This window comes from Mesonia phycicola (assembly GCF_900141885.1).
Taxonomy (GTDB): domain Bacteria; phylum Bacteroidota; class Bacteroidia; order Flavobacteriales; family Flavobacteriaceae; genus Mesonia; species Mesonia phycicola.
Genome location: NZ_FQYY01000002.1, coordinates 346,029 through 403,699, shown reverse-complemented (window position 1 = coordinate 403,699; position 57,671 = coordinate 346,029). Strand labels below are relative to the sequence as shown.

Sequence of the window (57,671 nt, the reverse complement as noted above, 5' to 3'; positions counted from 1 at the left end):
TTAGAGATAAATAAACCCAATCAAAAGTAAAACTAGGATCAGTAAGAGAACCTTCACTAACAGAACTAAGTGTTTTAACTAAAGTATAAATTATGGTAGGTATTTGAAAAACCATATTAATAATGTATACTACAATAGTCATTACTACTAAAGTTAAAAAAGTAACCCACCAATTGTCTTTTACAAGTTTAAAACTGTGAGAAATAGTTTCAGAAAAGCTAAGCCTGTCAAAAGTTTTTATACTATAAACAAGAGATAGAGGCACAGCTAAATAAATTGCAGGAAAAAAGCAAAAAATAGCCCCTACAAAAATCATGAAACTAATAGCAAAACCTAAACCTAGAAATGAAAGCCAATCTTCACTCATACCTTGACCAACTTCGTCTATGTTAATTATTCCGTTATTTTTAATGTAAGATTTGATACTATGCTGTATAGTACCATACATAAATGCTTGGTAAAGTATAGAAGCAATAAACATAAACAGCATACTTAACACAAAGCTAAACCCAAAATTATTAGATGATGATAATTGCGTAAAAATATCTGAACCTAGACCTCCACTCACATACGTATAGTAACCCAGAGCAAAAAGTTGAAGAAGAAATGCTGGGCCAGCATATTTAACAAGAGCTTTAAACAGTACTTTGTAGTTATCTCTTACAAAATTGAATGTAACTGTTAAGATATCTCCTAAGTCTCGTTCTTTTTTAAATGGTATAAATTTTTGCATCTTTAATTTGTGATTTATGTAAATGTATAGGGTATATAACGTAATAGAATAATATTAGAGCCAAAGATAAACTTATAATTAAAATAGCTAGCCAATCTGGCATTTCGGTATGTCTAGTTACAAATCCTTCTAAAAATCCTGCTATAATAAAAAATGGGACGGTACTAATCACTATTTTTAAGCCAGATTTTACTCCGTTTATAAAAGAAGCTAATCTAGTATAAGTACCAGGAAATAAAATACCTTTAGCAAGAACCAATCCTGCACAAGCAGCAATTATAATTACAGATATTTCTATAGTACCATGTATCCATACAGTTCTTACAGACTCCCAAAGTAAACCTTTTTCATAAAAAAAGTACTGAAAGCTACCTATCATAATAGCATTATTCATGGTGATGTAAATAGTACCTATGCCAAAAAATATGCCCAATACGTAAGCAAATAAGCCTACTTTAATGTTATTAATAGTAATGCCCAAAAACATATTCATCTCTTCCATGTCTTTGTAAACTCCCATTGGGTCGTTATTTTCTATGTTTTCAAGTGTCATATTAACATAAGCATCACCTAGTATTGATCTCACAAAACTTTGATCTGTTGCAGCAGAATACCAACCCATTATAGCAAATAACATAAAAGATAAAAATGCAATGAATAGTTGTTTTTGATAGTTGTAAAATTCTAAAGGAAACTCTTTGGTGAAAAAAGTAATTAATCTATTTCTAGATTCTTTTTTACTCTTATATATTTTTTGATGTGCTTGAGATGATATACTATTTAAATATGCAAGAGTGTTGCTATTAGGGTAAAATGTTTGCGCATAACTTAAATGATCTGTCACTTCTAAGTAGAGTGCAGAGAGCTCTTCTGGAGTAATTTGAATATTATTTTGAATAACCCTTTCAAATTTATTCCATTTATCCTTATTTTGCTTTACAAATGCAGCTTCACGCATAATTTCTGAAGATTGAATTTCAAAGAAACGTATTAAATGGATAATTTTCAAATAGAAACAGCTCAAAATGTTTCCATCAATCAAAATATAGCCAATTTAGGGGATAGAATCTTGGCATATTTAGTAGATATTTTAGTAATCATTGCTTATATAATTTCAGTCACTATAGTTTTAGGCTTTATTTCTTTAGGATTGAGAGAGCAATGGGTTTTTATGTTGGTGATTGGTTTACCACCTTTTTTATATTCATTAATATGTGAAACATTTTGGAATGGCCAATCTATAGGTAAAGCATTATTAAAAATAAGAGTGGTTAAATTAGATGGCTCTAAAGCTTCTTTTTCTAACTATGCAATTCGTTGGTTATTAGGTATGATAGAATTATCTATGACTAGTGGTGCTATTGCAATGGTTACTTATTTATTAAACGGAAAAGGGCAACGCTTGGGGGATATAGCAGCAAAAACTACTGTAATATCAGAAAAGCAAAGAATATTTTTACACCATACGGTAAATACAGATGTACCAGAAGATCATCAGCCAGAGTATCCGCAGGTAACCATTTTTACAGATAATGAGATGCAAACCATTAAAAATCTATTTCAAAAAGCTAAAAAAGAAAATAATCATGCTATTATAGTTTCTTTAGCCAAAAAAACAAGCTCTATGATGGATATTACCCTTAAAGAAAAACCTTTACTTTTTTTAGAGAAAGTAATAGTAGACTATAACTATTACACACAGCAATAAATGGATTTTTTCTTAATTATAAATATACTTGGAGTTGTAGCATTTTCTATTTCTGGAGTTTTGTCTTCTATGAAAAAGAAGATGGATCCCCTTGGTATTTTAATTATTGCTTTTGTAGCCTCTGTAGGTGGTGGTACTTTAAGAGATTTATTAATAGATGCTCCGGTAGAGTGGATGCGAGATCTTATTTATGTTCACGTAGTTATTGTTACCACTATATTTGCTATAATTTTTAGAAAAAAATTAGTTCATCTTAGAAAATCTATATTTTTATTTGATACTATAGGGATAGGGCTTTACACCGTAATTGGGGTAGAAAAAGGCTTATCTGCAGAGTTTTCACCTATTATTTGCATAGCTATTGGTACTATAACAGCTTGCTTTGGTGGTGTTTTAAGAGATATTTTATGTAATGAAATACCATTGCTTTTTAAAACAAAAGAAATTTATGCTATCGCTTGTATTTTAGGAGGCGGTACTTATTTTTTATTACAATATTTTCAATTAAGTCAAGAGTTAATTTTTATAGTTTCAGGCTCTGTGGTTATTATAACTAGGTCTTTAGCAGTTTATTTTGATATACGTTTGCCTTCTGTTTATATAAATAGTGACGAGTAGAGTTATTGTACAGTAACGCTATCAATAATTACATTTTTAAGAGGCCATTCACTTTCGTCTGTTTTTATTTTTGCTATTTTATCTACCACACTCATTCCTTGTGTAACTATACCAAAAACAGTATGGTCATTATCTAAGTGGTGAGCGCCTCTTTCACCCTGCACGATAAAAAACTCAAAGGGAGAAGATGCTTTACTTATATTTTGCTCGCTATATTTTGCAGCAGAAAAAGCACCTCTGTTGTGCTGATGTTTAGGTGAAAATTCACTCGGAATTAAATAATCACCTATAGCTGCTCTTACTTTTTGAGTAGATACATTGTCACTATTACCACCTTGTATTACAAAATTATCTAAAACTCTGTGAAAAAATGTAGTTCCAAAATAACCTGTTTTAGCTAGTCTTACAAAATTAGCTCTATGTAAAGGTGTATCGTTAAAAAGAGTTACATATATATTACCAAAACTTGTATAAATAACTACTTTGTTTTCAGGGTTGTTTATACCATATTTAGTAAGAAACGGAATTAATTCTTCTTGACTTACCGTTTCAATAGCTTTTAAATCTATACTTGTTTTTAATGCATCATCATAAATTTTTACAGAGTTTAAAATACTATCTTCTTTTGCTTTTTGAGCAGCTCTTTCAAGTTCTTTTTTAGATTTATTAGAGTTTTTCTGGGTTTTAGTATCTTCACAACTAATAAAAAGAGTGGCAGACAAAATAATAGTCAAACAGAATAATTTTTGTAAATATGACATTTTCAGAATTTAAAAATTCAATTTCAAAAATAGAAAATTTTAAGGTGATAGGAGAAAAAGCACATTTAGAAATGTCTCCAGATTTTAGAAAAGAAGAATTAGCAAAATTATCTAAATCTCCCAAAAACCCTAAAAGAGCCGGAGTAATGGCATTATTTTACCCTAATAAAAACCACGAAACTTGCTTAGTGCTTATTTTAAGAAAAACGTATAAAGGGGTACATTCTGCACAAATTGGTTTTCCCGGCGGAAGAGCAGAGCCAGAAGATAAAAATATGGAAGAAACAGCTTTACGAGAAACTTTTGAAGAAGTAGGAGTAAAGCCCACAGAAATACAAGTAGTAAAAAAATTGACTAAAATTTATATCCCACCTTCTAATTTTTGGGTACATCCATTTTTAGGTATAGCAAACCAAACTCCCAAATTTGTAAAACAAGAAAGTGAAGTAGAAGAAATTTTAGAAGTTACTCTTCAAGATTTTTTAAATGATAAAAATTTAATAGAACAAACACTCTCTACTTCGTATGCTAAAAATGTAAGCGTACCAGCCTTTTATTTGAATAATCAAGTTGTTTGGGGTGCTACTGGTATGATGCTCAATGAAGTAAAGTCTCTTTTAAAAGAAATGTTTTAAATCAGCGAATTTCGTATATTTGAAGGTTCTAAATAAAATTAAATGGGGCTATTAAAAAAGAATCCTTTTGGGCATATATTATTTGTTAAAAAATGGTTGATTAGAATTCTAGGTGCAATGACCCATAGAAGGTATCACGGTTTTAACAATTTAAGCATTGAGGGGTCAGAAATTATAAAAAACTTACCAGATAATAATGTATTATTTGTTTCTAACCACCAAACCTATTTTGCAGATGTAGTGGCAATGTTTCACGTATTTAATGCAAGTTTAAGTGGTAGAACAGATTCTATTAAAAACGTAGGTTACCTATGGGATCCAAAATTAAATATGTACTATATAGCTGCTAAAGAAACTATGCGTGCAGGTATTCTGGCAAGAATATTGGCATATGTAGGTTCTATATCTGTAGAAAGAACTTGGCGTTCTAAAGGGCAAGATGTTAATAGGCAGGTAAAAATGAGTGACATTACTAATATAGGTAAAGCATTAGATGATGGTTGGGTAATTACATTTCCGCAAGGTACTACTAAACCTTGGAAACCTATTAGAAAAGGAACCTCTCATATTATAAGAAAATATAAACCTGTAGTAGTGCCAATTGTTATTGATGGGTTTAGAAGATCTTTTGATAAAAAAGGAATAAGAATAAAGAAAAGAGGTATTTTACAGTCTATGGTTATAAAAGAACCTTTAGAGTTTGATTATGAGAATGAGTCTGTAGAAAGTATCATAGAAAAAATAGAGTACGCTATAGAGCAACACCCATCTTTCTTAAAAGTTATTTCTGAAAAAGAATTAAAGATACAAGAAGAGCTTAATGAGATGAGAAGGTGGAGTTATAAAGAAGACTCTAAATCATAAAAAAAAGTTCAGGTTTTATAGCAATATAAAACCTGAACTTTTTTATAAAAGATAGTAAACAGAAAAACTAGATTTCTAAGCGTTTAATTTCTTTATAATTTCTCTTTAACTTTCTAAGTAGTAAGCCATAAATTAAGGCATATACTCCCCATAATACTAAAGAGAATATAATGGTAGTAATTAAACCTATAGCAATAGCTTTTACCCAATCTAAATCGCTTCTTATAGCAGAAAATTGTTCATTATACATTAATGAGAAAATAAAATAAACAAAGCATAAAATACCAGAAGATACTACTATATAAATAATATAATACTTCACCGTTCTTCTTGTTTTCAAAATATTTTTCATTAGAGCAGAAGCGCTATCTGTGGTGTTAATGGCTCTGTATCTTTTATAGAAGAGAATCACAAAAAATATGGTAATAATATAACCCAATGCATAGATGATAACTGTGGCAGTGGTTAGGTGTATATGGTCTATTTCTTTCCAAAAATCATTATCAGCTAATAAAAGATTTAAAATTATACCTAAAGCAAGTTCTGCAATACTTATAAAAAAGATCCATTTTACAATAGAAGAAGATCTTTTTAATAACAATGGGTATATTTCTTGAGCTTTTATATTTGGTAGATTAGCATCTTGCTTCTTCCAATCTTTTTTTAATAAATCTAATTCATCCATGTGCTTACGGATTTAATATGCTTCTCAGCTTTTTTTTAATTCTGTTCATCTTCACTCTAGCATTTACTTCAGATATCCCTAAGGTATCAGAAATTTCACTATAATTTTTATCTTCCAAGTATAGAAATACAAGGGCTTTATCGATATCATTCAACTCTTTTACAGCAGCATACATAACAGAAAGTTGTTTTTCTGTAGTATCATCATATTCTTCTGCTTTAATTTTAAATGCTACATTCTCAAACTCTTGAGTAGTTACTTTTCTTTTAGATTTTCTATATAAAGTAATAGCAGTGTTTAAAGAGACTCTGTACATCCAAGTGCTAAATTTAGAATCACCTCTAAATTTTGGGTATGCTTTCCATAACTGGATAGTTATTTCTTGAAATAAATCATTATGCGCATCTTGGTTGTTAGTATACAACCTGCATATTTTATGAACTATATTCTGGTGCTGTTCTAAAAGCTTTACAAAATTATGTTCTAAATTTTTATTCAAGAGGAATGGTTTTTTCTATTAGTATTTAGAATCGTTATAATGTTACATTTTTTTTAGAAATTATTATAACAATAACATATTATTTAATTCACAGGTTATAATTTTGTGAAAACTAATATCCTTATGAATATACCTACTTCCAACTTGCCTACCATTGCAATTATAGGTGGAGGTTTTGCCGGCATGAATGTGGCAAAAAAATTGATTAAACTTCAAAAATTTCAGGTGGTATTAATCGATAAAAAAAACTACCACACCTTTCAACCCTTATTATACCAAGTTTCTACCTCTAGTTTAGAGCCAGATTCTATTGCTTACCCTTTGAGGAAGGTGATTACAAAGAAAAAAAATGCATTTTTTAGACTAGCAGAAGTTACCTCTATAGATGCAGAGCATACCACTATATTTTCTGATATTGGGGAGTTAAAATATGATTACCTAGTAATCTCTACAGGGTCTAAAACTAATTTCTTTGGAAATGATAGGGTAGAAGATAATGCAATCTGGATGAAAACCATTCCGCAGGCATTAAATATAAGGAGCCTTATTCTAGAAAATTTAGAACAAGCTGCCATTACACAAGATCTAGAAGTAAGAAAAAGATTATTAAACTTTGTAATTGCGGGTGCAGGGCCTACAGGAGTAGAGCTGAGTGGTGCAATTGCAGAAGTAAGAAATAATGTAATACCAAGAGATTACCCAGATTTAAATGTATCTGAAATAAAAATTCATTTGTTAGAAGGGCTAGATAGAGTTTTACCACCTATGTCTGAAAAAGCTTCTAGAAAAGCAGAGAAATTTTTAAAAGATTTAGGTGTAGAAATACACTTAAATACAATGGTACAAGATTATGATGGTAAGGTGGTAAAAACAAACACCGATAAAGATTTTAATACAGAAACTTTTATATGGAGTGCAGGGGTTACTGGTTCTCCCGTTAAAGGATTAAATGCATCTGCAATTGCAGAAAGAGCAAATAGATATAATGTAAATGTGTTTAACCAAGTAGATGGTTATGAAAATGTATTTGCTATTGGAGATATTGCGCTAATGAAGAGCAAAGATTACCCTAGAGGTCACCCTATGGTTGCTCAACCAGCAATACAACAAGGAAAACATTTAGCTAAAAACCTAGAAAGATTATTAAATAACCAGCCTTTAAAACCTTTTAATTATAATGATAAAGGAACTATGGCTACCATTGGAAGAAACAAAGCGGTGGTAGATTTAAACAAATCTACTTTTGGTGGCTTTTTTGCTTGGTTTATCTGGATGTTTGTACACTTGTGGTTTTTAGTAGGTTTTAGAAATAGAATAATCACCTTTTTTAATTGGACGTATAGTTATATTAATTACGATAGAGCAGCAAGGCTAATTATAAGACCTTTTAAAATGCACAAGGTAGAAATGGAACACAAAGAGTAAATAGCTTTTTAGTTAATATGTAAAATACATTTGATTCAATATTTATATAGGTATTGAATCAAGTGTAATTTATACTTATTTTTTAGTAGCGTTTACTTTTTCTGGATTAAAGAAAGAAAATCCTAAGGTAGATACTCCCATAACTATTAAAATATAGGCTTTGATGTTTTTGTAAACACTTAAGTTATCAAAGTCTAAATAAAAAACTCCTATTATTAAAAACACTATGGCTATAATGGGCAACAATTTAATTTTTTTCATAGTGGTAAGTTTTAATGGTTGTTCAAATTATGGGCATCATAAAGATATTTAAAAAAATTAATAATTGTTAGAGTTGTAGAGTATTTTACATTTCAATTTTATTCACACTGTTGTCAAAATCAAATTTATAAAGAGCAGACGCTCCCGTAATACTTTTTTCTGCAGATAAATAACAAGCATTATTTTCTGTCATTGTTATCCCTTCAATTTGTATAGAAGCTCCTAGTTGAGGTTCTAAATCATGTTTAAGAAATTTTCCGTTAGAGAATTTTCCGTTGCTAAAATTTTTCAGTTCTATTAAAAACGGAGTAGGTATGCCACTACCAACCAATAAAACTCTATCATTTTTTTCATCATATTCTGCACCAGTAATTAAACCATTTGTTTCAATAGTATCTATTTTTTCGGCAGTATAATTTCCTGGTTCTTTAGATAGTTTGTAAATGTCTGTATTTTTATCGTCCCAATTTTTAGTGAAGATGTATAAATTGTCTTTATAACTAATTAATGCTTCTGCATCAAAATTACTACTATATCTAGCGGTATTGTAATTTGTTTGTGTAGCGTAATTAAATTCAATTTTTTCAGCAACTACAGTATCATTTTCAGTATTATGGTATTCTTTTTTAGAAATCTTGTAAACCATTAAATTTTCTCTGTTACCTAGATTATTACCAAAATCTCCAATGTATATGTAATCTTTATCTGCAGCAATATCTTCCCAATCGTTATTTTTTACATTTTTTACGTACACACTTCTTTCTACTGCACCTGTTTTTTTATTTATCTCAAATAATTCTGGCGTTTCATCAGAGTCATTGTGCGTAATTAATTTACCATCTATCATTAATAAGCCAGAAGATTCGTTTACAGAACTATCTAATGTGGTTTGCATAGGCAGTCCTTCTCCAAATCCTCTCGCAAGAAAAATAAATGACAAAATGATAAGGTGAGTAAGTTTCATAATCTTGTTTCTTAATAATTAATTGTATTATGTATTAAGAAATGATTATGCCAATAGCTCAAGGTGTTGCTTTATGCGCCGGGAAGTACTATAAAATAAGGAAAAATGGTATTTTCTAGAAACTGTGGAATTTGTTAAAAAAAGTGTGTTCTACAGTAAAATTGTAGAATATATCCACAGTTTTAACCTTCTTTAATTTCTAAAGCCACATATTCTGTCAATTCTGTGAAAAACTCTGTGAACTCTTCTTCAAATTCTGTATAGTGTTCATTTAATTCTACCACAGAGTGATCTAATCTAATTTTTCCGTTTATGCGTTTATTCATCTGTTTTAAAATTCTCTCTATTCCATCTATTTCCGCATAACTTACTAACCAATTATGGCTAACCATATATGGATAGAAATTTTGCACAGGTTTAGGTAAAATTTCAAAATTGTATTTTAGTAATAAGTAAAAATTTTCTACATAAATATTTAATTTAGTAGAGTGGTAATTTTGCCAGTTTTTAGCTAAAAAATGGTCGTATAATATATCTACAATAACAGAAGAGTAGTGGCTGTATTTATCAAACAAACGATGTTTACTTTTATATACAATGGGGTGACTATCTGTAAAAGTATCTATTTTTCTATGCAGAATAATACCATCTTTCACACGTTGAGGTAATTTCTTTTTTAAAATATTTCCTTTCACAGAGTCGGCAATAAAATTCCCGATGGTGAGTTCTTTATCGTTTCCAGATAAATAAATATGGGCAAGGTAATTCATAATTCTAAGTTACGTTTAATATTAAGTTCACACAAGCTTTTTGCATAAGGTGGGAATGCTTGTATATTTGTTTTTATAATTCAATAAAAGATAAATGACACTTATAAAATCAATATCAGGAATAAGAGGAACAATAGGTGGAAATGTAGGAGATAATTTAACTCCTATAGATGCTGTGAAATTTGCAGCAGCTTACGGTTCTTGGGTAAAAAATCAAGTAGATAAAGATAGATATAAAGTTGTGGTAGGTCGTGATGCTAGAATTTCTGGTGAAATGATGCAACAATTAGTAATGAATACCCTTATAGGTTTAGGCATAGATGTAGTAGATTTAGGTCTGTCTACCACACCAACGGTAGAAATGGCAGTACCTATGGAGCACGCAGATGGTGGTATTATTTTAACCGCTAGTCACAACCCTAAACAATGGAATGCTCTTAAACTTTTAAATGCTGAAGGAGAATTTTTAAATGGAGCAGAAGGAGCTAAAATTTTAGAATTAGCAGAAAGCGATTCACTTTTATTTGCAGAAGTAGATGATTTAGGTAAAATTTCTATCAATGATGCTTACATAGATTTGCATATAGAAGAAATTATAGACTCTAAATGGGTAGATGTAGAGGCAATTAAAAAAGCAGATTTTAGAGTGGTGGTAGATGCTGTAAACTCTACCGGAGGTATTGCTATACCAAGATTATTAGAAGCGTTAGGTGTAGAAGTTGTAAAATTATATTGTGAGCCTAATGGGCAATTTCCTCACAATCCAGAGCCTCTAAAAGAACATTTACAAGACATTTGTGAGTTAGTAGTAAAAGAAGATGCAGATTTTGGTTTGGTGGTAGATCCAGACGTAGACCGTCTAGCTTTTATAGATGAAAAAGGAGAGATGTTTGGGGAAGAGTACACTTTAGTTGCTGTAGCAGATTATATTTTAGGAAAAGAAAAAGGAAACACAGTAAGTAACCTTTCTTCTTCTAGAGCTTTGCGAGATATAACAGAAAAACACGGTGGTAAATATTTTGCAAGTGCTGTTGGAGAGGTTAACGTGGTTACACTAATGAAAGAGAGTAATGCTATTATTGGAGGAGAAGGTAATGGCGGAATTATTTTTCCTGAATTTCACTACGGAAGAGATAGTTTAGTAGGTGCAGCTTTGTTTTTAACCCATTTGGCAGAAAAGAAAATTAGTGTTTCTGAATTACGTGAAGAGTATCCTGCTTATTTTATGAGTAAAAATAAAATACAGCTAACTCCAGAATTAGATGTAGATGCTATTTTAGTAGAGATGGAAAAGAAGTATGCGCAAGAAGAAGTGTCTACTATAGATGGAGTAAAAATTGACTTTGCAGAAAACTGGGTACACTTAAGAAAATCTAATACAGAACCAATTATTAGAATTTATACCGAAGCAAAATCTCAAGCTGAAGCAGATAATTTAGCTAATCAAGTAATAGAAGAAATTAAAGAAATAGCAGGATTGTAATATTTCAATTCATTATAAAAAAATAGCCTTTATTTAAAGGCTATTTTCTTTTGTATATTTCCATCGTTTATGCGTCCATAAATAATAAGCTGGATCTTGATAAATTTGTTCTTCTAAAAGACTAAAAAACTTATCTGTTATCTCAAAATCTGAAAAATCTTTAGGGGATGCTGTAAGAGGTATTAATTTAGCAGAGTAATAACCTCTTTTTACTTTGGTTACTTGTAAATATAAAATACCAAAGTCTAATTTTTTAGCCATAGCTTCAGACCCTGTAAAAGCAGGAGTTTCTCTACCCATAAAGTTTACCCAGTGTGCACTATTACTTTTTTTAGGAGATTGATCTGCAATCATGTAATAACTAGAGCCAATACCACTTTTTTTGTTTCTAATCATTCTAGGAATAACTTCTTTACTGCTTATAAGTGTGGTCCCTAAATTTGCTCTTATATCTTTAATAAGCTTATCAAAATATTCATTTTTAATCTTTTTATAAATGGCGTAACCTTTATTTTTAGTATCATAAAAATTAATAGCCGTTGCCCATTCATAACTGGCATAATGCCCACACATCAATATAGTGCCACTACATTGCTTTTCAAAATTTATAAGTTCTTCAATATTTTCATACACAAATCTCTTTTTTAATTGTTGGTGAGAGATAGTGAGAGTTTTTATCATTTCTAAAAACATATCACACATATGTTGATAGAACTTCTTTTCTATTTTAATTAGTTCAGCTTTAGACTTGTTTGGGAAAGCATTTTTTAAATTGTCTTTCACTATTTTTTTTCTGTAGCCAATAACATAATAAACAATTATATAGCAAAAATCGGATACCAAATAAAATATAGGGAATGGCAATAGAGATATTAACCACAGAAATGGATAAATTATATAAAAAGCAAGTTTTTTCATCTTCTGTTATTGAGCTTACAAATATAGTTTTTTAGATGTTTTAGTTTATATTAACTACTACATCTTTCACATTTTCCTTGTAATAAGAATTGAGAACTGGTTACTTCTCTATTAGGTATGGTAGGCATAGTTATTTTAATGTCTAAACAATCTACTTTACCACAAGAAGTACATTGAAAGTGTGGGTGTAAATCTGAATGATGAGATGTAGAACAATTTTTGCATTTAGCATACCATCTTATCCCATTTAAACCTAAAAAAGAATGTAAAACTCCACTATATTCTAATTTGTCTAATATGCGATAGACGGTGGTTTTGTTAATTTCAGAATTTAACTTTTCTATTAAATCTACAGTAGAAATAGCACTATCTCGTTGTTCAAATTGGTTTAAAATTAATTTAACCGATTTTGTTTTTCTAATAATCTCCATATTTCAAATTTATTACAACTAAGTAGCATTAACAAATAAAAATTATATATTTGCAACTTAGTTGCATTAACGGAAAGTTGTATATGAAATTAACTCTTAAAAAACCAGACACCATAGGAGCTTTAACAAGTGCTTTGTGTGTGGCTCATTGTTTACTAACTCCATTTCTTTTTATTGCTCAAACGGGATCTTTGCATAGCATTAATTCTGTACCTGGTTGGTGGAGAAGTTTAGATTATTTTTTTTTAATAATTTCATTTTTTTCTATTTATCAATCTACTTCCACCACTAGTAAACAAATTATAAAATACTTATTGTGGTTTAATTGGTCACTACTTTCTTTTTTAATTATTAATGAAAAATTAGAAATGTTACCACTGCCAGAATTATTTACTTACGTGACCGCTATAGCACTTTCTGGGATACATATTTATAATTTAAAATACTGTCAGTGTAAAAATTCAAAATGTTGCTCACATGGATAAAAAACAAATAGAATCAATAGGAGATAACCATATATCTTTTAATACCAAAACGCCTCTACTTAAAACTGCTTTTGATAAATCTGATGATGAAAAAGTGAAAAATATTGAATTTCATTTTTCTAAAATTATGACAGAATTAGGTTTAGATCTGTCAGACGATAGTTTATCAGGTACCCCTTATAGATTTGCAAAAATGTATGTAAAAGAGCTTTTTTATGGGTTAAATCCTAAAAATAAGCCCAAATTATCTGTTTTTGAAAATAAGTATGGTTATAGAAAAATGTTGGTAGAGCAAAACATTACTATAGATTCTTCTTGTGAACATCATTTTTTACCAATAACAGGGTATGCTCATATTGCTTATATACCTAAAAATAAAGTTATAGGCCTTTCTAAAATTAATAGGTTGGTAGATTATTATGCACATAGACCCCAAGTACAAGAAAGACTTTCTATGCAAATTTTACTAGACTTACAAGATATTTTAGAAACAGAAGATGTAATAGTAATGATTTGTGCAAAACATTTATGTGTTTCTTCTAGAGGAATTAAAGATAAAAATAGCTCTACCACAACTATAGAATATGGCGGTGTTTTTGAAAAAGAAGATATAAGAAATAATTTTTTCAAAATAATAGATAACGCTAATTTGTAAGATGTTTTGTACTTAATTTATTGAAATTGTTATAATTATTATTACATAAATTAACTTTTTAGTCAGTTTATGTAACTTCTAATCTTTACTATATTCATTACTATTTCTTTAAAGATATGGTATCTTTGGTAATAGATAAAATTGACTATGGGAGATTTAGAAATAGTAACTTTAATTGTAATAGGGATTAACGGAATAATATCTGTAAAAGGTTTTAATGATACTTTTTTCTTTGATAAGTACAAGTTTAATGTAGGTGCTATCAAGTCAGGAGAGCAGTTAAGAATTATTACTTCTGGGTTTTTACACGTAGATATGACTCATCTATTTGTAAATATGTTAACTCTTTATTTCTTTTCTGGAGTAGTAATAGAATATACAGGTACTACCAATTTCTTTATTATTTATTTAGGTAGTTTAATTTTAGGTAATTTGTTTTCTCTTTATTTTCATAGAGATGAAGATCATTACACTGCCGTAGGTGCAAGTGGAGCGGTAATGGGAATATTGTATTCTGCTATATTGCTTCAACCAGATATGATGCTTGGTCTCTTTTTTGTGATACCTATACCAGCATATATGTTTGGTATTGGCTACTTATTGTATACAATCTACGGAATGAAAAATAGAGTAGGTAATATTGGTCACGATGCTCACTTTGGAGGTGCAATGGGTGGTTATTTTATCACTCTTATTTTTGAATCTTGGGTTTTTAAAGACCATTTATTAATGGTTGTCTTATTATTTATCCCAATAGTTGTTTTATTTATTCTACAAAAAAAAGGTAAAATTTAACTTTGGTATTCTTCTTGGTATTTTAATAATCAATCATAAAATAAAACACATGAAACAAATCATTTTAGCAACATTGTTATTTGTAGGTGTAACAACTTTTGCTCAAGAACAGCCAGTAGGCATTCAGGTAACTGGAGAAGGTATTGTTAAAGTAGTACCAGACCAAGTTTTAATACAAGTAAATGTAAATAAAGAAGGGAAATCTGCTAAAGAGGTAAAAGAAGCAACAGATAATACAGTAGATACAGTACTAAAGTATTTAAAAAAACAAAAAATAGATAAAAATAACGTTCAAACAGAATATGTAACTTTGGGTAAAAGTTACCAATATCAAACAAAGAGTTTCAATTTTGTATCTAGACAGAGTATTTCTATTTTATTAACAGATTTGTCTAAGTATGATGAAATAATGCAAGGAGTTTTAGAGCTAGGTATAAATGGTATTAATAGCGTTAATTTTATATCTTCAGAAATAGATAAGTATGAATCTGAAGCAAGATTAAAAGCAATTAAAAATGCAAAACAAAAAGCTCAACAATACGCTACTGCTTTAGAGGTTAAATTAGGAAGTCCTATTTCTATGCAAGATGTAAACTCTAGTAATTTTAATGGAGTACAAGTTTATAGAGCTATGGAAATGACTACAGTAAACTCTTCTCAAAAAGAAACCTTGGCTGTAGGAGAGATGGAAGTAAAGGCAAATGTAAACGTGAATTTTAGTATTTTAAATTTATAAAATTCACTAATTATTAATGATAAAAAAAGGAGATATTTTACTAAAATATCTCCTTTTTTCATTTTAAAAAGATGGTGGTTTTTAAGGTAGTAATTCTGCAATTTTAGCTTCAAGTGCAGCACCTCTTAAATCTTTAGCTATAATTACTCCATTCTCGTCTAGTATAAAAGTAGCAGGAATAGATTTTACATTATATAATTTTGCAATAGGTCCTTGCCAGTATTGTAAGTTAGAAACATGCTGCCAAGTTAACCCGTCATCTTCAATAGCTTTTAACCATTTATCTTTTTGTGTATTCTTATCTAAAGACACACCTAAAATATTTAAGCCCTTATCGTGGTATTTAGCATAAAGCTTTACTACGTTAGGGTTTTCTATTCTACAAGGTTTACACCAAGAAGCCCAAAAATCTAAAATAGTAACTTTACCAAGAGCATCTTTTAACGCTAATTGCTCTCCGCTTGGAGTAGGAGCAGAAAACTCAGGAGCTTTACTACCAATAGCAGTTGCACTAGCGCTTTTTAAAATTTTACTAATTGTACTACCAATATGTGTTTCTTGTACCTCTTTAGTTAAACCATTAAATAAAGTATTAGCCTTTGATGTAGAAATAGACTTGCTGTTAATCATATCAGATAATACTAAGATAGAAACCAAAGAATTTGGGTTGTTTTCTACTAGCTCTTCTCTTTTTTTAGCATCAGCATCTTGCATTTTTTGCTGCTCAGCTCTAATTTTAGCAATTAAATCTGGGTTTTGCATTAAGTCTGGGTTCTCTTTTTGGTAAGTTTGAACCATTTCGTTCATTTTTTTACTTGAAGATTGAATTTGACTTATATAATCTTGAAATAACTGATTTTCTTTACCTCCTTCAATTTTAGCGCTTCTTAAGCTATCTTTATAAAGTGTAGCAGAAAGTGCTTCATTTTCATTAATAAAAATCACATTACCTCCAACATTTTTAAGAGAGATAATATTTAAAGTTTGAAAATCTACCTTAGGTAATTTCATTTCAAAACTTCCGTCTTTAACAACAACAGTATCCATAGGTTCTGGTCTACCTTGCTCTCCTAATTTTGCTAAATAAACCTCTGTTCCGTCTTCTACATTTGCAATAGAAGCTTTAAAGGTTGCGTCTTTATTTTCTTCTACATTTTGACACGATACAGCAAATGCTGCTAATGCTATTAAAATTATTTTTTTCATTCTCTTTTTTTAGATTAAACACAAAAATAGGTAACGCGCTTCAAAGCCACAAATTTCTAAACTATTGTTAATGTTTATTATTGTTATCTTTGCAATGTGTAGAAAAAACTATCTTGTTTTTAGAATAATAATGTTGCAATGAAAGATCAAACTAAAGATTTTCCTTTTAATATAAAAGTAAGTTTTAACAAAGTGATTTCAACTTATCGTGAGCGTGCGAAGGTTGAGAAAAATCCTATTGCAAAAAGTTATTTAAAAAATGTATTAGAGTACATAGATAATTACCCTAAATTAAAATCTGGTTTAGAAAGTAAAGAAGAAATTAAAGAACATCTAGAACCAATTCACATTTTATTAGATGATTTATTTCCAAATATTTTAACTAATAATGAAATTAAAGCAGCTTCTTTACCTTATCAAAAGTTTTTGTTTAACAAGACAAAACGTTTTCAAGAAATAATAGATCAAGCAGGTGAAGATTTTGAATTAACTATTAGAAATTTTGATTCTGAAACAGATTATGTGTTTGGTTGTATTTTAATTTTAAATAGTTTTTACGGATATGATATAGACTTTACAAGACCTTTTTATTACGATATCCCAGATAAAAACGGTATTATGCGTCATTACCGTATAGCAGCAAATGCAGATTTTGTAGAGTTTGAAAAAACCAAAAATGCAATAGATATTACAGATGAAGATGTAGATATGCTATTGCAAAACACAGATAATATAGATTTGTGGAAACAAAAATTTCCTCCTTTAAGTTGGGTTTTTAAAGGCTTTATTATTTTTAACCTTACCGATGTAACGGTAGATGATGGGATATCAGACCTTAAAACACAGTTATTAAATAACAAATTACCTAAAGAAGAAAGTTTAAAAGGTATTACAGAAATTTTTAGATCTATTTATAGAAGTCCAGATTTAAATGTAGGGTTAACCATATTTGATAAAAAAAACTTAGACCTCTCTAGACTAGATAATAACGTTGATAGCTATATTCTTAAAGACTATAATGAGATTAATTGCCATGAAATTTTTTGTGAACAAGGCTATAATTTATTAATAGATAAACAACAATATTTTACAATCTCTAACGTAGAGGCTTACTCTAAAAATTTACCAGATAGCATACTTGCTAAAAATTTAGAAGCAGAAAATATCAAAAGTTGCATTTTTGCACCCATAGCAAAAGGCAATGATTTACTAGCAATATTAGAGTTAGTGTCTTATCACAAAAACGAACTTAATAGTATAAATGCGGTAAAATTAGAAGATATAGTACCATATTTAGTAACCGCTTTAGAAAGAAACAAGGCAGATTTAGAAAATAGAATAAAAGCAGTTATACAAAGTGAATGTACTTCTATACACCCGAGTGTACTTTGGGTTTTTGAAGAAGAAGCAAGAAGATATATTTTAGATTTAGAAAAAGATGGCGTCTCTTCATTTAGAGATATTGCTTTTAAAGACGTTTACCCGTTATACGGTCAAATAGATATTGTAGGTTCTTCAGAAGAGAGAAATAAAGCTATTCAAGCAGATTTGCTAGAGCATTTAAATATGATTAATAAAATTATAGAACATGCTTATCAAGAAGAAGCTTTACCAATATATGAGCAAGTAAAGTTTAGAATAGATGAATTTAGAGATGATTTAAATGAAAATTTAAACGCCTCTAGTGAACAAAAAATAATCAATTTTTTACATAAAGAAATAGATCCGCTAATCAATCATTTTAAAACTAAATCTGAAGTTTTAAAACAAATGATTGAAGAGTATAATTCTTGTATCGATAAAAACACAGGAGTAATTTATGACCAACGTAAAAATTACGACGACACTGTACAGCGTATTAATAGAACTCTAGCTAGATATATTGATAGAAAACAAACAGAAGCACAACAAATTTTTCCGCATTATTTTGAGCGTTATAAAACAGATGGAGTAGATCATAATATTTATATAGGTGAGTCTATGACTAAAAATAAAACTTTTAGTCGTGTGTACTTACACAATATTAGATTGTGGCAAATTCAAGTGGTTTGTGAGATGGAAAATAAATTCTATCAAATTCAAGAAAACATGCCACTTAAACTTGATGCAGCATCTTTAATTTTAGTTTTTAGCTCTACACTTTCTATTAAATATAGAATGGATGAAAAGAAATTTGATGTTGATGGCACTTATAACGCAAGGTATGAGATTATTAAAAAACGAATAGATAAAGCCTACATTAAAAATACAGAAGAACGCGTTACTCAAAAAGGAAAAATTGCCATCATATATTCTCAAAAAGCAGATGAAAGAGAGTATTTAAAATACATAGACTATCTACAAAAAAAGAACTACCTCGGTAGTGAGGTAGAACTGTTAGAGTTAGAAGATGTACAAGGTGTAGTTGGTTTAAAAGCTATTAGGGTTAAAATTTTATACCATACAAATAAAGATTCTGAAGAGAAAACTTTAACGTACGAGAATTTAATGGAAGAATTACATTAACCAAAAAGCAATAACAAAACTAACTACAGATATAATTATACCTGTCATAAATATGGTATAAGTCCATCGTAAGATTTTATATTTTCTATTAAGTACAATTCCTAAATAGTATAAATCTTTCGTGAGAGCCTCGTAAACATAATCTTTGTCTTTCAAAATCTCATTAATAGCCCAGTGGTATTGGTCAAATTTCATTTGGTGAAAATTACCGAAGAAAAGAACATTTATTTCTCTGTTTTTTACTTGCTCTTTCGTAAACTCTCCAGAGGTTACATTAGGTTTGGTAGACATAATAGACAATACAATAGAGGCTACACAAAAACATACCATAATTAAAGTAGGTATCATTAAGTGCCTGTTAGAGGGAGAGTCAAGTTTGGGTATAATATTAGCTAACGCTAATGATATTATAATGGCATTTACAGATAAAAGAATGTTGGCTTTAGTATCTGCTATATCACTTAACTTAATATGGTTTCTTAAAGTAGTTCTGTATAAAGTTTGAATACTTCTTTCTGGGTTATCATTTTTATACCTAGCTTTAAGTTTAGCCTTAGTTTCTTCTTTTTCGTATTTTTTCTTTAGTTTTTTCTGGCTTTCTAATAAACCTAAAAGATTTTCATCTTTTTTAGGTTTCCAATATTCTACCGCATAGTTGCTGTAAAATCTATGCACTTCTGTAAACATTCTAATATTTTCTTCTACCCATTCATTAGGCGTAAAATATTTAATGTTATGTAGTTTTAATTCTTGTCTTAAAAACTCGGTAGTATCTTCAAAATAATCTTTAGCTAGATGTGATGCATCAGCATCTTTTATTATTTCTTCTAAAAGAGTAGTGGGTTTTGTATTACTTTCTGTTGCAAGTATGCACTTTTCTACTTCTTTAATAGTAGCTTCATCTACATTATTATCTTTTAAAAAAGCTTTTGCAATACTTACACTTTCTTTTTCATGACCTTCTATAGTTTTGGTATAACCAGTGTCATGAAGCCAGGCAGAGAGCAAGAGTATCTCTTCTTCTTTAACATTAATTTGAGAATTTTCAATTAATTCTTTAGTACTTTTAACCACACGTTGAGTGTGATTATAATTATGATATATAAATGTATTTGGTAATTCATCTTTAAAAAGTTTCATTACAAAATCATCTGCCTTATCAATAATGCTCTCCATAAAATTTGGTTAAATTGTATTAAAATACGTAAGCCAAATTAGTAAAAAATCAATCACCATTTAAGTTATATGAAGAAAAATAACATACTTCTAACAATTTGTATTATTTTTTTAGCAAGTTCTTGCGCAACCTTTGGTCCCAAAATTAATGAAGATTACCCTCAAGATTCTATTAGCTACCCAAGTAGTAAAAAATTAGAGAAAAGATTTTTTTTAATAGGTGATGCTGGTTATTCTAATATGGGGAGTTCTTCTCTAGGAGTGCAAGCCTTTAAATATTTTATAGACTCTTCAGATACTAAAAACACTTATGCTGTTTTTTTAGGAGATAATATTTATCCAGCAGGAATGCCAGGTAAAGAAGACCCACTCAGAAAACAATCAGAATCTAGAATTGATGCGCAAATAAATGCTTTAGAAAATTACGATGGCAACATCTTATTTATTCCAGGTAATCACGATTGGTATAATGAAGGTCTTGATGGAGTAAAAGAACAAGCAGATTATATTAAAGACAAAACCAAACAAAAAGATGTTTGGGCACCAAAACCAGGCTGCGGACTAGAGATTAGAGATTTAACAGATAATCTTACATTAATAATTATCGACTCTCAATGGTATTTAGAAGATTGGGATGATAGCCCTACAATTAATGATAATTGTTCAGAAATTAAAACGAGAGATGCACTTTTTGCAGAAATTGAATCTGAATTAAAAAAGGGACAAAATAAAAATATAGTAATAGCATTACACCACCCAATGTATACCAATGGGGTTCACGGTGGTAATTACCATTTAAATAGGCATTTATACCCATCACAAAGCAAAATACCAATGCCTGTGCTAGGTTCTTTAGCAATGCTTATTAGAACTACTGGTGGTGTATCTATACAAGACGCCCAAAATGAACGCTACAAATCTTTTAGAGATAGGTTAGAAACTATTTCTAAAAATTATGAAAGAGTAACATATATATCTGGTCACGAGCATAATATGCAATATGTAATTCACGACGGGTTACATCAAATTATTTCTGGAGCGGGCTCTAAAAGATCTTACGCAAGTTTAAGAAATGATGGTGTATTTGCTTATCCAGATCAAGGTTTTGCTGTTTATGATGTTTTTAAAGATAAATCTACTTGGGTAAGATTTTATGGTTCTGAAAATGGACTTCCAAAATTATTATTTCAAACAGAGGTATTTCAAAAAGAAACAGCTCCTAATTTAGATAATTTACCAGATCCTAATTCATTTTCAAAAGAAATAGAAGTTTCTATTTATAATGAAGAAGATACTGATAAAAGTGAAGTATATGAAAGTTTATGGGGAGACCATTATAGAAAATTATACGGAAAAAAAATAAAAACAAAAGTAGCTTTATTAGACACCCTTTACGGAGGTTTAACAGTAGTAAGAGAGGGTGGTGGTCACCAAACTAGATCTATTAGAGTGAAAGATAGTTTAGGTAGAGATTACAACATAAGAGCATTAAAAAAGAGTGCTGTACAATTTTTACAAACCGTAGCTTTTAAAGACCAATCGGTAGAGCAAAAGTTTCAAAATACGTTGGCAGAAGACGCTATAGAAGATTTTTATACCGCATCGCATCCGTTTGCATTTATGGCTATTCCTAAACTTAGTGATGCAGCAGAAATTTTTCATACAAATCCTAAAGTAATCTATTTACCTCAACAAAAAGCACTAGGTAAATACAACGAAGCTTACGGTGATGATATTTATATGATTGTAGAGCGACCAGAAGGTGATTGGAAAGAAGCAGAATTTTTTGGAAGCCCTAACCACGATATAGAAAGTACCGAAGGTATGTTTGAGCGTCTAAGAAGAGATGAAAAATATAGCTTAGATGAAGTTGCTTATATACGAGCAAGAATTTTTGATATGCTTATTGGTGATTGGGATAGACATAAAGACCAATGGCGTTGGGCAGAGTTTGAAACAGAAGATGGTAAACATATTTTTAGACCTATACCAAGAGATAGAGATCAGGCATTTTCTAATTTTGATGGCGCTTTTTTTGGTACTTTAAAAGGTTTGGCAGGCTTTGCTAAGCAATTTGGTGAGTATGGTGACGATATAGATGATGTTGCTTGGTTTAATACCGCTGCGGCAGGTTTAGATCGTTCTTTAATACAAAATAAAGGTAGAGAAACTTGGATTGCAGAGGCTAAATACTTACAAGATCATATTACCGATGAGGTAATAGAAGAGGCTTTTAATGATTTGCCTGAAGAGGTAAGAAAAGATGAGTCTACTCAAGATATTAAAACTTTTTTGAAGGCTAGAAAAGAAAATATCGTAGATATTGCAGAGAGGTATTATAATTATTTAGCAAAATTAGCTATTGTAACTGCTACAGATAAAGATGATTTTATAGATGTAACCAGGCTAGAAAACGGTAAAACTAAAATTGAAATTTTTAGAAATAAGGGAGGGAAAAGAAAATCTTTATTCAGTAAAAAAACTTACGATAAAAAAGACACCAAAGAAATTTGGATTTATGGTTTAGATGATGATGATACGTTTACAGTAGTAGGTAATTCAAAAAGTAAAAACATACCTATAAAATTAATAGGAGGACAAAATAATGATATTTATAAAGTAGACAATTCTAAGAAATTAAAAATTTATGAGCATAAGTCTAAACCTAATACATTTACCGATGCACAAGATGCAAAAATTAGACTTTCAGATAACTACGAGCAAAACTTCTTTAATAAAGATAAAAAGATATTTAGTAGTAACGTTATTTTACCTGGTATAGGTTATAACCCAGATGATGGAGTAAAAATAGGACTACAAGATGTCTATACTCATTATGGTTTTAAAAGAGACCCATTTAGCTCTCAGCATAAATTTAGAGCAGGTTATTATTTTGCCACTAATGGTTTTGATTTTTACTACGATGCAAGATTTGCTAGAATTGTAGGTAATTATAGTTTGGGAGTAGGGGCTTGGTTTACTAGTCCTAATTTTGCCCAAAACTTTTTTGGTTACGGTAACAGCACAAGAAACCCAAATAGAGATAATGACGAAGATTTTGATTTTAACCGAACAAAAATAAGTAAAGTAGGTGCTAGTATTGGCTTAGTTAGAGAAAGCCCTTTTGGTAGTTATTTTGGTTATAAAGCTTCTTTTGAATCTGTAGAAGTAGACCAAACTTCTGGACGTTTTATAGATCAATATTTTGCTAATAATGCAAATGTTTTTGAAAGAAAATATTTTGCAGGCTTAGATGCAACTTACCGTTATGAGAGTTATGACGATGTGCTAAACCCTACTAACGGAATGAAATTTCAGCTAAGTGTAGGTGGAAAAATGAATACAAAAGACACCCAGAATATCTATGGCTATATTAAGCCTTCTATAGAATTTTTTAATTCGATAACTAGAAATAGAAAATGGGTATTGCGTACAGAAGTAAACTCTCAAATAAATATTGGAGACGATTTTGAATTTTACCAAGCAGCAAATCTTGGCGGAGCTACAGGGTTAAGAGGTTATAGAAACGAACGTTTTATGGGAGAGTCTTCTTTAGCAACTTCTGCAGATATACGTTATACTTTAGGTGAAGTTAAAACTACATTCTTGCCTTTTGAATTCGGAATTTTTGGTGGAGCAGATGTAGGTCGTGTATGGTTAGATGGAGAAGATAGTAAACAATGGCATAATGATTTTGGAGGGGGTCTTTGGGTTAATAGTGCAGAGGCAGTTAACGGAACATTTAATCTATTTGCAGGAGAAGATGGTATGAGATTTAGCTTTGGTTTTGGATTTAAATTTTAATAACATTAAATACGAAGAAAATAAAAAGGGAGCCAAATGGCTCCCTTTTTTGTGGTTAACTAAGTTTTACTGGTTAGTTGGTTTAGTTAATTACTAACTTTTGTACCTGACCATTAGTGTTTTTTACTAAATAAGTTCCGGTTGTTAAGTTAGCTACGTTTATGTAAGTTGCTTGGTTAGCAGCTTTTACTTTTCTTCCTTGCATATCAAAAAGAACGTAATCTGTTGGTTGGTTAAAGAAAACTCTTTCAGATTTTGCAGGGTTAGGATAAATTACAAAACTATTTTTTTCTGATTCATAGTTGCTTGTAGAAAGAACATCGTTGTTTAATGTATATACGCTAATGGTAGCACTAACTTCATTAGCAATTACAATTAAACCTTTAGCTTCAGAGTTATCTTCTGGAGCAACATATACAATACTTTCTGGCGCTAAATCTCCTAAGTTTGCAATATCATCTTCTCCTGGAGTTACACTTCTGTTGTTATAATAACCTTCAAATACTGGAGCAACTGGATTAGTAATATTGTACACCATAAAACCACCAACTCTTTCTAAAGCTATAAAAGCGTAGTAAACACCATCAATTTCTTGAACAATTACCGCTTCTGGCTCTGGACCTTTGTTGTCGCTACGGTTTTTCAATTCATTCTCATCGTCTGTGGCATTAAAAATTGCATTGTAAACAGGATCTTCTTCAATAATTCTTTCAAAATCAGAACCACTGTCATAAACTTGAGTTCCTGTAGAAGCATCGTAAATACTAAAAGATCTACCACCGTAAACGTATAGTTCTTCATACTCACCATCATTATCTATATCTCCGTGAGTATCTGTAAAAGTAAGTTTCCCTAAATTTCCGTCTAATTGTAAGTATTCTTGGTTAGGGAAAACACTAGCATCTAATAAAAGATCTTCTAAATCTACTTCTTCTTCAAAAGTATCGTATTCTCTAGCATCACCTTCGTTAGCGGTAACGTAATAAGTTGTACCATTTACAGTGTAACTTGCAATAGCATCTGGCATATACATACCTTTAATTGGCCAATTTGCCATAAAGATAAAATCTTGATCGTTAGAAGCATCTAAAGCATTTTCTGCTAAGCTATGGTCTTTGTAACCTAAAGACCAAATATCTGTAATTTGTAAGTTTACTAAATCTACCACTGCAATGGCATTGTTCTCTTGTAAAGTAACCCAAGCAGTTTGGCTATCGTCAGAAACAGCTATATATTCTGGTTCTAAATCTTGAGATACACTTGCGTTAGGTCCAAATATTCTAATACCATCTGCTTCTAATTGTGCTAACTGCGTATCAAAAGCATTAAAATTTAAAGTAGTTACATCAGCTTGAGTTAAGCTAGCAGCTCCACCAGTAAGATCTATAACAGATATAGTACCTTCAGGGTCTACAGAGTAATCATTGTTTGGCTGACCTTCGTTTGCTACTAATAACATAGTACCATCTGGAGAGAAGGTAATCATATCTGGTAAAGAGCCTACATCTACACTAGAAATAATAACTCCATCTGTATCCATAAATACAACCTTCCCGTCTTGCCCTACAAGATCTGGTACTGCAGTAGCAGCAACTAAACCATTATAATGAGCTACACTAGTACTAGAGTCACCGTAAGTAGATAAATCTATGGTAGAGATTGCAGAAATATTTAATGGGTTGCTAAAATCTAAAATTTCTACAGAAGCATTTCCGCTATTCATTACAAATAATCTTTGTGTATTAGGGTCGTGAGCTACAATCTCAGAACCAGGATTGCTTCCTCCAATAGCATAACTTGCACCAAAAGTAATACCTAAGTTTTGTGTAGCTGTAGGAGCATGCATTTCATCATCTAATATATATACTACACTTACTATATCACTATCTAAGGTAGCATTGGTTGCATTACTTAATTCTAATGCTAACATAGTATCTGGTTCTACATCACTATTATCTGGTATAGTAATGGTAATGGTTTGAGAAGTACTTCCTGTAGTAGTAAAAGTTAAAGTTTCTCCTGTGTAAGTATAATTTTGTCCCGAAACAGCAGTACTTTCTGCAGTTAAAATAGTAACATCTACAGTAGCATCTGTAGTTGGTAATTCAGATATTTCTACAGTAAGCGTAACGCTTCCTCCGTTTTCATTTACACTAACATACTCTTCGTCAAAATAAATTTCTGGTAGTGGTGCTGCAGCAACAAAACTACCTAAAGCAACTAATGTATTAAGTTGTGCAGCTGTATTACATAAACCTTGATTGTCTAATGCGTTAAGAGCACCAAAAGTCCAGTTAGTAGCATCAAAATTTCCACCGTTAGCGGTTTCTCCATTATTTCTTAGATAGTAAGTATCTAAATGTTCCCAAGCAGTACCTGTACCATCTACACCGTCTTCTCCAAAACGGTCTATAACAGTAGAGTTAGCATCTATTATTTGAAAAGCATCATCTCCGTTAGAAGAAATTGTACTATTTTCTATGATGTTACTTTGTGTTCCAAATTCAGCCTGAAAAATTGCTTGATCGTTAGTTATGTATACAAAACTATCTGTAATAGAACCAAAAGAGCTAAGATCTACATTTGTGGTATAACCCCCGCCATTTGCTTGTCTAACTAAATTCCAACCTGTAAAATCTATGGTACCGTTTACATAAATTTCTACAGCACGACCATTTGCACCACTACAAGGCGAGTCTACATAACCTGTAATTAATGCTTCTTGCGCAAAAGAAACACAAGAAATAAGAGCTAATAATGCACTTAAGTAAATTTTTTTCATAAGTAATGAGTTGTTTTTAATTTGGCGTAAAATTACTGGCTCATTATTGAAAGTGCTTAAAATTAAGGTTAACTAAAATTTACATTTCACAGGTTTTTTTACCGAATTAAAGTTTAGGTTACATTTATAAAACAATAAATTTTAATTAAAATCTAATAGCTTTCTATCTTATTAATATTAAAAAAGATGGATTCACTTTTAATTTTACATTTCATACCTCAAATTTTACAACTGAGTCATCTCTTTTTTTTTACAAAGGACTTTTAGTAGATATTTGCTTTACAATTAAAGAACAAATGAGCATAAAACGATTAAAAATATTATTGAGAATCTCTTTAGGAATTACTTTTCTAATCTTACTTATAGAGTTTCTTTTTAACGGATTTGATTTTAATACTTTTTTAGATTGGAAAAAGGTACTTATTCAATTTTCTTACAGCTTTGTAATTACTGTTTTTAATGTAGTATATTTTATAAGATTAGAGAAAAAATATAACTGGCATACAGAAAGTAAAAAACGATTTGTAGTAGGTGTAATAGGCTCTTCAATTGTTACTTTAATTGCTTTTGGAGTGTGTAGATTTTTACATTTAGTAGTTATAGAGCAAAATAGAACTATTACAGGTTTTTTAGAAAATGAAACGCCAGAAAAGTATTTATTTCCTTTTTTACTCTCTTTAATTGTAGGTTTGTTTTTACACGCATTCTACTTTTATAAAGCAATACAAGAAAGTAAGGTAACAGAGCAAAAGCTAATTGCTGGTACTGCTTCTGCTAAATTTGATGCTCTTAAAAATCAGTTAGATCCACATTTTCTATTTAACAGCTTAAATGTACTTACTTCTTTAATTGAAGAAAATCCAGACCAGGCACAAAATTTTACTACTTCCTTATCTAAAGTATATCGTTATGTGTTAGAGCAAAAAAATAAAGAACTAGTAGGTATTGAAGACGAGTTAGCATTTGCAAAACGCTACATAGGTTTGCTAGAGATGAGGTTTGAAAATAGTATTGTATATACTTTTCCTGAAAAACTAGAAAATACAGAAGGTAAAATTATACCGCTTTCCTTACAGTTATTGTTAGAAAACTCAGTAAAACACAATATAGTATCAGAAGAAAAACCTCTACACATTTCTATAGTAGAAGAAAACGGATTTTTAGTAGTGAAAAATAATTTACAAACTAAAAGTGTAATAGGCAAAAGCTCTGGTTATGGTTTACTAAACATACAACAACGTTATGATTTACTAACGGCTAGAAAAGTAATTATAGAAAAAGATAAAAATACATTTCAAGTAAAATTACCCATATTAACTAAACAATTAACCTCTATAAAACAATTAAAAATGAATACTACTATGAACACAACTATGAAAGATTTTGAAAAACTAGACCGTGCTAGAGAAATGGTAAAAAAGCAAAAAGAGTTTTATGCAAGCTTAACCTCTTATATGATTATTATTCCGTTTCTAGCTTTTGTAAACTGGTTTACTACAGGCTTTGGTTTGCCTTGGTTTTTGTTCGCTGCTGCAGGTTGGGGTATAGGGTTAATATTTCAGTATATGGATGCTTTCGATAAAAACCCTTTTTTCTCTAAAGATTGGGAGCAGAGAAAGATAAAGCAATTTATGGATGAAGATAATTACTAACCTGAAAAAATAATTAAAATGGAAATGTCTAATAAAGAAAAGCGCTACTTCGAGGCAAAAAAAAGAGTAAAAGACCTCAAAGATTTTTACATTCACTTATTCGTTTTTATTGTCATAAATGGTATTTTGGCATATATAAATTTTAGAAATGGGTTCGATGTTTACCCTTGGATGTTATGGTCTGTAGTTGGTTGGGGTATTGGTCTGTTATTTAATGCTGCACACGCATTTAGAATAAACCCGGGGTTTAGTAAAGAGTGGGAAGAAAAGAAACTAAAGCAATTTTTAGAAGAAGAAGAGAATAAGCAACAACGTTGGGAGTAACCTAAAAATTATGAGAACTATTATTATTGAAGATGAAAAGCCTTCTGCTCGTCGTCTTGAGCGAATGCTCGAAAAATTAGAAATTCCTGTAGAAAAACTTTTACATTCTGTAAACGATTCTATACAATGGTTGTTAGAAAATAAGCACCCAGATCTAATTTTTTTAGATATTCAATTAAGTGACGGACTTTCTTTTGAAATTTTTGAAGAAATAGACATAGAAAGCGCAATAATATTTACCACCGCTTATGATGAGTATGCTTTAAAAGCTTTTAAATTAAATAGCGTAGATTATTTATTAAAACCTATAGATGAAGAAGAGTTGGAAGCTGCAATTAATAAATTTCAATCTAAATTTAATAATAACAAAGAAGTTACAACAAACCTCTCAGAACTTAAAAAGCTTTTAAACACAGAGAGTGTTGCAAAAACCTATAAAAAGCGCTTTACAGTAAAAATAGGGCAACATTTAAAAATGTTTCCGGTAGATGATATAGAATGCTTTTATAGCGAAAATAAAGGCACTTATTTACATACAAAAGATAATAGAAATTACCTGTTAGAAAATACGCTAGAAAATTTAGAAGACAATCTAAATCCAGAAAAATTTTACAGAGTAAGTCGTAAATTTTTTGTAAATATTAATGCAATACAAGATATAATTAGTTACACCAACAGTCGTTTAAAAGTAAAATTAAATAACTTTAATGAGCAAGAAATTATTGTAGCTAGAGAGCGTGTAAAAGATTTTAAAGAGTGGCTATCTAATTAGTTTTTTTCTACCCTATTTTCGTTAAAAGCAGATGGGAGAAGCTGAGGTATAAATTTTATTAAAATAGGCAATAAAACACTTCCGCCAGGTAAAATAAAAATAGCTAAAGATGGTACAGTTTTGCATATATCTAGCAACTGTTCTTTTACTTTATGCTTTTCACTTTCAGATAAATCTTTGTGTGTAGATTTAGATAATAAAATCACCAATTCTTTGCTCTCAAAAATTTCTTTTAAAAGTCTTTTTTTATTCCTCATAATTAAAACACGCACCATTCTGTTAGTGTTTTTATAAAAATGCTGAATAGAATTACTGTAATTAAAATAAGAGATTTCGTTTTTATGAGCGTTTAAAAACTGAAGCATTCTGGTAATATTCTTATCTACCTCAGTAGTAGTAAAACCAAGCTGGTTACCTAATTTTTCTATAAAAGCATATTCTTGCTTTTCTATTTCTTCATCACTATAAATAGTGATAGAAGCCAAATCTAAAATATATTTAGTTTCAAAATGATTGGTGAAATTTTTAAAATTTAGTTGTTCAAATTTTTTAGGTTGAGGTTGAATTTTATGATAGCGTAAAGAACTCTCTAAAAGTTTGAGTACAAGGTTTTCATACTTATCTTTTATAGTTTTTTTCTGAAAAGCCAAAATCACCACGTTAGTAATTAAACTTTCTAATTCTATTAAATAATTTTTTGGATGTTTTTGTTTGGTTAAATACTCTTTAAAAGCCAAAACATCTACAAATAATAGAGCATTGGTTATTAAATGACTAAAGTTTTTTTGAATATAAGATTCATTTATTTGAATACGATGTTGTATTATTTTTTCTAATGTATCTTCTGGTTTAGCTTTAAAAAATGAAAGTTTAATTTTCCAGATAGACTCATTTTCTAATAATTGATAAAACTCTACTGTATCTTCAATAAATTGCTTTTTAGTAGCTTCTTTTTTTTCTGAAAAATATACAAATGCTAAAGCATCAAATAAATTAATTTTAGTAAGCTCTTCTAACGTAAAATTAATAGGTGATGTATCTGTGTAAGTTAGTGTTTTGGTACTATGTGCATATATAAAACCAGTTTCTTGTAGTTTTAAATAGTATTGTTTGTTATTAAATTTTTTATCTAAAACAGTATGTTGAAGATGTGAAAAGTGTTTGTTAATCCAACCACTAGCTGAAGGATTCATAAAAAATCAAGTTAAAATACGGAGTAAATTTATTTAAAAAACGATGCTAAAAAACTACTTAAATGTTAAAATTTAAAAAATATAAAACCAAGTAGATTAATCTCTCGTATATATAGTAGAGGTCAGGGTAAAAGCTGATTATTTTAGAGAGAGTTTTAAGGAGGAAAATTGCTATGAAAATATTATGTTATTTCTAGCCTTAACTCATAATGGTTTTTTCAAGTTTTTTGTTAGTTGTTAAAAAGCCTGTTCAATTTGTTTGAACAGGCTTTTTTGTATTATAAATATTTTATTTGTTTATGAAGCTGTGATAACACCTAAGGTATATAATTGCTCCATTGTAGGGCTTTCACTACCACCTTTAGGCTCTAAAGTTATACCAAATGCCTGAGAAGAATTTGGGTTTTCTAGAATAAAAATTTTATTCTCATCTTCAGAAAAATTAGATAACAATCCAATACTTGTAGGGGTAAGTGGCTCTAATGTTAACGACCAAACTTGGTACTCTTTACCTTCTGGTGGGGTTGGTAACTCTTTAGCATCTACGTAAACTTGATTAGTTTTTGAGTCCCAATGTATAGCAGCATATGCTTCAGGAGCTACTTGTTGTCCATCTAGCGGTACGGTAATTATATCTTTATCTCTAAAAACTTCTAATAGTTGCTTCGTTTTTTCAGCATCGTTTTTAGCAATATTTATTTGCTCTTCTAATTCAATATTAGTAGCACTTATGGTATTAATATTTTCTCGTAATTCGTTACGTTGATTAATTACAGAAATTAACCCAATTAACAATGCAATTGATGCTGCCCAACTTATGTAAAGTACAAGATTACTTTTTTTACTTTTTGCAGGATGCTCAATAACTTTTGAAGTATTACTATTAGTTATTCTTTGCTGAATATTTAGTAAAAGAGTTTCTGGATTGTAAGGAGCTGCAGCAATAGAAAGTTGCGTTAACGCATTTTCAATTTCTTCAACCTCTTTTAAAATTTCAGGGTGCTTTTTAAGTTCTGTACTAACTTTAATACTCTCTTCTTCTGTTAGCGCTCCATAGACATACAACTCTAATACTCCTGATGATATATATTGTTCTAAATCCATTATTTAGTTTGTTAAAATCTCTCTTAATTTATTCATACAGTTTCTATTTCTAGTTTTTAAAGTACCTAGTGGCATCTCTAACTCTTCTGATGCTTCTGCTTGTGTAAAGCCTTGAAAATAAAGTAAATTAATTATTTTTTTACAATATGGTTTTAACACATTAATATATTTTTGAATACCAATAGCATCAATTTTATTAGAAAAACTGTTTTTCTCTTCAATAATATCTACGAAATATTCTGCCTTTAAGTTTTTTTGTTTGTTTTTGTAAGCTTTAGATCTTGTTTTGTCTATAGCTGCATTTCGTGCAATATTTAAAACCCAAGTAAAAAACCTACCTTTAGAAGAATTGTATGACTCTGCATTGTTCCAAATTTTCACAAAAACATCTTGTAAAACTTCTTCAGCTAAATGTTTGTCTTTAAGTACACTGTTAATTACACCAAATGTACTTTCTGAATATCTATCGTATATACGCTCAAAAGCTTTTGGATTTTTAGCCTGAAGTTCCGCAATTAAACCATCTGGTTGAGTTTGCATAATTAGTTAATTGTATTAGTAGTTTAATAAATGTAAAACAAAATTTATACGTAGGCATAAAAAAAGCTGCTAATATTAGCAGCTTTTTATTTATAAGTAAGTTAAAAGATTACTCTTCTAAAGTAACTGTTCTTTCTACAGGGTTAAATGGACTGTCAATTAACTCTCCATTTGCATCTAATAATTCTAATTTAATAGTATTTTCTCCCATAGGTAAGCCGTTTATTAACTTAGGCTCCCAAGTAGTAATCATAAACTCTTTCCCGTTAATAGTAGCTCTTACTTTGTTACCATCTTCAGCTAAATCTGTATTTAATAAAAAGAAATCTAGCATAATGGTTTTAGCTCCCTCACCAGAGTAAATACCTTTTGGTCTGCTGTAAATTAAGTGAGGTTGTGTAAGGTCTACATTTCCTAACTCATCATCTTCAGTTTCACCTACTGCAATTTTTTTAACTACAAAAGATTCTGCATTTTTTACAGACTCGTGGTAAGAACGAGATAAAAATGCAACTAGTACGTGATTTCCATCTTCTAATTCTTTTTCAAACGTAGGCTCGTAATGAGCAGAGTAAGGGTCGTTATCTACAATAAAGTGAATGTGTTGCCCTTTAGCAGAATTAGCTAATTCCATGTTTTCTGAGCCTTCTGTAGGTACACCTAACTCATAATCATTTACTTCAAAAGAAAATTTTATTGGAGCGCCTGAAGCAACATTGTCTTCATTAGGGCTATTTAATTTTAATGTAGAAGTCTCATAAGCAGGAGAACCTTCTAGGCTAGATAATGTAATTTCACTTTCTGAAGCATTCATTTCTGTTTCTTCTTCCATAGAAGCTTCTTCAGTCATTGTTGTGTCTACTTCCTCTTCAGATTCTTTTTTATTGTCTTTACAAGATGTAGCAAAAACAATCATTGCTGAAGCTATAATTAAGCTTACTTTTTTCATGATATTGTTGGTTTAAATTTTAGGCTAATTTATAGAGCAATTTTAACAAAACAAATTATTTAAAATAAGCTTAACATCTTAGGCTAAGTTAAAGGTTGTTTACCGATAGCTATTTTTAATTTTTTTGGTAAAATATGAGCATTTACTTCTTTTAAAGATTTACAGTATTCACCATCTATTTGAAAGTCTACAGGGATTTTAGTTTTAATTGTTACTTTTTTTACAGGAATACATTCTACAAAATCTGAAGAGAGCTGTTTGTCTATATCTAAGGTTTTTAGTATTTCTAAAACATCTAATTTTTTAAAAATTAAAATTTCAAAAATACCATCGTCTATTTTACCGTTGGGGTTTATTACTGCTCCCGTACCAAATTTTTTACTATTTGCTAGGGCAAGCATAATTCCTTTTTTGTGTAAAGTTTCTGTAGGAGTTATAATTTCAAACTCATAAGGCCCTTTGCTTTGAAAAAGTGTAGTTATGCTGTTTATTGCATAACCAAGTTTACCTCTTAAAAAGCTGCTTTCAAACTCTTTAATTAATTCGGCATTTAATCCAAAATCGCTAATATGTAATCCTAATTGATCGTTAATTTGAATGGCGTCTATTTTTTTTGTTTCTCCAAACATTGCAATAGGTACAAAATCTTTTGCATTATCTGGTATGTCAAGATCACTAGCAAGACCATTTGCAGAGCCTGCAGGTATAATACCAATAGGTAATTGGTTTTCTCCCATAGCTTCGGCTATCATTTTAATGGTACCGTCACCACCTGCTACAAGTACACGATCAAATTTTTGGTTTAATAATTTGTCTTTAATTTTATGAAGATCATCTTTTCCTGTAGTTTTATAAATAGAAAGTTGATGCTCTCTATTTAATTTATTTTTTACCATTTTTAATAAATGGGTTTTATCTTCATTTCCGCTAATAGGATTTATGATAAATAAAAAATTCATAGTACAGCTTTAAAGTGCTTAAAAATATCTATTTTTCATTTTATAATACGTTATACTTTCCATAATTTATGAAGCTTGATTTAAAAATTTATAGAAGTTATGCTAATGAACGGGAGATAATTGTAATGGGACATTTGTTTAAAAAACATGCACCAGATATTTTTCAGTTAGATAAACGTTGGTATAAACATGCTTGGGCAGTAATTAGAATGTTCAGCATAAAAACCATAGCAAATGCAGAAGTTGTTTTTAAATTTAATAATGTACAAGTAGTTTCTAAAACTTTAGAAGATGGCCATTTTAGATTAACTATACCTTACCGAGAAGAACTTAAAAGTGGTTGGCATAAATTTACAGTAACCGCAAATGTAGATGGAAATATAAAAGAGAAAAAGGGAGAGTTTGTAAAACCATACCCTGGTGAATATGGGGTGATTAGTGATATAGATGATACTTTTTTAATTTCTCACTCTGGTAATATATTTAAAAAGCTTTATGTAATGCTTACCAAAAATATTAATAAAAGAGATGTTTTTGATGAAGCTGTAGATCATTATAAATTTTTAAATAGATTAGGAAGAGAAGACAACTCTACCAATAATGCTTTTTTTTACGTAAGTAGTAGTGAGTGGAATTTATATAATTTTATTAGTCAATTTGCTAAATTAAATGAGTTACCTAAAGCAGTTTTAAATTTAAAAGATATTAAAACAGGTATTGCAGACTTTTTATTTAGTGGAGGTGGAGACCACCGCCATAAGTTTTATAAGATTAAACATTTAGTTGAGTTTTACCCAGAATTACGGTTTATTTTATTAGGAGATGATTCTCAACAAGATGCTGCTATATATGAAGATATTGTGAAAATTTTTCCAGAAAATATAAGTACAGTTTATATAAGGCAAACTAAAAAGCAGAAAAAAAATAAAATAAACAAAATTTTAAAAAATATTGAAACCCTAGACGTAAAAGTGTGCTATTTTAAAAATAGTAAAGAGGCAATGCTACATACACAGGAAAATTTAGGATAAAAAAAAGCGCCTAAAATATTTAGGCGCTTTACTTAATTTAATGTTTAGGGTTCATAAATTAATCTTAGAAACGAGCTAAACCTTTCGTTATCTTTGCTAATAGGTATACCTGTTACAATTCCAATTAATATACGATCTGTAATCTCTACCCTCATTTGAGGTCTAATAGTCATATCAAAATTATTTTCGTGTATTTCTTTATTAAACTCAACACCAATAAAATTTCTAGATCCAGGAATCATATAGTGGAGGTTAGAATTAATCTGCCAATGGTTTGTGACCTTGTTATTAGAAAAATGATGATCAAAAACTGGCCCCGTATAAAGCAATGAATGAAAATTTGCTCCTAGTCTTTTGGCTGCAATGAAGAAAGGGTTATAAACATTACCTGTAAATAATTTTCCATCTCCGTAATTTCCAAAATTTGTAAGAGTGAATTCTTGTATATAACCAAATGCCATTGAAGCTCTATTTTTTTTAGAAACATAAAAGCTATATTGAGCGGCAAGTTTAATACTATTAAGATTATTTTTAGGGCTATAGTTTCCTTCGTTAGGGTAATAAAAAGAGAAGGGTAGCTCTACTTCTAAACCTAATCTATCTATAGGTGCCCACTCATATTCTACCAGGGTTATATATTCATCATAGTCAGCCTTATCTGTTAAACCAACACCAACATTCCATTCTTTCTCACCTTTTCGAGCTCCTAAATCTCTAATTAAATCTATATATAAAGGTTCGGCGTGGGTTACTTTATCTGGTAGGTTATTATTATCATTATCAAAATTTTCATTTTGAGCATAGGTATTATTGTATAGGTTTAGAAACACAGCTAAACCTATAATTTTTAAAAAATTATATTTCATTTTATTTATTTAATTATTGTTTACTTAAAATACGGCTAACAATAATTAAATTTAGGAGGGGGAGAAGTTACCTGTTGAAATATTGACTTTATAGTAAATAGATATTTTTTACTAACATTCTTTTTAGGTAATTTAAATACGATGTTTTTTTCTTGCAACAAGTAAGCTTGAAAATCTAATTTAAAATCTTTTTTATTAATAGAGTTTTCTTCTAAATCTTCAAATTCTTCAAATGCATTTTCATCACCAAATACTTTTTCAACAATAATCTCAACTATACTTTCTTGTTTATTATAAGATAAATCTTCTTTTAGAGTAGTTGGATTTAATAATGGAGCATTTACACTTATGTTTAGCAGTATTAATGCTAAGCAAAAGCAAAATTGGTTAAGATATTTATTTCTTTTAAATAACAATATAAATACAGTAAGTACAGTGTGCAATATTAAAAATAAAAAAGGACTTGATTGTATCAAGTCCTTTTTTATTTTTCTTTATAAATTTATGCTAGCTAGCTAAATTATGTAATTCTTCTTTAGCTTTATATCCTATTTCTTCTCCTTTAGAGTCTGCAATAATTGCGTTTTTCTTTGCTTTTAAAGCTTCCAATTTATGTTCGAGAGAATTTTTTACACCATCTAACTTTCCTTTGGCTCCTTTTACGTAATTAGAACTTTTTTCTGAAATATCTTTACGAGTTTCAGTCCCTTTTTTAGGGGCAAGTAATATTCCAGCTGCGGCTCCAGCTAAAATTCCTGAAGCAATTCCGATCAACATTTTTCCTGTGTTCATTCTGTATTGGTTTTAAAATTATTACTAGTATAAAGATATTAAGAATGTAGATTGATCTAGATTTTGTATAGTTAAGCTTGCTATAAATTTTCTTTTTTTTCCTTAAGATATTTAACAATTTCATCTAAAATACTTCAGAAGGAAAGCTTACCAAACTTTCATATCCATTTTTACCTACTGCTACAACACCAAAATAATAGTTATCTATTACAATTCCTTTTAAGGTAAATTCTGATACATTACCAACATATCTAGAATTATCCCAAGTAGGAGAGGTGGTATCTCGCCAGTAGATTTTATAACCTTTAATGTTTGGATTATTAGATTTTTTCCATTTTAATTTGGTTGAAGGTTCTACTACGCCACCAATTGCAACATCTTCTGGAGCTAATGGAGCCCAAGCTAAACTAGCTAAATTTATAGCGTTTACTTCAGTCAACTTTTCTGCATATTTAAAATTTACACCTTTAAGAACATCCCCGTATTCAATACCATTTTCTGTTCTTATATCTTGGTGTTGACGATTATAGTTTTCGTGAGCTTCCATAATTCTAACACCTGCGAAGCCTAAATCGTTAAAGGGTTTATGGTGACCACCTCTACCAAAACGATCTAATCTATAAATTAGCATTGGGTTCATTTCTGGTAGATAGTTTTTGGTTGTTTTATATATGTATCTGGCTAACTGTCTAGAAATCCCATCTACCTCACCACCATAATATCTTCTCATTTTTCTTTCTTGCTCTGTTTCTGTGGGAGGTACAGGTTCAGAAAAAATTCTAAAACTTCTATTGTCTATAACACCGTCTACTCCCTCAATGTTACCAATCATATCGTTATTGAGTACACCAATAATATTCCAATTGTGTTTTTTAGCATATTCTGCTAGACCTTTACCGCCAAAAAGTCCTTGTTCTTCCCCAGAAAGTCCAACATAAATAATGCTATTTTCAAATTGATAGTTAGAAAGCACTCTAGCGGCTTCTATAGTACCTGCCATACCACTAGCATTATCATTAGCGCCAGGAGCATCTGTTTTAAAATCTGTAGCATTACTAGCACGAGAGTCAATATCTCCACTCATTATTATGTAATGGTTTGGATTTTTTGTACCTCGTTGAATAGCTACTACATTTACAATAGAAGTAGTATGCGGTACACGTTTACCATCTTTTGGGGTAACAATTTTAGATTGATAAAAAACTTCTAAGCAATTATTACAATTGTTAGATATTTTATCAAATTCTGCTTTAATCCATCTTCTTGCAGCGCCAATACCTCTGGTAGTAGAGGTAGTGTCGCTAAAAGTGTTTCTGGTACCAAAACTGACTAGCTTTTCAATATCTTTTTCTATTCTATTAGAAGAGATATTATCTATAATTTCATAAAGCTGTGTGTTATTTTGACTAAAACTATTTACGGAAAATAGAATTGAAAATAATACAGCTAAGTAGTGGAGTATTTTCTTCATTTATTTAGCAAAATCTTGTAGTAATTTTTTTACTTGTACTGTATCTTCTACATAATAGCTTGCATCTGTTTTTTGTAAGCCTACTTTTATAGAGATGGTTTTACTAGGTAATTCTCTAAACATATACTCATCTGTCCAGTCATCACCAATGGCAAAAATAAAATCATACTTTTCTTTTAGTTGTTTGGTTGCTGCGCGACCTTTATTAACCCCGCTGTTTTTAATTTCTATCACTTTATTACCGTTTAGAACACTTAAATCGTGATTAGAAGTTAAATCTTTTACAACACTAGAAAGCTCGTTGGCTCTTTGTCCACCCAATTGCGGATCTGATTTTCTGTAATGCCAAGCTAGAGAGTAATCTTTTTCTTCAATAAAAGTTCCTGGAGTTCTATCTACAAAAGACTCTAATACTGGCCTAATACTACTCATCCAATTTTTATTTACGTTTTCTGTAATGCCCCATTCACCACCTTTTTCTTTTAGCCACAATCCGTGTTCTGCAATTAAGGTTACGTTTTTATCACCAAAATGAGTATTTAAAAAGTTTTTATCTCTACCACTAATAATTACGAGGTCACAATTTTTGTTATTTAATTGTTCTATAGTAGCAAATAAATCTTCATCTGGCGCAACAAGTTCAGGATCATCGTTAAAATCTACTAACGTACCATCAAAATCTAAGAAAAGTATTTTTTTAGAAGCTTTGTCAAACAGATCCATAATATATTCTTCTGTTTTACCTTCTACAAATGTTGCTTTTTTAGAGATATGATTAACCTTAGTACCTTCTAAAGCTTTCATAAACTCATCTGCCCATTTTTTTATACCGTAGCGTTTTAATCTTCTCTGTATAATTTTATTTCTAGCTTTTTGTTCTTTTAAAGGCATTTCGAAAGCTTGCTTTAAAGCATCTGCTATTTGATCGTAATTATTTGGGTTTATTATTAAAGCTTCATTCATCTCGTGTGCTGCACCTGCCATTTCACTTAAAATAAGTACACCAGAAAGATCTGTTCTAGTGGCTATATATTCTTTAGCAACTAGATTCATTCCATCTCTACGTGGAGTAAGTAAGGCTATGTCTGATGAGGTGTATAAATCTATTAAATTATCAAAAGGCATAGATCTATAAAAATACCAAATTGGTGTCCAGCTTACGGTAGAGAATTTACCGTTAATTCTACCAACTAATTCGTCTATTTCTCGTTTAAGTTTTTGGTATTGAGGTACATTAGATCTAGAAGGCACTGCCAACATAATTAATCTTACTTTTTCTTTAAACTGCGGATATTTTTCTAGAAAATGCTCAAAAGCACGAATTCTATTGGCAATACCTTTAGTGTAATCTAGCCTGTCTATAGAAAGTATCATTTTTGAGCCAGGAGAAGTTTCTAGATGTTGGTCTAGTCTTGCTTGTAATTCAGATTTTTGATCTTGGGTTTTTTCAAAATGCTCTAATGCTGCTTGTTCAAACTTTTCATAATCAATTCCCATAGGGAAAGAGTCTACTTTTACAATTCTATTTTTTAGTGTAATCTCATTAAATTGAGTTTCGTGACGTAAAATTCTACTTACAGAGCTTAAAAAGTGTCTTTCATAATCATAAGTATGAAAACCTAATAAATCTGCCCCAAGCATACCTTTTAATAGAGATTCTCTCCAGGGTAAGGTTCTAAAAACCTCGTACGATGGAAAAGGGATGTGTAAAAAGAAACCAATAGTTACATTTGGTTTGCTCTCTTTTACCATACCAGGAACTAGTAATAGCTGATAATCGTGTATCCACACGGTATCCCCATCTTCTAAGTTTTCAATAATTTTTTCAGCAAACTTTTCATTTACTTTTTTATAGCCTTTCCATTGCTCTTCGTCAAACTTTGTATATTCCATAAAATAGTGAAATAGCGGCCAAATGGTTCTGTTGCTAAAACCATAGTAATAATCGTCTAGTTCTTGCTCTGTAAGATTAATGGCAAGACATTTTTCTTGTTCTGCAGCAGTATTAATTTCTTTTTGAATTTCTGGGTTAACTTCTTCTTCTGTTAATCCAGACCACCCAATCCAAAGACTATCACCTTCTTGATGTACCGATTTCATCCCTGTAGCAAGACCTCCCACACTAGGAGAAATTTTTACATCGTTGTCATTTTCTATTGAAATTTGAAGTGGTAAACGGTTAGAAACAATAATAGTTTTGTTTTTCATTGGTCAAAATTTAGTGTTGGTAGTTTTATTTTTTTAATTTACAGTTTTATATTTAATTGACCTTAAATACCCTCAAACTTTAATGAAAAATTTAGATTACGGAATTATTGGAAATTGTAAAAGTTCTGCATTGGTTTCTAAATCAGGATCTATAGATTGGTGTTGTTTACCTAATTTTGATTCAGACGCTATTTTTGCTAAGTTACTTGATAATGAGAAAGGTGGAAGCTTTAGTTTACTAACTTCTGAAGACTATAAAATAGACCAAAAATATCTGCCCAAGTCCAATATTATTGTAACTAGGTTTGAAGCAGAAGAAGGAGCCTTTGAAATAAGAGATTTTATGCCTCGTTATTTTAAAGAAGATGGTAATTCTCACACTCCAGCAGAAATTATACGCTGTGTAGTTTTGTTGAGTGGTAAACCAAAATTTAGAGTTCATTACAACCCTAAACCTGCTTTTGCTAAAGAAGAAACAATTAGCAGAATAAAAGGAGATTACATAAAGAGCCACACCATAAATGGTAAGTACGACTCTGTATACCTTTATTCTAATATAGATTACGCAGACATTCTTGCTGAAAATGAAATTACATTAGAAGAAAATGCTTTTTTTGTAATGAGTTATCATGAAAAAATACTTAACCAAACCATAGATCGTGCTTTTTTACAATACCAAAGCACCTATACCTATTGGTTAAATTGGAGTGAAAAAACTACTTCTTACCGTTATTACAATAATGAAATACTACGTAGCGCATTAACATTAAAAATGCTTAGCTATGAAAAAAGTGGAGCGGTGCTTGCTGCGGCAACGACCTCTTTACCAGAAACGGTAGGAGAGGTAAGAAATTGGGATTATCGTTTTTGCTGGATTAGAGATGCATCTATGGTAATTAAAGTAGTTTCTGAGTTAGGTCACGTAAAATCTGCACAAAGATTTCTTCAATTTATTATAGATATTATTCCAGATAAAGGTGACAAAATGCAAATTATGTACGGAATAAATGGAGAGCGTAATTTAACCGAACATATTTTAGATCATTTAGATGGGTATGAAGGTTCTAAACCTGTAAGAACAGGAAATGCAGCTTACTTACAAAAGCAAAATGACATTTTTGGTATTTTGATGGAAGTGGTTTACCAACAATTTGTACGTTTTGAAAATACGCTAGAAAATATAGAAGAACTCTGGACTATTACTTGCGGAACGGTGCATACCGTAGAAGAAAATTGGAAGGCACCAGATAAAGGTATTTGGGAGTTAAGAACAGAAGATAGGCATTTTACTTTCTCTAAACTTTTATGTTGGGTAGCAGTAGATAGAGCTATAAAAATTGGTGAATTAATTCATAAAACAGCTAATCTAGAACATTGGAAAGAACTGCGTACAGAAATTTTTAATGATATTTATGAGAATGCTTGGAACGAAGAAGTACAAGCTTATACACAATTTTACGGATCTACAGATTTAGATGCTTCTACATTATTAATGGAAGATTATGGGTTTATAGATGCTAAAGATCCGCGTTATATTAAAACCGTTGAAGCTACAGAGCGTGAATTGCTTAAAGATGGTTTAATGTACCGTTACAAAAATAAAGATGACTTTGGTGAGCCAAGTTCTTCTTTTACTATTTGTAGTTTTTGGTTTATTAATAGCTTGTTTAAAATTGGTAAAAAAGAAAAAGCTATTAAACTATTTAATAAACTGCTTTCATACAGTAACCATTTAGGTTTATTTAGTGAAGATATTGATTTTAAAACCAAACGCTTACTAGGTAACTTCCCTCAAGCTTACTCTCACTTAGCTTTAATAGAAACTGCAAAAAATTTCTCTGGAGGAATTACTGAAGAAGAAGAACTAATAGAATTTATTCATCACTTTTAGATGATTTTTTAAAAGTTTGCAAACTGCCTGAAGAGTCATTATCTTCAAAAACAACTCTTGTTCTTGGAAGACTTTTCGGGTAGTTTTCTTTAATAAACTTAATCATATTTTCTCTTATAAAAACTCTTAAATCCCAATTAGTAGGTGAGTTTTTAGAACTTACTAAGGCTCTTAATTGCATAGATTTTTCTGTAGCTTCGGTTACTTGTAAAACATTTACTTTGCCATCCCAAAGAGGGCTACTCTCTAATAATCTAGTTAATTCTTCCCTAAGTACATCTACAGAAATATCATAGTCTGTGTATAAAAATACGCTTCCCATTATATCTGAAGTAGTGCGTGTCCAGTTTTGAAAGCTATTTTCTATAAAGTAAGTAGATGGTACTACCAATCTTCGTTTATCCCAAACTCTAACCACTACATAAGTAAGAGTAATTTCTTCAATCCATCCCCATTCTCCCTCTACAATTACGGCGTCATCTAAACGTATAGGCTGCGTTATAGCAATTTGAATACCAGCCAATAATGTGGCAATAGCTTTTTGAGCTGCTAAACCAACTATAATACCCGCAATACCAGCAGAGGTTAGTAAGCTAATACCAATATTACGTATACTCTCAAAGCTCATTAATATAATACCAACCGCAAGAATTATTAGTAAAAAAATTATAATATTTTCTAGTATGGTAAATTGAGTATATACTTTTCTGGCCTTTAGATTATCTTCTCTAGAAACATCATATTTGCTAAGTAGTCTTCTTTTAAAAACTTTTAGAAAAAGAATTAAAAACCAAGTGATAGATATAACCAGTAAAGAGATAATAAGATGTTTAGCTGCAAAATTATATTCGGCATTTTCAAATACTTTAGAGGCTTTTCCTATCCAGATTACTATTGCAATTAAAAATAATAGAAGCGGTATTTGAATTCTTTTAGCAAAATTAACAGGCAATATATTTTTAGGATCTTTACCAATTTTTTTAATGATAAGAAATGCAGCCCAAAAAGATATTACAATTCCTACAACACCATAAATAATATATTTTAGGGTTTCTTGAGTTACATCTATATCTTCTGGAGTGGTGGTTACTTGCATAAGAAATTAGTTTTCAGAATTAGACTTTTTTTCAATTGAAGGAAACTCTTGTACTCTAACTCGTTGAGTAGATAAGTTAATACCATCTTCTAAAGTACTAATATATTGTACAAGTTCTTCTCTTAATTCACAATGTAAATCCCAAGTAGAAGAAGCATCTCTTGCACTACATAAGCATCTTATTTTAATAGACTTTTCTGTAGTATCTACTACTTGAACGGTAGGAGCGTGGTTTTTATCCCAGTTATCTTTACTTTCTAATAGAGATTTAAATTTTTCTCTTACTTTTTTTACATCAATTTTATAATCTGCATACAACACAATAGGTCTTACTTGATGAGCAGAAGTCATAGACCAATTTTCAAAAGTATTAGATATAATATATTTTAAAGGAACTACTAATCTTCTTAAATCCCAAGTTCTTACCACCATATAAGTAAACCTAATATCTTCTACATAGCCCCAGTCGTCATCTATAATTACAGTGTCTCCAATTCTCGCAGGTTTTGTTAAGGCAATTTGTATACCTGCAATTACATTACCTAAGGTGCTTTGTGCAGCAATACCTAATATTACCGTTGCAACTCCGGCAGAAGCAAGTAAAGAAACGCCTAATTTTTCTAAAGATCTAAATTGAGAAAACACCACAGATGCTCCAAAAATAATAACTAAAAAGGTTAAAACTCTTCGAGCTACAGAAATGTAAGTTAACATTCTTCTAGATTCGGTATTTTCTTCTAAGGTGGTATCTCCAATTTTATTTTCGGCATAATAGATCATAAAATAATCTATCATCCGCATGAAAAACCAAGTAATGGTACCAATAACTAATACCAATAGCACAGCGTATAAAGTACTTGCAAATAATCCAGCAAAAGAGATAAGATGATTTAGTAGTAAATAAAAAGCAAGTACACCGATTGCAAAACCAGCAGGATTAGCTAATTTTTTTGCTATATGTATCATCCATTTTTTATTGGATTGAAGAAAAATTTTCTTCAATAAATAAGCCACGAGTTTACCTATAAAATAGCAAATAACTAATAGAATAAATACTCCAACAAATTTCCAAATAGGCATACCAAATAGTTTTATTCTTGCCCAATTAGGCATCATTCTATCTAGTTTTCTTGGTCCATAATGCGCGTAAAGAGCATCAATATTTTCAACAGTATTTTGCGAGATAAGCCAAAAAGCACCATAATCTTTATATTTAATACGTTGTACCCTAAAAACAATATCTCTGCCATCCATATCTACTTCACCAAAAACAATACTTCTTCTTGGTTTACCTGCAACGGCTTCATTGGTGGTGGTTTGTATATCTATTTGTCCGTCTGGGCGGTCTGGTAACTCATCCCAATTTATACTTACTCGCTGGTTAATTACAAAATATAATTTTTCTGCTAGGGTAGCAGCTTCTTCATCTGTAATATTATCTGGTAATAAATTTAAATTTAGCGCATAAGCAGCGTCTTTAAAATTATTGTTTCTAGCTTGAAGTATAAAATGCTCTAAAACTGCTTGTGGAGTTTGAAAATTTAATCGGTTAGGGGGTAAGCCTATATTTTTATTTAAACGATCTAGAATGTAATAAGCTTCATTATATTCTCTAATAGAATTTGTTCTATAGGTATTTTTACCTTTTACAGTAGAATCTTTACTGGGTAAATTACTTTGACTTTTCTCTACAATAGAGTCTTTGGTTTCTTGGGCTTGTGATAGAGAGATGTGTAGCCCTAAAATAAATAGTAAACATATAAATGAAGATAGTTTTTTTGCCATAGCTCACAAGTTACTTGCTTTTTGGCACAGATATTATTAGGGTTTTGTTAAAATAAAAGAGAGCTACAAAATTTGTAGCTCTCTTTATAACTTAACTTCAACTTATATTAAAAACAATATTTATTTTCAGCTATTAATTTATCTGCTATTTCGGTTCTTAGTTTAACTACGTTAGGGAAGTTATCATATTTAGTGAAACGTTTTAATCCCATTAACATCATTTTTAATTCGTCTCCTTCCGCAAAAGATATAATACCTTCTTTAGCTTTAGTAGTTATTTTATCTACTGCATTATAAAGGTATAATTGTGTCATAGCAATTTGTTCTTTTTGAGAATCTTCTCCAAAACGTTTTGCATTCTTTTCTGTTCTTAAGATTGCAGACTCTGCCATATATACTTCAATTAAAATATCTGAAGCAGCTAATAACAATTGTTGGTGCTCTTCTAATTGCGGCCCGAATTTTTGAACTGCGCTACCAGCAACCATTAAGAAAACTTTTTTAAGTTTCTTTATCATTTCTTTCTCTTCAGCAAATAACTCAGAATAATCTGGTTTGTCAAATGAAGGAATCCCCATTAGCTCTTGCCCAACAGCTTGTGCAGGACCTAAAAGATCTACGTGACCTTTCATAGCTTTTTTAACAAGCATACCTACAGAAAGCATTCTGTTAATTTCGTTGGTACCTTCGTAAATTCTAGAAATACGCGCATCTCTCCAAGCAGCTTCCATTGGCGTATCTGCAGAGAATCCCATACCTCCAAAAATTTGGATACCTTCATCAGAGCAGTTTTGTACATCTTCTGAACAAGCCACTTTTAGAATAGAACACTCTATAGCATATTCTTCAACTCCTTTTAATTCAGCTTCAGAATGAGAGTTTCCGCTTTCTAAACGTAAGTTAATTCTGTCTTCTATATTTTTTGCAGCTCTGTATGATGCAGATTCTCCTACATAGGCAGAAGTTGCCATTTCTGCTAATTTTTGTTTTATAGCGCCAAATTGAGCAATTGGTGTTTTAAACTGAACTCTCTCATTAGCATATTGTACAGAATTAGTGGTTACTTGACGTTGTGCATCTAAACAAGCTGCAGCAAGTTTTATACGACCTACGTTTAAAGCATTCATCGCAATTTTAAAACCTTCACCACGACCAGCCAACATATTTTCTACTGGTACTTTAGTTTCATTAAAGAAAACTTGACGAGTAGAAGAGGAGTGAATACCAAGTTTCTTTTCTTCTTCTCCAAAAGAAATACCGTTTTCAGCATCATTTTCAACAATAAAACCAGTTATATTTTTATCATCTTCAATTCTAGCAAAAACAATAAATACATTGGCAAAACCTGCGTTAGAAATCCACATTTTTTGTCCGCTAATGCTATAATGCTTTCCATCTTCAGAAAGCACAGCTTTTGTTTTACCTGAGTTAGCATCACTACCAGCACCAGGCTCTGTTAAGCAATAAGCTCCAAACCATTCTCCAGTAGCTAATTTAGGTACGTATTTTTTCTTTTGCTCTTCTGTACCATATAGTGTAATTGGCATAGTACCAATACCTGTATGAGCACCAAAAGCAGTAGCAATAGATCCTGTAGCTCCAGAGATATAGTCACAAACCAACATTGTAGAGACAAATCCCATTCCTAATCCATCATACTCTTCTGGTACAGCAATACCAAGAAAACCAAGTTCTCCAGCTTTGCGCATTACCTCTTCGGTAAGCTCATAATCTTTTTTCTCAAATCGTTCTTTATGCGGAATGATTTCTCGTTCTACAAATTCTTGCACAGACTCGCGCATCATTTTTTGCTCCTCATTAAAATCTTCTGGAGTAAAAACGTCTTCGCAGCTAGTTTCTTTTACTAAAAATTGCCCGCCACGTAGTATATCTTTTTGTTCAGTTGTATCGCTCATTTTGTTATTATTTTTTAGACTCAGAGTTTAGAAACAAGATTCAATACTCAAGAGTCAGGATTGTTTTTAGTTTGTAAATAAAATTTAATTTAAAAATTCGTAAACCCCTGCAGCACCTTGACCAGTACCTACGCACATAGTAACCATTGCGTATTTATTGTTGAGGTTACGTTTACGCATTTCATCAAAAATTTGAACAGAAAGTTTTGCTCCTGTACAACCTAGTGGGTGACCCATAGAAATTGCACCACCATTTACGTTTAATACCTCTTGATTTAAGCCAAGCTCACGTATAACGGCTAGTGATTGAGATGCGAAAGCCTCATTAAGTTCAATTAAAGCTAAATCATCTTGTTTAATACCAGCTTGTTTTAATGCCTTTGGAATAGCTTTTACAGGTCCAACTCCCATAATTCTTGGTTCTACACCTACTGCAGTATAACTAACCATTCTTGCAATTGGTTCAAGATTTAACTCTTTTACCATCTCTTCACTCATTACCATTACAAATGCTGCTCCGTCACTCATTTGAGAAGAGTTACCAGCAGTTACGCTACCACCATCTGCAAATACAGGACGCAGTTTATTTAAAACTGCTTCTGAAGTATCTTTACGTGGACCTTCATCTTTAGTTACAGTGTAACTTTTAGTTTTTTTCTTGCCATCTGCATCTACGTAAGTTTCATCTATTGTAATAGGTACAATTTGATCTTGAAAACGATTTTCAGCTTGTGCTTTAATAGCTTTTTGATGTGAGTTATATGCAAATTCATCTTGATCTTCTCGAGACACTTTGTATTGATTTGCTACAGCCTCTGCAGTTAATCCCATTCCCCAGTAATAATCTTCGTGCCCTTCTTTAGCTAACTCATAGTTTGGTACAGGTTTGTAACCACCCATAGGAATATAGCTCATACTCTCTGCACCACCAGCAATTATGCAGTCTGCCATCCCGCTTTGTATTTTAGCAGATGCAATTGCAATGGTCTCTAAACCAGATGCACAGTAACGATTTACTGTCATACCTGCCACATCTTTTGTTTTTAATCCCATTAAAGAGATTAAACGCCCAACATTTAAACCTTGCTCAGCTTCTGGCATTGCATTACCAACAATTACATCATCAATGCGCGATTTATCGAATTCTGGCAGTTTTTCCATCATATACTCAATGGTTTCTGCAGCCAATTCATCAGGTCTTTTAAATCTGAACACTCCACGTGGTGCTTTACCTATGGCTGTTCTATATGCTTTTACTATATATGCTGTTTTCATTTTTTTAACGTTTTAATTATTAGAATTATAATTTTTTGAATAGATCAGTAATTACAATCCTTAATTTCTTAACGGTTTACCTTTTTTCAACATATGCTGAATACGTTCTAAAGTTTTACGCTCTCCAGTTAGTGATAAAAATGCTTCACGTTCAAGATCTAATAAATATTGCTCACTTACGTAAGAGGCAGCAGATAAATCTCCTCCGGCCATTACATAGGCTAATTTATTAGCAATTTTCTTGTCATGCTCACTAATGTATTTTCCTGCGCTCATTTGGTCTGTACCTACATAAAATGCACCTAATGCTTGCTTACCAAGAACTTTGATGTCTTTACGGCGAATAGGTTGTGTGTAACCATTTTCTGCCATTAACAGAGCATGTTTTTTAGCGATTGCTAATTGATTATCACGGTTTACTACTACAATATCTTTCCCTTTTTGAAGAATATTAGTATCATAAGCCTCATAAGCAGAAGTAGATACTTTAGCCATACCAATGGTTAAGAAATTTTCTCTTAAACGGTTAAGTTGTACATCATCTTTTTGGAAAGTATCTGCAGCTCTTACTGTCATTTCTTTAGAACCACCACCGCCAGGTATAACCCCAACACCAAACTCTACCAAACCAATGTAAGTTTCTGCGTGAGCTACAACTTTATCTGCGTGAAGTGAAAGCTCACAACCACCACCTAATGCCATATTGTGTGGAGCTGCAATGGTAGGAATAGAGGAGTAGCGCATACGCATCATAGTATCTTGGAAATATTTGATAGCCATATTCAACTCATCATACTCTTGCTCTACAGCCATCATAAATATCATTCCGATATTTGCCCCTACAGAGAAATTTTTTCCGTCGTTACAAACTACTAAACCTTGATATTCTTTTTCTGCTAAATCTATTGCTTTATTAAGGCCGTCTAAAACATCACCACCAATAGAATTCATTTTACTACGGAATTCTACATTTAAGATACCGTCTCCTAAATCTTCTACAACAACACCACTATTTTTAAATACAGCTTTAGATTCTCTAATATTATCTAATATAATAAAGGAGTCTTGCCCTGGAATTTTTACATGTTTTTTCTGAGGAATATCGTAGTAATATGTATTACCGTTTTTTACTGTGTAAAATGATTTTACTCCAGTTTCTAACATTTCTGTTACCCAAGCTGCAGGATCGTATCCTTCAGCTTTCATCATTTCTACAGATTTTTCAACGCCAATGGCATCCCAAACTTGAAATGGACCGTGTTCCCATCCAAAACCAGCTTTCATTCCGTCATCTATTTTAAATAACTCATCAGAAATTTCTGGAATTCTGTTAGAAACATAAGCAAATAGAGCAGAGAAATTTTTTCGGTAAAATTCACCGGCTTTGTCTTTACCTGCTACTAGAACTTTAAAACGATCTTCAACATTGTCAATCGTTTTCGTCATTTCTAAAGTAGCAAAAGAGGCACTTTTTCTTGCACGATATTCCATGGTATTAAGATCTAAACTCTTAATTTCACTAGAACCGTCTTCTTTTTTTACTTTTTTATAAAAACCTTGTCCTGTTTTACTACCTAACCATTTGTTTTCCATCATGGTTCCAATAAAGTCTGGCAGTTTAAAAAGGTCGTGCGCCTCATCACTAGGTACGTTTTCGTATAAGCCATTTGCAACGTGTACCAAGGTATCTAGCCCTACCACATCTACTGTACGAAAAGTAGCAGATTTTTGGCGCCCAATTACTGGCCCTGTAAGTTTATCTATTTCTTCAATAGTCATATCCATTTCTTTAACGGTATGGAATAGACTCATTATACTAAAAATACCAATTCTGTTTCCTATAAAGGCAGGGGTGTCTTTAGCTATTACTGATTTTTTACCAAGAAATTTTTTACCGTAATCGTTTAAAAATTCTAAAACTTCTTTAGAAGTATCTGGCCCTGGAATAATTTCAAATAACCTTAAATATCTAGGTGGGTTAAAAAAGTGCGTTCCGCAGAAGTGTTTTTTAAAATCTTCACTTCTTCCTTCATTCATGAATTTGATAGGAATACCAGAAGTGTTAGATGTAATTAAAGTACCTGGTTTTCTATATTTTTCTAAATTTTCAAAAACTTTTTGTTTGATGTCTAGTCTTTCTACTACAACCTCTATAATCCAATCTACTTCAGCTACTTTAGCAATATCATCTTCTAGGTTTCCTGTAGTAATTCTACTTGCAAAGTCTTGATGATAAATTGGTGAGGGTTTAGATTTTAGAGAAGCATTTAATGACTCATTCACAATACGATTGCGAACTTCTTTATTCTCTAAAGTAAGTCCCTTTTTTTCTTCTTTTGCGTTAAGCTCTCTAGGTACAATATCTAGTAGTAAAACTTCTACTCCAATATTAGCAAAATGGCAAGCAATACCGCTTCCCATAATTCCTGAACCTATAATAGCAACTTTGTTAATTGTTCGCTTCATTTTGTTAGGTCTTGTTTATAAATTTTTTTGTTGTTAATTAATTCCATCATAGTGTTTGCTACATCTATAAATGTTTTGATGTCTTCTTCAGGAATAGTTTCTTTTACGGCATCATCAAACTTTAAAACTACACCTTTAGAGAAAGCTCTCATTTCACGTCCGTATTCTGTAAGTTGAATGAGAACGCTTCTACCGTCTTCCGGATTTTTTTTTCTTTCAATTAATCCTTTACCTTCCATCGTTTTTAAGGTTCTAGAAAGACTTGTTGCTTCCATACCCATTTTAGGACCTAGTGAAGTAGATGGAGTGCCTTCATCTGGATCTATATTTAATAAAGCAAAACCTGTAGCCATAGTGCTACCTTTTTTGCTTGCTTCTTCATTATACATTTTGGCTACGGCAATCCAAGTAGCTCTTAATACGTAATCTATTGTTTTTTCTCTCATAACTAATTTGTGCCTTCCAAATATAATAAAAAAATATTATGCACGCATAGTAAAGAGTGTAATTTTATTTATGAATTTAATCATATTCATAAAAAAACTCCTCAATTTTGAGGAGTTTAACAATAAGATAATGTTATTTTAATAAGTTCCGTAAATGTCTTTGAAGAGGTCTTTATAAATTTCTTTAATCACTTTACGTTTAATTTTCATAGTAGGAGTAACTATTAATATAATGATAAAAACACAGTATTTAGGATCTAACATTGTTTAAAATAAGTTTAAATACATAAATATTTACGAAAAGTATCTGTTTTAATGTAATTTTATAGTTTTTTTTTGTTTTTTTATACACTTAAATGTTTGATATCAATTTAAAATGGATTTAAAAAAAATTACCTCAATTATTTTACTGTTTTCCTTTGTAGTGGTGCACTCACAAAAACATAAAAAACCTGAAGAGTCTGTAATAGAATTAGCTAAAAAGCTAAAAATTGAATATCCAGATGAAGAGTTAGTAATTGAAAAAAGTAATTTAAATGTAGATTTTAGTTTAAAAAGAGACAATGTATCTGCTACCTTAGAGTCTTATGAAAAATTGATTAATATCGATTCAAAAACTTATAGTAATAGGCATGTTTTTTATAATGGAGAATCGACAATAAAGAATTTTGATATAAGTTTTAGCAATAATCATTCTGCTAATTTTACAATTAACGATGTTGCTTATGAGGATAATGATTTATTTCATACTGATACACGCTTAAAATACGTTGAATTAGATTTTCCTCTTCAAGGTTTTGAGTACCAAGTGTATATAGATAAGATTTTTTCAGATATAAAATACTTCACAACTATTTATTTTAATGATGATTACCCTATTAAAGAAAAAGAAATAAAAATAGTGGTTCCTAATTGGTTAAATATAAAATTTCAAGAATTTAATTTTGAAGGATATGAAATAGAAAGCCAAGTTGAAAAAGAAGATGAAAATACTATTTATACCTATAAGGCATTTAATTTGCCTTCTATGTTTAAGGAAAAAAATTCTAGAGGTCCAAGTTATTTGTATCCACACATAATGATTTTACCTATAAGTTATACCGATAAAGGAGAAGAAGAAAAAATTTTTGCAACTTTAAAAGATCAATACCAATGGTATAAAAACTTAGTAGATAAACTAGATTATACCAATAAGCCTTATGTAAGTAAAGTTGAAGAGCTAACAAAAGACTTAACTAGTAAAGAAGAAAAAATAAAAAAAATATTTTATTGGATTCAAGATAATATTAGATACATAGCTTTTGAAGATGGTATAGCAGGTTTTCAACCAGATAATGCTAGCGAGGTATTTTCTAAACGCTATGGTGATTGTAAAGGGATGGCTAATTTAGCTAAAGCCATGCTAAGCGAAATAGGGGTTGATGCTAGACTAACCTGGATAGGAACCAATCATATTGCTTATGATTATTCTACTCCTAATTTAGCGGTAGATAACCATATGATTTGTACTATAATGGACTCTGATATACCAATTTTTTTAGATCCTACAGAAAAATTCAATCCTTACAAAGAATTTGCGAATAGAATTCAAGGTAAACAAGCACTAATTGAAGATGGAGAAAACTTTAAATTAAAAACTGTGCCTGTTTCAAAAGCAGAAGAAAGTATAGAAAAAAAGGAATATTATTTAAAAATTGTAGATGACGTTTTAGTGGGCAAGGCAAACAATCATTATTCAGGAGAAAGTAGAAAACAAATTTTAGCATTTTTGAATAGTTTACAAACACACCAAAAAGAAGATTTTCTTACAAGCTTTTTAGAACAAGGGAGTTCATTAATGCAAGTTAATAATATAGAATCTTCAGATTTAAAAAATAGAGAGCAAGATATTAATATTGATTATGATTTATTGGTTGAAGGTAAGGTTTCTTCATTTGGAGATAAAACTTACATAGATATTCGTTTTAATGATAATTTTTCAGATTTATTAATGGAAGATAGAAAATCAGATTTTGTTTTTTCTCATAAAAAAATAATAGAATCTAAAGCTTACATAGATATAAGTGGATTTAAAACATCTAAAATAATGGAACCAATACACTTTGAAACCAAAAATTTTAAAATAGACATAAGTGTAGAGAAAGTAGACCAGTCATTAATTTGTACTCAAAAAATACAAATTCTAAATGAAGTAATAACTAAAGAAGAACTTCCAGATTGGAATACAAAAATAAAAACCATTAATAATTTCTTAAACCAACAAATTATTTTACAAAAAGCATGAAAAAAATTACTTATTTACTTTTAATATTTTTTTTAAAAATATCAATAGCATCTGCACAAGATGAAAAAATAGCACAGAAATTTTGGGATGGTTCTCAAGCAGATAATCTTGATATCCCTGATAAATGGAGAAACGAATCTGCTGTAATACTGTTTCAAGAATATAACTATGGTTATGAAGAACCGGGAAAGCGAGTTAGGTATACCAAATCAATACATAAAAGAATTAAATTACTTGACAAGGCTGCTGTAGAGGAGTTTTCAGAATTTAATTTTGTGAAATCTTTTAAAGTCAGTAAAGGTTTTTTTGATAAAGGAGGAAATCAAGTTCTTGGTATAAAAATAATTAAACCTTCTAAAGAAGAAAAAATAATCTCTATAGAAGAGGAAGCAATTAAAAATGATAAAGACGAATACAAAATAGCTATACCAGGTTTAGAGGTTGGGGATATTATAGATTATTTTGCTTACAAAACAGAAGAATTTAAGAGTGATGTTTTTTTATTTGATGTAAATACAGAAATATTAAGTGATTACTACCCATGTAAACAATATGTTTTTGAACTTAAAACCACGAAAGATTTTTTTCTAAATTTTGGAACTTATAATGGAGCGCCAGAAATAGAAGAGGTAGAAACAAAAAAAAGAAAGGAAAGAAAATATGTATTTGTAGCTCATGATATAGAAAAGAATGATTTTCCTATGTGGTTTTACCCTCAAGTAGAATTACCCTTTTATAAGTTTCAATTAACTTATGGTTTGAGTGTTAATAATGCAGATAATGCTTATCATAATTTTTTATCTAAAGATATAAAAGAGGTGAAATCTACAGTCACCCAAGAAGATGTATTGAATTTTTTTAGTTATCCTAATAGATATCGTAAACTTAAAATTTCTAAACATCTAAAAAAGTTTTCAAAAAAGTATTTAAAAGGGAAGACTTTGTCTAAAGAAGAACAGGTAGAAGAAACATATTATTTTTTAAGGCATTTTGTATTAACACAATATATACAACCAACAATTATATCAAAATTAGATGTAAAAAACACCTTAAGCCCATTTGATTACTATTATCAAAAAGTGGGAGGTAGAATATTAGTACCAAGTACATTAAATAACCAATTTAAATTTTGTTTAGATTTTGCAGGTTTTTTGAGTGCAAACGAAATACCATTTGAATTATTGGTTGCTATGCCTAAGTTTAAAGGAGGTGTTGAGGAGTTAATTTCAATAGATGAAGTAGAGTTATTATTAAAAATTAATTTTGAGAAACCTATATACATCTCTTATTATGATAAGTTTTCTACATTAACGGCAAATTCTCCTTTTTTAGAAAACACTGAAGTTTATGCCCTTCCTTACGATAATAAAAAAAAGGAAATATCTGATATTTATAAGTTAACAATTCCAGAAAGCAAAGCTAATGAGAATAGTTCACTTGAAAGCATGTCAGTTTCTTTTGAAGATAATTTTTCAACAATTAATCTTGATACAGAAAATGTATATAAGGGACATTTAAAATCAACTCAACAAGAAAATTTACTATACTTTTTCGATTATGTAGAAGAGGATAATAAACGCTTTAATAACCCAAATTATTTCGAAAGGATATTGTCCAATAAAAAAAGAACTCGTCACCGTGAAAAGTATGATGCTTTTCTTGATAAAATAAAAAAGAAAAGAGAAGATTATATGCTAGATCGCTTAAATAATAGTTATCAGTTTACTATTAAAGATCAAAATACAGAAATTTTAGATACTGGTAGAAAAAGTGATTCATCATTTCTAAAATATAAATGCCATTTTACAGTAGAAAATGATTTAATAAAAAAAGCAGGACCTAATTTTATCTTTGAAGTAGGAAAACTTAATGGTGATCAAATTACTTTAGATAAAAATGAAAGAGATAGAGAGCTAAATGTATATATGAATTTTCCTCGCTCTTACGCTAGTGAAATAATTGTAGAGATACCGCAAGGTTATAAAGTATTAGGAGTAGAGAAACTAGCTATAAATAAATCTAATTTATATGCTGAGTTTGTTAGTACTAGTAAAATACAAGGTAATCAGTTAATTATAACTACTAAAAAAACGTATAAAAAAAGTTTTATAGAGAAAGAAAACTGGAATCAATTACTTGAAGTTTTAGACGCTTCATTAGACTTTAATAAACAGAAAGTTTTATTTGAAAAAATATAAATATACTTTTGATATAAATTATATTCATAAAAAAAACTCCTCAAAATTGAGGAGTTTTTTTTATGAATATGATTAATGTTATTTTAATAAGTTCCGTAAATGTCTTTAAAGAGGTCTTTATAAATTTCTTTAATCACTTTACGTTTAATTTTCATAGTAGGAGTGAGGTGGCCTTCTTCTACAGACCAAACTTCTGGAGTTAGTCTAAATTGTTTTATACGCTCCCATTTTCCAAATTTTTCATTATAAAAGTCTACTTCTTTTTGTATTCTATTTATAACATCTTGATTTTTTATCATTTCTTTATTAGTAGAGCCTATGTCAATCTTTTTAAGCTTTGCCCAATCTTGAATAAATTCAAAATTAGGTTGAATAAAAGCTGCTGGCATTTTTTGACCTTCACCAATAACCATAATTTGTTCTATAAAACGAGATTGTTTCATAGAATTTTCAATTATTTGAGGCGCTACATACTTACCACCAGATGTTTTGAACATTTCTTTTTTACGGTCTGTAATTTTTAAGAAACCTTCTGAATCTATTTCTCCAATGTCTCCCGTATGAAAATATCTATCTTCGGTTAGAACTTCTTTTGTTTTTTCTTCGTCTTTATAATAACCAATCATTACTTGCGGACCTTGAATTAAAATTTCTCCGTCTTCGGCAATTTTAATATTGGTTTCTGGTAAGGGTTTTCCAACGGTGCCAACTTTAAAGCCGCCATTTCTCATATCGTTTACCCCGATAACAGGTGAAGTTTCTGTTAATCCGTAACCTTCCATAACACCTATATTTGCAGCATTATAAATTCTGGCTAGTCTAGGTTGTAGTGCAGCACTACCAGAAGCGATTACATTTAGTCTACCTCCTAATGCTTCTTGCCATTTGCTAAATATTAATTTTCTAGCAATACCTAGTTTAAACTCGTACCACCAGCCGTTTTGGCCATAAGGTTCCCATTCTAAACCTAGTTCTACTGCCCAATAGAAAAGTTTTTTCTTTACTCCAGTTAATTCTGCACCTTTTGCAATAATTTTATCGTAAACTTTTTCTAGAAGTCTTGGTACTGCAGACATCACGTGAGGTCTAACTTCTTTAAGGTTGTCACTTATTTTATCTATAGACTCTGCAAAATAAATACTTACACCAGCATATTGGTACATATACAAAAGCATTCGTTCATATATATGACATATAGGTAAAAAGCTAATAGCTACATTACTACCTTCTTTTAAAGGTAATCTTGTAGAACTATTTAATGCGTTACTAGTAATGTTTTTATGAGAAAGCATCACACCTTTTGGTCTTCCAGTTGTACCAGAGGTGTAAATAATTGTAGCTAAGTCGTCTTCTGTAATAGAATCTTTTATTTGTTCTACCTGTTCTTGGTTACTATCGTCTTCACCAAGCTGTAAAACTTCATTCCAGTTTTTAGCATTGTCAATTTCATCAAAAGTATAAACATCTATGAGGCTTGGTACTTTATCTTTTATTTTATTAACCTTGTCTAAAACTTCTTTGTCTGAGACAAAACAATATTTAGATTCACTGTGA

Annotated in this window: 49 protein-coding genes (2 of these 49 cut by a window edge); 19 read left to right on the top strand and 30 right to left on the bottom strand. The window is 30.4% G+C overall.

What is annotated here, in order from left to right:
• A protein-coding gene (locus BUC03_RS04565) for a hypothetical protein (protein ID WP_073148715.1) crosses the window boundary here: on the bottom strand, positions 1-733 show its 5' portion. Its footprint begins 140 nt before the window's first position; only the first 733 of its 873 coding nucleotides appear in the window; it begins with the start codon at positions 731-733; the stop codon falls past the left edge of the window.
• A complete protein-coding gene (locus BUC03_RS04560) occupies positions 711-1,691 on the bottom strand; it encodes a stage II sporulation protein M (protein ID WP_073148763.1) in 981 nt (326 codons plus the stop codon). Before BUC03_RS04560 ends, BUC03_RS04565 begins: the two co-directional genes overlap by 23 nt.
• 36 nt (positions 1,692-1,727) lie before the next feature.
• On the opposite strand from BUC03_RS04560, the gene BUC03_RS04555 reads away from it, so the two are divergent.
• On the top strand, positions 1,728-2,441 hold the full coding sequence (locus BUC03_RS04555) for an RDD family protein (protein WP_073148713.1): 714 nt from the start codon (positions 1,728-1,730) through the stop codon (positions 2,439-2,441).
• Entirely contained in the window at positions 2,442-3,059 is a 618-nt protein-coding gene (locus BUC03_RS04550) for a trimeric intracellular cation channel family protein (RefSeq protein ID WP_073148712.1), read from the top strand.
• Between the two features lie 2 nt (positions 3,060-3,061).
• On the opposite strand, the gene BUC03_RS04545 is transcribed toward BUC03_RS04550, so the two are convergent.
• Positions 3,062-3,820 (bottom strand): peptidylprolyl isomerase, encoded by a 759-nt coding sequence (locus tag BUC03_RS04545; protein ID WP_073148710.1) that lies wholly within the window; start codon positions 3,818-3,820, stop codon positions 3,062-3,064.
• On the opposite strand from BUC03_RS04545, the gene BUC03_RS04540 reads away from it, so the two are divergent.
• Together BUC03_RS04540 and BUC03_RS04535 are read left to right on the top strand one after the other, a co-directional pair.
• On the top strand, positions 3,814-4,455 hold the full coding sequence (locus BUC03_RS04540; RefSeq protein ID WP_073148708.1) for an NUDIX hydrolase: 642 nt from the start codon (positions 3,814-3,816) through the stop codon (positions 4,453-4,455). The genes BUC03_RS04545 and BUC03_RS04540 overlap by 7 nt on opposite strands.
• A gap of 42 nt (positions 4,456-4,497) precedes the next feature.
• Positions 4,498-5,319 (top strand): lysophospholipid acyltransferase family protein, encoded by an 822-nt coding sequence (locus BUC03_RS04535; protein ID WP_073148706.1) that lies wholly within the window; start codon positions 4,498-4,500, stop codon positions 5,317-5,319.
• A gap of 67 nt (positions 5,320-5,386) precedes the next feature.
• Here BUC03_RS04535 and BUC03_RS04530 read toward each other — a convergent pair whose 3' ends face one another.
• Entirely contained in the window at positions 5,387-6,004 is a 618-nt protein-coding gene (locus BUC03_RS04530) for a hypothetical protein (protein WP_073148704.1), read from the bottom strand.
• Positions 6,005-6,008: 4 nt separating this feature from the next.
• On the bottom strand, positions 6,009-6,503 hold the full coding sequence (locus tag BUC03_RS04525) for an RNA polymerase sigma factor (protein WP_073148702.1): 495 nt from the start codon (positions 6,501-6,503) through the stop codon (positions 6,009-6,011).
• A 123-nt stretch (positions 6,504-6,626) separates the two neighbouring features.
• Here BUC03_RS04525 and BUC03_RS04520 point away from each other — a divergent pair, with 123 nt between their 5' ends.
• Entirely contained in the window at positions 6,627-7,928 is a 1,302-nt protein-coding gene (locus BUC03_RS04520; RefSeq protein ID WP_073148700.1) for an NAD(P)/FAD-dependent oxidoreductase, read from the top strand.
• 75 nt (positions 7,929-8,003) lie between these two features.
• Here the strand turns inward: BUC03_RS04520 and BUC03_RS04515 are convergent, their stop codons facing one another.
• The 3 genes from BUC03_RS04515 to BUC03_RS04505 all read right to left on the bottom strand — a co-directional run bounded on the left by BUC03_RS04515 (position 8,004) and on the right by BUC03_RS04505 (position 9,923).
• Positions 8,004-8,189 (bottom strand): hypothetical protein, encoded by a 186-nt coding sequence (locus BUC03_RS04515; protein WP_073148698.1) that lies wholly within the window; start codon positions 8,187-8,189, stop codon positions 8,004-8,006.
• Between the two features lie 85 nt (positions 8,190-8,274).
• Positions 8,275-9,153: a hypothetical protein gene (locus BUC03_RS04510; RefSeq protein WP_073148695.1), complete on the bottom strand. Its 879-nt coding sequence runs from the start codon at positions 9,151-9,153 to the stop codon at positions 8,275-8,277.
• 182 nt (positions 9,154-9,335) lie between these two features.
• Complete coding sequence (locus tag BUC03_RS04505; protein WP_073148693.1) at positions 9,336-9,923, bottom strand: acyl carrier protein phosphodiesterase; 588 nt, start codon at positions 9,921-9,923, stop codon at positions 9,336-9,338.
• Between the two features lie 94 nt (positions 9,924-10,017).
• On the opposite strand from BUC03_RS04505, the gene glmM reads away from it, so the two are divergent.
• The gene (glmM, locus tag BUC03_RS04500; protein WP_073148691.1) at positions 10,018-11,406 is read left to right on the top strand and encodes a phosphoglucosamine mutase; all 1,389 of its coding nucleotides are present in this window, start codon (positions 10,018-10,020) and stop codon (positions 11,404-11,406) included.
• A 33-nt stretch (positions 11,407-11,439) separates the two neighbouring features.
• Here glmM and BUC03_RS04495 read toward each other — a convergent pair whose 3' ends face one another.
• Both BUC03_RS04495 and BUC03_RS04490 read right to left on the bottom strand, forming a co-directional pair.
• Positions 11,440-12,270 (bottom strand): lysophospholipid acyltransferase family protein, encoded by an 831-nt coding sequence (locus BUC03_RS04495; RefSeq protein ID WP_234971599.1) that lies wholly within the window; start codon positions 12,268-12,270, stop codon positions 11,440-11,442.
• Positions 12,271-12,374: 104 nt separating this feature from the next.
• Positions 12,375-12,755, bottom strand: a complete 381-nt coding sequence (locus BUC03_RS04490) for a Fur family transcriptional regulator (protein ID WP_073148687.1) — start codon at positions 12,753-12,755, stop codon at positions 12,375-12,377.
• Positions 12,756-12,838: 83 nt separating this feature from the next.
• Between BUC03_RS04490 and BUC03_RS04485 the strand changes: the two genes are divergently transcribed.
• From BUC03_RS04485 to BUC03_RS04470, 4 genes are all read left to right on the top strand, one after another.
• Complete coding sequence (locus BUC03_RS04485) at positions 12,839-13,240, top strand: MerC domain-containing protein (RefSeq protein WP_073148685.1); 402 nt, start codon at positions 12,839-12,841, stop codon at positions 13,238-13,240.
• Entirely contained in the window at positions 13,233-13,895 is a 663-nt protein-coding gene (gene folE / locus BUC03_RS04480) for a GTP cyclohydrolase I FolE (RefSeq protein WP_073148683.1), read from the top strand. The genes BUC03_RS04485 and folE overlap by 8 nt, the downstream gene beginning before the upstream one ends.
• Before the next feature lie 147 nt (positions 13,896-14,042).
• Positions 14,043-14,690, top strand: coding sequence for a rhomboid family intramembrane serine protease (locus BUC03_RS04475; RefSeq protein WP_073148681.1), 648 nt, complete (start codon positions 14,043-14,045; stop codon positions 14,688-14,690).
• Positions 14,691-14,739: 49 nt separating this feature from the next.
• Positions 14,740-15,426 carry an SIMPL domain-containing protein gene (locus BUC03_RS04470; RefSeq protein WP_073148761.1) on the top strand — a complete coding sequence of 229 codons (687 nt, stop codon included), beginning with the start codon at positions 14,740-14,742 and terminating at the stop codon, positions 15,424-15,426.
• Between the two features lie 81 nt (positions 15,427-15,507).
• Here the strand turns inward: BUC03_RS04470 and BUC03_RS04465 are convergent, their stop codons facing one another.
• On the bottom strand, positions 15,508-16,632 hold the full coding sequence (locus tag BUC03_RS04465; protein ID WP_073148679.1) for a TlpA disulfide reductase family protein: 1,125 nt from the start codon (positions 16,630-16,632) through the stop codon (positions 15,508-15,510).
• Between the two features lie 138 nt (positions 16,633-16,770).
• Between BUC03_RS04465 and BUC03_RS04460 the strand changes: the two genes are divergently transcribed.
• Positions 16,771-19,137, top strand: coding sequence for a GAF domain-containing protein (locus BUC03_RS04460; protein ID WP_073148677.1), 2,367 nt, complete (start codon positions 16,771-16,773; stop codon positions 19,135-19,137).
• On the opposite strand, the gene BUC03_RS04455 is transcribed toward BUC03_RS04460, so the two are convergent.
• Complete coding sequence (locus BUC03_RS04455; protein ID WP_073148675.1) at positions 19,129-20,313, bottom strand: Pycsar system effector family protein; 1,185 nt, start codon at positions 20,311-20,313, stop codon at positions 19,129-19,131. The two genes, BUC03_RS04460 and BUC03_RS04455, sit on opposite strands and share 9 nt — an antisense overlap.
• A 69-nt stretch (positions 20,314-20,382) precedes the next feature.
• Here BUC03_RS04455 and BUC03_RS04450 point away from each other — a divergent pair, with 69 nt between their 5' ends.
• Positions 20,383-24,117 carry a metallophosphoesterase gene (locus BUC03_RS04450; protein WP_073148673.1) on the top strand — a complete coding sequence of 1,245 codons (3,735 nt, stop codon included), beginning with the start codon at positions 20,383-20,385 and terminating at the stop codon, positions 24,115-24,117.
• A gap of 82 nt (positions 24,118-24,199) precedes the next feature.
• Here BUC03_RS04450 and BUC03_RS04445 read toward each other — a convergent pair whose 3' ends face one another.
• Positions 24,200-26,899: a choice-of-anchor I family protein gene (locus BUC03_RS04445; protein WP_084112786.1), complete on the bottom strand. Its 2,700-nt coding sequence runs from the start codon at positions 26,897-26,899 to the stop codon at positions 24,200-24,202.
• 296 nt (positions 26,900-27,195) lie between these two features.
• Here BUC03_RS04445 and BUC03_RS04435 point away from each other — a divergent pair, with 296 nt between their 5' ends.
• Genes BUC03_RS04435 through BUC03_RS04425 form a run of 3 tightly spaced genes read left to right on the top strand, consistent with a single transcriptional unit; the run spans position 27,196 to position 29,647 of the window.
• Complete coding sequence (locus BUC03_RS04435) at positions 27,196-28,551, top strand: 2TM domain-containing protein (protein ID WP_073148671.1); 1,356 nt, start codon at positions 27,196-27,198, stop codon at positions 28,549-28,551.
• Positions 28,552-28,575: 24 nt separating this feature from the next.
• Positions 28,576-28,875 (top strand): 2TM domain-containing protein, encoded by a 300-nt coding sequence (locus tag BUC03_RS04430; RefSeq protein WP_084112802.1) that lies wholly within the window; start codon positions 28,576-28,578, stop codon positions 28,873-28,875.
• Positions 28,876-28,885: 10 nt separating this feature from the next.
• Entirely contained in the window at positions 28,886-29,647 is a 762-nt protein-coding gene (locus BUC03_RS04425) for a LytR/AlgR family response regulator transcription factor (protein WP_073148666.1), read from the top strand.
• Here the strand turns inward: BUC03_RS04425 and BUC03_RS04420 are convergent.
• The 5 genes from BUC03_RS04420 to BUC03_RS04400 form a co-directional block, all read right to left on the bottom strand.
• Positions 29,644-30,840, bottom strand: a complete 1,197-nt coding sequence (locus tag BUC03_RS04420; RefSeq protein WP_073148664.1) for an LETM1-related biofilm-associated protein — start codon at positions 30,838-30,840, stop codon at positions 29,644-29,646. The two genes, BUC03_RS04425 and BUC03_RS04420, sit on opposite strands and share 4 nt — an antisense overlap.
• 297 nt (positions 30,841-31,137) lie before the next feature.
• Complete coding sequence (locus tag BUC03_RS04415) at positions 31,138-31,944, bottom strand: anti-sigma factor (protein WP_073148662.1); 807 nt, start codon at positions 31,942-31,944, stop codon at positions 31,138-31,140.
• A 3-nt stretch (positions 31,945-31,947) separates the two neighbouring features.
• Positions 31,948-32,484, bottom strand: coding sequence for an RNA polymerase sigma factor (locus tag BUC03_RS04410; protein WP_073148660.1), 537 nt, complete (start codon positions 32,482-32,484; stop codon positions 31,948-31,950).
• Between the two features lie 109 nt (positions 32,485-32,593).
• Positions 32,594-33,433 (bottom strand): hypothetical protein, encoded by an 840-nt coding sequence (locus tag BUC03_RS04405; protein WP_073148658.1) that lies wholly within the window; start codon positions 33,431-33,433, stop codon positions 32,594-32,596.
• An 83-nt stretch (positions 33,434-33,516) separates the two neighbouring features.
• Positions 33,517-34,392, bottom strand: a complete 876-nt coding sequence (locus tag BUC03_RS04400) for a diacylglycerol/lipid kinase family protein (RefSeq protein ID WP_073148656.1) — start codon at positions 34,390-34,392, stop codon at positions 33,517-33,519.
• A 68-nt stretch (positions 34,393-34,460) separates the two neighbouring features.
• Between BUC03_RS04400 and BUC03_RS04395 the strand changes: the two genes are divergently transcribed.
• On the top strand, positions 34,461-35,423 hold the full coding sequence (locus tag BUC03_RS04395) for an App1 family protein (protein WP_073148654.1): 963 nt from the start codon (positions 34,461-34,463) through the stop codon (positions 35,421-35,423).
• A 44-nt stretch (positions 35,424-35,467) separates the two neighbouring features.
• Here the strand turns inward: BUC03_RS04395 and BUC03_RS04390 are convergent, their stop codons facing one another.
• From BUC03_RS04390 to BUC03_RS04370, 5 genes are all read right to left on the bottom strand, one after another.
• Positions 35,468-36,289: an HAEPLYID family protein gene (locus tag BUC03_RS04390; protein ID WP_073148652.1), complete on the bottom strand. Its 822-nt coding sequence runs from the start codon at positions 36,287-36,289 to the stop codon at positions 35,468-35,470.
• A 35-nt stretch (positions 36,290-36,324) separates the two neighbouring features.
• Positions 36,325-36,732 (bottom strand): hypothetical protein, encoded by a 408-nt coding sequence (locus BUC03_RS04385; protein WP_143159134.1) that lies wholly within the window; start codon positions 36,730-36,732, stop codon positions 36,325-36,327.
• 64 nt (positions 36,733-36,796) lie between these two features.
• Positions 36,797-37,081 (bottom strand): YtxH domain-containing protein, encoded by a 285-nt coding sequence (locus BUC03_RS04380; RefSeq protein WP_073148648.1) that lies wholly within the window; start codon positions 37,079-37,081, stop codon positions 36,797-36,799.
• A gap of 124 nt (positions 37,082-37,205) precedes the next feature.
• Complete coding sequence (locus BUC03_RS04375) at positions 37,206-38,552, bottom strand: M28 family peptidase (RefSeq protein ID WP_073148646.1); 1,347 nt, start codon at positions 38,550-38,552, stop codon at positions 37,206-37,208.
• Positions 38,553-40,760, bottom strand: coding sequence for a bifunctional alpha,alpha-trehalose-phosphate synthase (UDP-forming)/trehalose-phosphatase (locus tag BUC03_RS04370; RefSeq protein ID WP_073148644.1), 2,208 nt, complete (start codon positions 40,758-40,760; stop codon positions 38,553-38,555). It lies immediately after the preceding gene.
• Positions 40,761-40,842: 82 nt separating this feature from the next.
• Here BUC03_RS04370 and BUC03_RS04365 point away from each other — a divergent pair, with 82 nt between their 5' ends.
• Positions 40,843-42,651, top strand: a complete 1,809-nt coding sequence (locus tag BUC03_RS04365; RefSeq protein ID WP_073148642.1) for a glycoside hydrolase family 15 protein — start codon at positions 40,843-40,845, stop codon at positions 42,649-42,651.
• On the opposite strand, the gene BUC03_RS04360 is transcribed toward BUC03_RS04365, so the two are convergent.
• From BUC03_RS04360 to BUC03_RS04335, 6 genes are all read right to left on the bottom strand, one after another.
• Positions 42,635-43,747, bottom strand: a complete 1,113-nt coding sequence (locus BUC03_RS04360) for a mechanosensitive ion channel family protein (RefSeq protein WP_073148640.1) — start codon at positions 43,745-43,747, stop codon at positions 42,635-42,637. The genes BUC03_RS04365 and BUC03_RS04360 overlap by 17 nt on opposite strands.
• Before the next feature lie 6 nt (positions 43,748-43,753).
• Positions 43,754-45,532, bottom strand: coding sequence for a mechanosensitive ion channel domain-containing protein (locus BUC03_RS04355; protein ID WP_073148638.1), 1,779 nt, complete (start codon positions 45,530-45,532; stop codon positions 43,754-43,756).
• 107 nt (positions 45,533-45,639) lie between these two features.
• Positions 45,640-47,448 (bottom strand): acyl-CoA dehydrogenase family protein, encoded by a 1,809-nt coding sequence (locus tag BUC03_RS04350; RefSeq protein ID WP_073148636.1) that lies wholly within the window; start codon positions 47,446-47,448, stop codon positions 45,640-45,642.
• Between the two features lie 84 nt (positions 47,449-47,532).
• A complete protein-coding gene (locus tag BUC03_RS04345) occupies positions 47,533-48,723 on the bottom strand; it encodes an acetyl-CoA C-acyltransferase (RefSeq protein WP_073148634.1) in 1,191 nt (396 codons plus the stop codon).
• Positions 48,724-48,783: 60 nt separating this feature from the next.
• Positions 48,784-51,189 carry a 3-hydroxyacyl-CoA dehydrogenase/enoyl-CoA hydratase family protein gene (locus tag BUC03_RS04340; RefSeq protein ID WP_073148632.1) on the bottom strand — a complete coding sequence of 802 codons (2,406 nt, stop codon included), beginning with the start codon at positions 51,187-51,189 and terminating at the stop codon, positions 48,784-48,786.
• The gene (locus tag BUC03_RS04335) at positions 51,186-51,635 is read right to left on the bottom strand and encodes a MarR family winged helix-turn-helix transcriptional regulator (RefSeq protein WP_073148630.1); all 450 of its coding nucleotides are present in this window, start codon (positions 51,633-51,635) and stop codon (positions 51,186-51,188) included. Before BUC03_RS04335 ends, BUC03_RS04340 begins: the two co-directional genes overlap by 4 nt.
• Positions 51,636-52,011: 376 nt before the next feature.
• Between BUC03_RS04335 and BUC03_RS04330 the strand changes: the two genes are divergently transcribed.
• Positions 52,012-53,919 (top strand): transglutaminase-like domain-containing protein, encoded by a 1,908-nt coding sequence (locus tag BUC03_RS04330; RefSeq protein ID WP_073148628.1) that lies wholly within the window; start codon positions 52,012-52,014, stop codon positions 53,917-53,919.
• Positions 53,916-56,117, top strand: a complete 2,202-nt coding sequence (locus tag BUC03_RS04325; protein WP_073148626.1) for a DUF3857 domain-containing protein — start codon at positions 53,916-53,918, stop codon at positions 56,115-56,117. The genes BUC03_RS04330 and BUC03_RS04325 overlap by 4 nt, the downstream gene beginning before the upstream one ends.
• 83 nt (positions 56,118-56,200) lie before the next feature.
• Here BUC03_RS04325 and BUC03_RS04320 read toward each other — a convergent pair whose 3' ends face one another.
• On the bottom strand, positions 56,201-57,671 hold the 3' portion of the coding sequence (locus BUC03_RS04320; protein ID WP_073148624.1) for an AMP-dependent synthetase/ligase. 311 nt of this gene lie beyond the right edge of the window; only the last 1,471 of its 1,782 coding nucleotides appear in the window; the start codon falls outside the window, past its right edge — the gene reads right to left on this strand; its stop codon occupies positions 56,201-56,203.

Coding starts and splice junctions, on each gene's coding strand:
- BUC03_RS04560 (WP_073148763.1), bottom strand. CDS start 1,691: ATGCGTGAAGCTGCATTTGTAAAGCAAAATAAGGATAAATGGAATAAA.
- BUC03_RS04555 (WP_073148713.1), top strand. CDS start 1,728: ATGGATAATTTTCAAATAGAAACAGCTCAAAATGTTTCCATCAATCAA.
- BUC03_RS04550 (WP_073148712.1), top strand. CDS start 2,442: ATGGATTTTTTCTTAATTATAAATATACTTGGAGTTGTAGCATTTTCT.
- BUC03_RS04540 (WP_073148708.1), top strand. CDS start 3,814: ATGACATTTTCAGAATTTAAAAATTCAATTTCAAAAATAGAAAATTTT.
- BUC03_RS04545 (WP_073148710.1), bottom strand. CDS start 3,820: ATGTCATATTTACAAAAATTATTCTGTTTGACTATTATTTTGTCTGCC.
- BUC03_RS04535 (WP_073148706.1), top strand. CDS start 4,498: ATGGGGCTATTAAAAAAGAATCCTTTTGGGCATATATTATTTGTTAAA.
- BUC03_RS04530 (WP_073148704.1), bottom strand. CDS start 6,004: ATGGATGAATTAGATTTATTAAAAAAAGATTGGAAGAAGCAAGATGCT.
- BUC03_RS04520 (WP_073148700.1), top strand. CDS start 6,627: ATGAATATACCTACTTCCAACTTGCCTACCATTGCAATTATAGGTGGA.
- BUC03_RS04515 (WP_073148698.1), bottom strand. CDS start 8,189: ATGAAAAAAATTAAATTGTTGCCCATTATAGCCATAGTGTTTTTAATA.
- BUC03_RS04510 (WP_073148695.1), bottom strand. CDS start 9,153: ATGAAACTTACTCACCTTATCATTTTGTCATTTATTTTTCTTGCGAGA.
- BUC03_RS04505 (WP_073148693.1), bottom strand. CDS start 9,923: ATGAATTACCTTGCCCATATTTATTTATCTGGAAACGATAAAGAACTC.
- glmM (WP_073148691.1), top strand. CDS start 10,018: ATGACACTTATAAAATCAATATCAGGAATAAGAGGAACAATAGGTGGA.
- BUC03_RS04490 (WP_073148687.1), bottom strand. CDS start 12,755: ATGGAGATTATTAGAAAAACAAAATCGGTTAAATTAATTTTAAACCAA.
- BUC03_RS04485 (WP_073148685.1), top strand. CDS start 12,839: ATGAAATTAACTCTTAAAAAACCAGACACCATAGGAGCTTTAACAAGT.
- folE (WP_073148683.1), top strand. CDS start 13,233: ATGGATAAAAAACAAATAGAATCAATAGGAGATAACCATATATCTTTT.
- BUC03_RS04475 (WP_073148681.1), top strand. CDS start 14,043: ATGGGAGATTTAGAAATAGTAACTTTAATTGTAATAGGGATTAACGGA.
- BUC03_RS04470 (WP_073148761.1), top strand. CDS start 14,740: ATGAAACAAATCATTTTAGCAACATTGTTATTTGTAGGTGTAACAACT.
- BUC03_RS04465 (WP_073148679.1), bottom strand. CDS start 16,632: ATGAAAAAAATAATTTTAATAGCATTAGCAGCATTTGCTGTATCGTGT.
- BUC03_RS04460 (WP_073148677.1), top strand. CDS start 16,771: ATGAAAGATCAAACTAAAGATTTTCCTTTTAATATAAAAGTAAGTTTT.
- BUC03_RS04455 (WP_073148675.1), bottom strand. CDS start 20,313: ATGGAGAGCATTATTGATAAGGCAGATGATTTTGTAATGAAACTTTTT.
- BUC03_RS04450 (WP_073148673.1), top strand. CDS start 20,383: ATGAAGAAAAATAACATACTTCTAACAATTTGTATTATTTTTTTAGCA.
- BUC03_RS04445 (WP_084112786.1), bottom strand. CDS start 26,899: ATGAAAAAAATTTACTTAAGTGCATTATTAGCTCTTATTTCTTGTGTT.
- BUC03_RS04435 (WP_073148671.1), top strand. CDS start 27,196: ATGAGCATAAAACGATTAAAAATATTATTGAGAATCTCTTTAGGAATT.
- BUC03_RS04430 (WP_084112802.1), top strand. CDS start 28,576: ATGTCTAATAAAGAAAAGCGCTACTTCGAGGCAAAAAAAAGAGTAAAA.
- BUC03_RS04425 (WP_073148666.1), top strand. CDS start 28,886: ATGAGAACTATTATTATTGAAGATGAAAAGCCTTCTGCTCGTCGTCTT.
- BUC03_RS04420 (WP_073148664.1), bottom strand. CDS start 30,840: ATGAATCCTTCAGCTAGTGGTTGGATTAACAAACACTTTTCACATCTT.
- BUC03_RS04415 (WP_073148662.1), bottom strand. CDS start 31,944: ATGGATTTAGAACAATATATATCATCAGGAGTATTAGAGTTGTATGTC.
- BUC03_RS04410 (WP_073148660.1), bottom strand. CDS start 32,484: ATGCAAACTCAACCAGATGGTTTAATTGCGGAACTTCAGGCTAAAAAT.
- BUC03_RS04405 (WP_073148658.1), bottom strand. CDS start 33,433: ATGAAAAAAGTAAGCTTAATTATAGCTTCAGCAATGATTGTTTTTGCT.
- BUC03_RS04400 (WP_073148656.1), bottom strand. CDS start 34,392: ATGAATTTTTTATTTATCATAAATCCTATTAGCGGAAATGAAGATAAA.
- BUC03_RS04395 (WP_073148654.1), top strand. CDS start 34,461: ATGAAGCTTGATTTAAAAATTTATAGAAGTTATGCTAATGAACGGGAG.
- BUC03_RS04390 (WP_073148652.1), bottom strand. CDS start 36,289: ATGAAATATAATTTTTTAAAAATTATAGGTTTAGCTGTGTTTCTAAAC.
- BUC03_RS04380 (WP_073148648.1), bottom strand. CDS start 37,081: ATGAACACAGGAAAAATGTTGATCGGAATTGCTTCAGGAATTTTAGCT.
- BUC03_RS04375 (WP_073148646.1), bottom strand. CDS start 38,552: ATGAAGAAAATACTCCACTACTTAGCTGTATTATTTTCAATTCTATTT.
- BUC03_RS04370 (WP_073148644.1), bottom strand. CDS start 40,760: ATGAAAAACAAAACTATTATTGTTTCTAACCGTTTACCACTTCAAATT.
- BUC03_RS04365 (WP_073148642.1), top strand. CDS start 40,843: ATGAAAAATTTAGATTACGGAATTATTGGAAATTGTAAAAGTTCTGCA.
- BUC03_RS04360 (WP_073148640.1), bottom strand. CDS start 43,747: ATGCAAGTAACCACCACTCCAGAAGATATAGATGTAACTCAAGAAACC.
- BUC03_RS04355 (WP_073148638.1), bottom strand. CDS start 45,532: ATGGCAAAAAAACTATCTTCATTTATATGTTTACTATTTATTTTAGGG.
- BUC03_RS04350 (WP_073148636.1), bottom strand. CDS start 47,448: ATGAGCGATACAACTGAACAAAAAGATATACTACGTGGCGGGCAATTT.
- BUC03_RS04345 (WP_073148634.1), bottom strand. CDS start 48,723: ATGAAAACAGCATATATAGTAAAAGCATATAGAACAGCCATAGGTAAA.
- BUC03_RS04340 (WP_073148632.1), bottom strand. CDS start 51,189: ATGAAGCGAACAATTAACAAAGTTGCTATTATAGGTTCAGGAATTATG.
- BUC03_RS04335 (WP_073148630.1), bottom strand. CDS start 51,635: ATGAGAGAAAAAACAATAGATTACGTATTAAGAGCTACTTGGATTGCC.
- BUC03_RS04330 (WP_073148628.1), top strand. CDS start 52,012: ATGGATTTAAAAAAAATTACCTCAATTATTTTACTGTTTTCCTTTGTA.
- BUC03_RS04325 (WP_073148626.1), top strand. CDS start 53,916: ATGAAAAAAATTACTTATTTACTTTTAATATTTTTTTTAAAAATATCA.